At 67.1% G+C, this 52,301-nt stretch carries 52 protein-coding genes and 3 tRNA genes (1 of these 55 cut by a window edge); 35 read left to right on the top strand and 20 right to left on the bottom strand.

From position 1 onward, the window contains the following. A partial coding sequence (locus AC5RWD_RS07935) for an HNH endonuclease signature motif containing protein (RefSeq protein WP_494019488.1) occupies positions 1-1,154 on the top strand: 1,154 nt, incomplete at its 5' end. A gap of 69 nt (positions 1,155-1,223) precedes the next feature. Further along, a complete protein-coding gene (locus AC5RWD_RS07930; protein WP_494019487.1) occupies positions 1,224-1,715 on the top strand; it encodes a hypothetical protein in 492 nt (163 codons plus the stop codon). A gap of 43 nt (positions 1,716-1,758) precedes the next feature. Here the strand turns inward: AC5RWD_RS07930 and AC5RWD_RS07925 are convergent, their stop codons facing one another. The 3 genes from AC5RWD_RS07925 to AC5RWD_RS07915 form a co-directional block, all read right to left on the bottom strand. After that, a complete protein-coding gene (locus AC5RWD_RS07925) occupies positions 1,759-2,421 on the bottom strand; it encodes a hypothetical protein (RefSeq protein ID WP_494019486.1) in 663 nt (220 codons plus the stop codon). 117 nt (positions 2,422-2,538) lie between these two features. Continuing rightward, on the bottom strand, positions 2,539-3,726 hold the full coding sequence (locus tag AC5RWD_RS07920) for a winged helix DNA-binding domain-containing protein (protein WP_494019485.1): 1,188 nt from the start codon (positions 3,724-3,726) through the stop codon (positions 2,539-2,541). A gap of 68 nt (positions 3,727-3,794) precedes the next feature. After that, positions 3,795-4,592: an SGNH/GDSL hydrolase family protein gene (locus AC5RWD_RS07915; RefSeq protein ID WP_494019484.1), complete on the bottom strand. Its 798-nt coding sequence runs from the start codon at positions 4,590-4,592 to the stop codon at positions 3,795-3,797. A gap of 166 nt (positions 4,593-4,758) precedes the next feature. Between AC5RWD_RS07915 and AC5RWD_RS07910 the strand changes: the two genes are divergently transcribed. After that, a complete protein-coding gene (locus AC5RWD_RS07910) occupies positions 4,759-5,409 on the top strand; it encodes an alpha/beta hydrolase (RefSeq protein ID WP_494019483.1) in 651 nt (216 codons plus the stop codon). 24 nt (positions 5,410-5,433) lie between these two features. Here AC5RWD_RS07910 and AC5RWD_RS07905 read toward each other — a convergent pair whose 3' ends face one another. Then, complete coding sequence (locus tag AC5RWD_RS07905; protein WP_494019482.1) at positions 5,434-5,667, bottom strand: RNA-binding S4 domain-containing protein; 234 nt, start codon at positions 5,665-5,667, stop codon at positions 5,434-5,436. Positions 5,668-5,700: 33 nt separating this feature from the next. Between AC5RWD_RS07905 and AC5RWD_RS07900 the strand changes: the two genes are divergently transcribed. The 3 genes from AC5RWD_RS07900 (at position 5,701) to AC5RWD_RS07890 (ending at position 9,221) form a co-directional block, all read left to right on the top strand. Next, positions 5,701-6,714, top strand: coding sequence for a DMT family transporter (locus AC5RWD_RS07900; RefSeq protein WP_494019481.1), 1,014 nt, complete (start codon positions 5,701-5,703; stop codon positions 6,712-6,714). A gap of 155 nt (positions 6,715-6,869) precedes the next feature. Next, the gene (locus tag AC5RWD_RS07895; RefSeq protein WP_494019480.1) at positions 6,870-8,255 is read left to right on the top strand and encodes a glycine--tRNA ligase; all 1,386 of its coding nucleotides are present in this window, start codon (positions 6,870-6,872) and stop codon (positions 8,253-8,255) included. Between the two features lie 3 nt (positions 8,256-8,258). Continuing rightward, positions 8,259-9,221, top strand: coding sequence for a GNAT family N-acetyltransferase (locus AC5RWD_RS07890; protein WP_494019479.1), 963 nt, complete (start codon positions 8,259-8,261; stop codon positions 9,219-9,221). A 53-nt stretch (positions 9,222-9,274) separates the two neighbouring features. Here the strand turns inward: AC5RWD_RS07890 and AC5RWD_RS07885 are convergent, their stop codons facing one another. Genes AC5RWD_RS07885 through AC5RWD_RS07875 form a run of 3 tightly spaced genes read right to left on the bottom strand, consistent with a single transcriptional unit; the run spans position 9,275 to position 11,766 of the window. Beyond that, complete coding sequence (locus tag AC5RWD_RS07885) at positions 9,275-10,135, bottom strand: lysophospholipid acyltransferase family protein (protein ID WP_494019478.1); 861 nt, start codon at positions 10,133-10,135, stop codon at positions 9,275-9,277. 17 nt (positions 10,136-10,152) lie between these two features. Beyond that, positions 10,153-10,953: a DUF1295 domain-containing protein gene (locus AC5RWD_RS07880; RefSeq protein WP_494019477.1), complete on the bottom strand. Its 801-nt coding sequence runs from the start codon at positions 10,951-10,953 to the stop codon at positions 10,153-10,155. Between the two features lie 51 nt (positions 10,954-11,004). Further along, positions 11,005-11,766 (bottom strand): alpha/beta hydrolase, encoded by a 762-nt coding sequence (locus AC5RWD_RS07875; RefSeq protein ID WP_494019476.1) that lies wholly within the window; start codon positions 11,764-11,766, stop codon positions 11,005-11,007. A gap of 110 nt (positions 11,767-11,876) precedes the next feature. Here AC5RWD_RS07875 and AC5RWD_RS07870 point away from each other — a divergent pair, with 110 nt between their 5' ends. The 6 genes from AC5RWD_RS07870 (at position 11,877) to AC5RWD_RS07845 (ending at position 18,400) form a co-directional block, all read left to right on the top strand. Further along, positions 11,877-13,325 (top strand): YibE/F family protein, encoded by a 1,449-nt coding sequence (locus AC5RWD_RS07870; protein WP_494019475.1) that lies wholly within the window; start codon positions 11,877-11,879, stop codon positions 13,323-13,325. 152 nt (positions 13,326-13,477) lie between these two features. Further along, positions 13,478-14,659 carry a tRNA dihydrouridine synthase DusB gene (dusB, locus tag AC5RWD_RS07865; protein ID WP_494019474.1) on the top strand — a complete coding sequence of 394 codons (1,182 nt, stop codon included), beginning with the start codon at positions 13,478-13,480 and terminating at the stop codon, positions 14,657-14,659. Next, positions 14,643-15,956, top strand: a complete 1,314-nt coding sequence (locus AC5RWD_RS07860; protein WP_494019473.1) for a deoxyguanosinetriphosphate triphosphohydrolase — start codon at positions 14,643-14,645, stop codon at positions 15,954-15,956. The genes dusB and AC5RWD_RS07860 overlap by 17 nt, the downstream gene beginning before the upstream one ends. A 52-nt stretch (positions 15,957-16,008) precedes the next feature. Beyond that, positions 16,009-18,030, top strand: coding sequence for a DNA primase (dnaG, locus tag AC5RWD_RS07855; RefSeq protein ID WP_494019472.1), 2,022 nt, complete (start codon positions 16,009-16,011; stop codon positions 18,028-18,030). Between the two features lie 99 nt (positions 18,031-18,129). Then, positions 18,130-18,202: transfer RNA gene (locus AC5RWD_RS07850), tRNA-Asn, on the top strand. 125 nt (positions 18,203-18,327) lie between these two features. Next, a tRNA-Asn gene (locus AC5RWD_RS07845) sits at positions 18,328-18,400 on the top strand. Positions 18,401-18,509: 109 nt separating this feature from the next. Here the strand turns inward: AC5RWD_RS07845 and AC5RWD_RS07840 are convergent. The 3 genes from AC5RWD_RS07840 to AC5RWD_RS07830 form a co-directional block, all read right to left on the bottom strand. Further along, entirely contained in the window at positions 18,510-18,917 is a 408-nt protein-coding gene (locus tag AC5RWD_RS07840; RefSeq protein ID WP_076798221.1) for a hypothetical protein, read from the bottom strand. A gap of 96 nt (positions 18,918-19,013) precedes the next feature. Then, the gene (locus tag AC5RWD_RS07835) at positions 19,014-19,193 is read right to left on the bottom strand and encodes a hypothetical protein (RefSeq protein ID WP_102970802.1); all 180 of its coding nucleotides are present in this window, start codon (positions 19,191-19,193) and stop codon (positions 19,014-19,016) included. A 42-nt stretch (positions 19,194-19,235) separates the two neighbouring features. Next, positions 19,236-20,456 carry a multidrug effflux MFS transporter gene (locus tag AC5RWD_RS07830; RefSeq protein WP_494019471.1) on the bottom strand — a complete coding sequence of 407 codons (1,221 nt, stop codon included), beginning with the start codon at positions 20,454-20,456 and terminating at the stop codon, positions 19,236-19,238. A gap of 180 nt (positions 20,457-20,636) precedes the next feature. On the opposite strand from AC5RWD_RS07830, the gene AC5RWD_RS07825 reads away from it, so the two are divergent. From AC5RWD_RS07825 to AC5RWD_RS07800, 6 genes are all read left to right on the top strand, one after another. Continuing rightward, the gene (locus AC5RWD_RS07825; protein WP_494019470.1) at positions 20,637-21,518 is read left to right on the top strand and encodes a phage holin family protein; all 882 of its coding nucleotides are present in this window, start codon (positions 20,637-20,639) and stop codon (positions 21,516-21,518) included. Positions 21,519-21,573: 55 nt separating this feature from the next. After that, the gene (locus tag AC5RWD_RS07820; protein WP_494019469.1) at positions 21,574-22,197 is read left to right on the top strand and encodes a CDP-alcohol phosphatidyltransferase family protein; all 624 of its coding nucleotides are present in this window, start codon (positions 21,574-21,576) and stop codon (positions 22,195-22,197) included. Further along, on the top strand, positions 22,197-23,105 hold the full coding sequence (locus AC5RWD_RS07815; RefSeq protein ID WP_494019468.1) for a DMT family transporter: 909 nt from the start codon (positions 22,197-22,199) through the stop codon (positions 23,103-23,105). The genes AC5RWD_RS07820 and AC5RWD_RS07815 overlap by 1 nt, the downstream gene beginning before the upstream one ends. 107 nt (positions 23,106-23,212) lie before the next feature. Further along, positions 23,213-24,409 carry a glycosyltransferase gene (locus AC5RWD_RS07810; protein ID WP_494019467.1) on the top strand — a complete coding sequence of 399 codons (1,197 nt, stop codon included), beginning with the start codon at positions 23,213-23,215 and terminating at the stop codon, positions 24,407-24,409. A gap of 162 nt (positions 24,410-24,571) precedes the next feature. Then, a tRNA-Ile gene (locus tag AC5RWD_RS07805) sits at positions 24,572-24,645 on the top strand. Positions 24,646-24,782: 137 nt separating this feature from the next. Continuing rightward, positions 24,783-25,973 (top strand): acyl-CoA dehydrogenase family protein, encoded by a 1,191-nt coding sequence (locus AC5RWD_RS07800; RefSeq protein WP_494019466.1) that lies wholly within the window; start codon positions 24,783-24,785, stop codon positions 25,971-25,973. 73 nt (positions 25,974-26,046) lie between these two features. On the opposite strand, the gene AC5RWD_RS07795 is transcribed toward AC5RWD_RS07800, so the two are convergent. Next, on the bottom strand, positions 26,047-26,637 hold the full coding sequence (locus AC5RWD_RS07795; RefSeq protein ID WP_494019465.1) for a M23 family metallopeptidase: 591 nt from the start codon (positions 26,635-26,637) through the stop codon (positions 26,047-26,049). Positions 26,638-27,059: 422 nt separating this feature from the next. Here AC5RWD_RS07795 and rpsB point away from each other — a divergent pair, with 422 nt between their 5' ends. The 6 genes from rpsB (at position 27,060) to AC5RWD_RS07765 (ending at position 32,022) form a co-directional block, all read left to right on the top strand. Beyond that, positions 27,060-27,911, top strand: coding sequence for a 30S ribosomal protein S2 (gene rpsB, locus AC5RWD_RS07790; RefSeq protein WP_003805931.1), 852 nt, complete (start codon positions 27,060-27,062; stop codon positions 27,909-27,911). A gap of 126 nt (positions 27,912-28,037) precedes the next feature. Continuing rightward, positions 28,038-28,874, top strand: a complete 837-nt coding sequence (gene tsf, locus AC5RWD_RS07785) for a translation elongation factor Ts (RefSeq protein ID WP_307100962.1) — start codon at positions 28,038-28,040, stop codon at positions 28,872-28,874. 125 nt (positions 28,875-28,999) lie between these two features. Next, positions 29,000-29,737: a UMP kinase gene (pyrH, locus tag AC5RWD_RS07780; RefSeq protein ID WP_494019464.1), complete on the top strand. Its 738-nt coding sequence runs from the start codon at positions 29,000-29,002 to the stop codon at positions 29,735-29,737. A gap of 98 nt (positions 29,738-29,835) precedes the next feature. Further along, positions 29,836-30,393, top strand: coding sequence for a ribosome recycling factor (gene frr, locus AC5RWD_RS07775; protein ID WP_003805927.1), 558 nt, complete (start codon positions 29,836-29,838; stop codon positions 30,391-30,393). After that, a complete protein-coding gene (locus AC5RWD_RS07770) occupies positions 30,393-31,310 on the top strand; it encodes a phosphatidate cytidylyltransferase (RefSeq protein WP_494019463.1) in 918 nt (305 codons plus the stop codon). The genes frr and AC5RWD_RS07770 overlap by 1 nt, the downstream gene beginning before the upstream one ends. Positions 31,311-31,434: 124 nt before the next feature. Next, positions 31,435-32,022, top strand: coding sequence for a DivIVA domain-containing protein (locus AC5RWD_RS07765; RefSeq protein ID WP_494019462.1), 588 nt, complete (start codon positions 31,435-31,437; stop codon positions 32,020-32,022). A gap of 42 nt (positions 32,023-32,064) precedes the next feature. Here the strand turns inward: AC5RWD_RS07765 and AC5RWD_RS07760 are convergent, their stop codons facing one another. Genes AC5RWD_RS07760 through AC5RWD_RS07745 form a run of 4 tightly spaced genes read right to left on the bottom strand, consistent with a single transcriptional unit; the run spans position 32,065 to position 35,877 of the window. Then, the gene (locus AC5RWD_RS07760; RefSeq protein ID WP_494019461.1) at positions 32,065-33,531 is read right to left on the bottom strand and encodes a sodium/solute symporter; all 1,467 of its coding nucleotides are present in this window, start codon (positions 33,529-33,531) and stop codon (positions 32,065-32,067) included. A gap of 22 nt (positions 33,532-33,553) precedes the next feature. Then, positions 33,554-33,904 carry a hypothetical protein gene (locus AC5RWD_RS07755; RefSeq protein WP_494019460.1) on the bottom strand — a complete coding sequence of 117 codons (351 nt, stop codon included), beginning with the start codon at positions 33,902-33,904 and terminating at the stop codon, positions 33,554-33,556. Next, positions 33,901-34,620 carry a LytR/AlgR family response regulator transcription factor gene (locus tag AC5RWD_RS07750; RefSeq protein WP_494019459.1) on the bottom strand — a complete coding sequence of 240 codons (720 nt, stop codon included), beginning with the start codon at positions 34,618-34,620 and terminating at the stop codon, positions 33,901-33,903. Before AC5RWD_RS07750 ends, AC5RWD_RS07755 begins: the two co-directional genes overlap by 4 nt. 60 nt (positions 34,621-34,680) lie before the next feature. After that, complete coding sequence (locus tag AC5RWD_RS07745) at positions 34,681-35,877, bottom strand: sensor histidine kinase (RefSeq protein ID WP_494019458.1); 1,197 nt, start codon at positions 35,875-35,877, stop codon at positions 34,681-34,683. A 164-nt stretch (positions 35,878-36,041) separates the two neighbouring features. Between AC5RWD_RS07745 and AC5RWD_RS07740 the strand changes: the two genes are divergently transcribed. Together AC5RWD_RS07740 and AC5RWD_RS07735 are read left to right on the top strand one after the other, a co-directional pair. Continuing rightward, a complete protein-coding gene (locus AC5RWD_RS07740) occupies positions 36,042-36,425 on the top strand; it encodes a DUF485 domain-containing protein (RefSeq protein ID WP_494019457.1) in 384 nt (127 codons plus the stop codon). Then, complete coding sequence (locus tag AC5RWD_RS07735) at positions 36,422-38,038, top strand: monocarboxylic acid transporter (RefSeq protein ID WP_494019456.1); 1,617 nt, start codon at positions 36,422-36,424, stop codon at positions 38,036-38,038. Before AC5RWD_RS07740 ends, AC5RWD_RS07735 begins: the two co-directional genes overlap by 4 nt. Before the next feature lie 98 nt (positions 38,039-38,136). Here AC5RWD_RS07735 and AC5RWD_RS07730 read toward each other — a convergent pair whose 3' ends face one another. The 4 genes from AC5RWD_RS07730 to AC5RWD_RS07715 all read right to left on the bottom strand — a co-directional run bounded on the left by AC5RWD_RS07730 (position 38,137) and on the right by AC5RWD_RS07715 (position 40,497). Further along, positions 38,137-38,742 carry a hypothetical protein gene (locus AC5RWD_RS07730; protein ID WP_494019455.1) on the bottom strand — a complete coding sequence of 202 codons (606 nt, stop codon included), beginning with the start codon at positions 38,740-38,742 and terminating at the stop codon, positions 38,137-38,139. Further along, entirely contained in the window at positions 38,743-39,147 is a 405-nt protein-coding gene (locus tag AC5RWD_RS07725; RefSeq protein WP_494019454.1) for a DUF4383 domain-containing protein, read from the bottom strand. It lies immediately after the preceding gene. Between the two features lie 127 nt (positions 39,148-39,274). Then, complete coding sequence (locus tag AC5RWD_RS07720; RefSeq protein ID WP_494019453.1) at positions 39,275-39,883, bottom strand: hypothetical protein; 609 nt, start codon at positions 39,881-39,883, stop codon at positions 39,275-39,277. A 140-nt stretch (positions 39,884-40,023) separates the two neighbouring features. Then, on the bottom strand, positions 40,024-40,497 hold the full coding sequence (locus AC5RWD_RS07715; RefSeq protein ID WP_306921989.1) for an Lrp/AsnC family transcriptional regulator: 474 nt from the start codon (positions 40,495-40,497) through the stop codon (positions 40,024-40,026). A 196-nt stretch (positions 40,498-40,693) separates the two neighbouring features. On the opposite strand from AC5RWD_RS07715, the gene pdhA reads away from it, so the two are divergent. From pdhA to AC5RWD_RS07700, 3 genes are read left to right on the top strand one after another with little or no spacing between them, the layout of a single operon-like run. Then, the gene (gene pdhA, locus AC5RWD_RS07710) at positions 40,694-41,869 is read left to right on the top strand and encodes a pyruvate dehydrogenase (acetyl-transferring) E1 component subunit alpha (protein ID WP_494019452.1); all 1,176 of its coding nucleotides are present in this window, start codon (positions 40,694-40,696) and stop codon (positions 41,867-41,869) included. Further along, positions 41,869-42,879, top strand: a complete 1,011-nt coding sequence (locus AC5RWD_RS07705) for an alpha-ketoacid dehydrogenase subunit beta (RefSeq protein ID WP_494019451.1) — start codon at positions 41,869-41,871, stop codon at positions 42,877-42,879. Before pdhA ends, AC5RWD_RS07705 begins: the two co-directional genes overlap by 1 nt. After that, positions 42,876-44,294, top strand: coding sequence for a dihydrolipoamide acetyltransferase family protein (locus AC5RWD_RS07700; RefSeq protein ID WP_494019450.1), 1,419 nt, complete (start codon positions 42,876-42,878; stop codon positions 44,292-44,294). The genes AC5RWD_RS07705 and AC5RWD_RS07700 overlap by 4 nt, the downstream gene beginning before the upstream one ends. A 109-nt stretch (positions 44,295-44,403) precedes the next feature. On the opposite strand, the gene AC5RWD_RS07695 is transcribed toward AC5RWD_RS07700, so the two are convergent. After that, positions 44,404-45,063: an SACE_7040 family transcriptional regulator gene (locus AC5RWD_RS07695; RefSeq protein WP_494019495.1), complete on the bottom strand. Its 660-nt coding sequence runs from the start codon at positions 45,061-45,063 to the stop codon at positions 44,404-44,406. Positions 45,064-45,235: 172 nt separating this feature from the next. Between AC5RWD_RS07695 and AC5RWD_RS07690 the strand changes: the two genes are divergently transcribed. The 6 genes in view from AC5RWD_RS07690 to AC5RWD_RS07665 are tightly spaced (at most 56 nt apart) and all read left to right on the top strand, a layout consistent with a single transcriptional unit that may run on beyond the window. Beyond that, on the top strand, positions 45,236-46,843 hold the full coding sequence (locus AC5RWD_RS07690; protein ID WP_494019449.1) for a carboxyl transferase domain-containing protein: 1,608 nt from the start codon (positions 45,236-45,238) through the stop codon (positions 46,841-46,843). 7 nt (positions 46,844-46,850) lie between these two features. Further along, positions 46,851-49,091: an acetyl/propionyl/methylcrotonyl-CoA carboxylase subunit alpha gene (locus tag AC5RWD_RS07685; RefSeq protein ID WP_494019448.1), complete on the top strand. Its 2,241-nt coding sequence runs from the start codon at positions 46,851-46,853 to the stop codon at positions 49,089-49,091. A gap of 2 nt (positions 49,092-49,093) precedes the next feature. Beyond that, positions 49,094-50,269, top strand: coding sequence for an acyl-CoA dehydrogenase family protein (locus AC5RWD_RS07680; protein ID WP_494019447.1), 1,176 nt, complete (start codon positions 49,094-49,096; stop codon positions 50,267-50,269). A 56-nt stretch (positions 50,270-50,325) separates the two neighbouring features. Further along, positions 50,326-51,150, top strand: a complete 825-nt coding sequence (locus AC5RWD_RS07675; RefSeq protein WP_494019446.1) for a CoA transferase subunit A — start codon at positions 50,326-50,328, stop codon at positions 51,148-51,150. Positions 51,151-51,152: 2 nt separating this feature from the next. Beyond that, positions 51,153-51,893, top strand: coding sequence for a CoA transferase subunit B (locus AC5RWD_RS07670; RefSeq protein WP_494019445.1), 741 nt, complete (start codon positions 51,153-51,155; stop codon positions 51,891-51,893). Next, positions 51,890-52,301, top strand: the 5' portion of a protein-coding gene (locus AC5RWD_RS07665) for a MaoC family dehydratase (protein ID WP_494019444.1). The gene runs 128 nt beyond the window's last position; the window shows 412 of its 540 coding nt (coding positions 1-412); its start codon is at positions 51,890-51,892; its stop codon lies beyond the right edge, outside the window. The genes AC5RWD_RS07670 and AC5RWD_RS07665 overlap by 4 nt, the downstream gene beginning before the upstream one ends.

The raw sequence follows: 52,301 nt of genomic DNA, 5'->3' as shown, positions 1-52,301 counted from the left end.
CGAAGGTCCGTTCCTGGCGGGAGCGGCACCACCGGGTCAGCATCGAAACACGCCACACCCGCTCGGCGGCGGACCGGCGGGTGGAGTACGCCCCGGATCGGGACGGGATGGCCTGGTTCTCGGCCTACCTGCCTGCGGCGCAGGCGGCCGGGATCTGGGACCGCACCACCGCCGCCGCCCGGGCCATGCAGGGACCGGCCGAGGCCAGGACCCTCACCCAGCTCCGCGCCGACATCGCAGCAACCTGGCTTCTCACCGCGGGCCTGGAACCCACGCCGGTCAGTATCACCGGTGAAATCGTCGAGGGGGCGCCGGACGGTACCGGGTCCGGCGACGTAGCGGGTGGCCCGGGGAGCGGCCGCACCGGCGGCGGTACTGTTGACAAGGCACGGGAAGGCCTGGTGCCGGCCGGGGGCGTGCCCTCCCCGGTGGCCCAGGTCCTGGTCACGGTTCCGGCGTTCTCCCTGCTCGGCTTGACCGAGGAACCGGCCCTGCTCGACGGGTACGGGCCGATCCCGCCCTCCATGGCCCGTGCACTCGTCGCCGAGGCACCGTCATTCCGCAGGGTGCTCACCGACCCCCGCGACGGCGCACCCCTGGAGATCGGGCGGACCAGCTACCGCATCCCCAAACCACTGCGGCAATGGCTCCGGCTCAGGGACGCCAAATGCACGTTCCCGGCCTGCAACAACCATTCCCTGGACAACGACGCCGACCACCTCCTGGCCTGGGCACGCGGCGGACCCACCGGCATCAGCAACCTCGGCCAACCCTGCCCCAAACACCACCGCCTCAAACACGGCTCCGCCTGGGCACCCACCGCCGCCACCGCCACCGACCCGCCCGGCTGGACCTCACCCACCGGCCGCCACTATCCCAGCGAACAACCCGACTGGGAACCACCCCACTGGCCACCACAAATCCAAGCCATACTCAACGGCCTTAACCCCGGCCTGCCCGAAAACCCCGGCCTGCCCGAAAACCCCGGCCTGCCCGAAAACCCCGGAATTACCACCCGGACCAGCCACTCCACTGCACCGCCGCCCGCGGCTGGGACCCCGAATATAGCCACACGCTTTGGCCGCAAACGGGAGCTGCTTCACCGTGCCAAGTCCGTAAAGCGTGAGGGTAATCAGGATCCGCTCGCTGCGTAGCATCTATCCGGCGGACACCTATGCTGCGGGCACCTGTCCTGCAGGCATGGCGGGATCTATGCTGGCCGCATGTCCCGGCTGAGAACCGCAGCATGCCTCGGACTGCTGCTGTCGGTGGTCCTGCAGGTGACGGGATGCGCCAGGACTTGCCCGACCATTGCCTGGCTCAACTTTGTCACTGTGACCGTGGACGGGGACACCGCCAACGTCGCCTGGGTTCAGGTCTGCACCCCGGACGCATGTTCCCGGGTAACGGCCCGCCCATCCCCGCAGCCGGTACTTCCAACGGCAACACCAAGTCCAACCGGGGCCAACGGTCTGGGGTTCCCGCGCGGACTTGGCCCGGTCGAACGCCACATCTCGGTCGAGAGGACCGGCGCCGATGCCTGGAGATTCGGATTCGAAGACTCGCCCGGGTCGGTAACGGTTCGCGCTTTTGATTCTGCCGGCAAGACCCTCGCGGAGAAACGGTTGTCGCTCGTCTGGCAGGCGACCGGCAAGAACACCGGATGCGGCGGACCGGCGACGGCGTCCCCGGTCACCCTGACAGTCAACGGGTAGCTATCGGTCAACGCCCGGCCGAAGCGGAACTAGCCTTTTGCGCCTAGCCGTTCATGATGTCATTGCGCCGGGACATGTACTCCTCCATGGAGATCTTGCCGTCGCTGTACTGCTGGTCCAGCTCAGCCAGTTTCCGTGCCCGGAACCCCTGCGGGGCCGAAGGCGGCGGGGGAGTCGAGGGTGCAGGGCCGGTGGGAGGGGCCGCATTCTGCTGAGGCTGTGGAGGGTTGGTGCGGTACTCCGGACTGTCCTCATAGGGAACAGGCCCCTGCTGCCAGGACGGCGCACCAGTGCCGCCGGGACCAGCCTGGTTGGGACCGGCCTGGCCCGGAGACGGCGGGTTGGGGTACGGCTGGTTCGGGCCGGGCTGGGGGTACGGCGGATACTGCTGCTCCGGGTAGGGCTGATTCAGGGGAGGAAGCTCTTCCCGGCCACCGCGCTGGGGAAACCCAAGTCCGCCGCTGAAGTAGTCCTGCTGCGTGTAGCCGTCCCGGGGCCGGTTGTCCGGGCGGCCCTGGAACGGGCCTCCGAAAGGGCTGCCCGGCTGGTTGCCGAACTGGTCGTCACCCTGGTTGGGAAACTGGCCGGGGTATTGTCCGGGCAGGCCGGGCCCCTGGTTCCGCTGTTGGACCGACCGCCGGTACATCCGCATGCCCATGGGAACCAGGACGGCCAGAATGATGATCCAGAAAAACAAGTCGAACACGGTGGGGCCTCTCGGTGAGTGTCCATTCCAGCTTAGTCCCGCCGGATAACGTGCCGGGATCCTTATGCCCACAGCGCACGGCGTCACCGGAGGTCCGCACGAGGTCCGCACTGGAAGTCAGGTGCCCGCCGAAATCCGGGCTGCGGGCATGCCGAGGAAGTCCCCGTACCTTGCCACTGCCGCCTCCATTGCGTTTTCCTGCTCCTGTCCGGGCGGCCGGGCGAGCCGGATGTCCAGTTCGCAGCGCTCCGCGGCGGACCCCCGGCGGACCAGGGAATGCCGCCAGGAGCCCGCCAGCACCCCGTCGAGCAGGACCACATGCATCGGATTGTCGCCAAAGGGATACGCCGGTGCGGTTCCGCCGAAATAATGCCGGGAGACCGAATAGCCCATGATGTATTCGTCGTAGCACTGGACCAGGTCCATCTGCGGCCGCCCATCCCAGGCAGGCGCCTGCGCCGGTTCCCCGTCCGGCCATGCTGCCTCACCCAGGTCTGGTCCCTCGCCGCCAGACTCCGGCGGTCGGAGATGGAATTCGGCGCCGTCGAAGCCGGCGGCAACGATCGCGCCCGGAGCGATCTCGTCCGCCAGCGCCAACCCCTTGCGCACATCTGTCATCGTCAGTCCGGACCAATCCGCGCAGTCCCGGACAGTGGCGGGCCCGCGGCTCCCGAAATACCTCAGTGCCAGCGCCGCCAACGATTCCTCCCGCGACAGCACGGCGGCAGGGGCGCCTGCCACGCGCTCATCGAACGCGGCGTACGTCTGCCGCAGCGCGCCCCCGGCACTGCGGACGGGAGCGCCGCTCACCAGCACCCCGCTGACTTCGGCATGCATGATCAGATACGCGAGGGTGAGTCCCTTGGCCGGGAAGCCGGCACCCTGCAGCCTGGCAGCCAGCTGCTCACGGGTGAGGTGCACCCCGCCTGACACCGCTTCCGCCAGCATGTCGGCGCTCCTGGCGGCGGTCTCGGCGTCGATCCCGGTCCTGCGGTACGTGCCTGCGTTCGCCTGGTGCAGCCGTGGTGCGGACAAAGCCCGGAGCCACGGCAGGTCATCGCGGTGCACAAAGTGCCAGGTGGGCCGCAGGATGTGAGTCCTGAGGATCCGTCCGTCGGCAACTGCCTGCTCCACATCGGCCGCCGTGGCGCCGGTGGTCCGCTGGGCCAGGGACCAGCGCGCATAGGGATACTCCTGTGCCTGGACCGCCAGCAGGTTTTTCAGGGCATCCTCCGCCGTGGCCGCCCGCGGCTCCCTCAGCTGCTGGCCGGCCAGCCGGGTCCGCAGCACCTCATGGGGTTCCATGCCCGACGCCGCTCCTCACCTTTGGCAGTTCAGTCACCAACCAGCCGCTTGCCCCAGCACCCCAGTGGCTAGTGCCGGACCGGCTCACCCAGACCCAGCGGTCCTTCACCCGAACCCAACGGAACACCCGGGCCGAACACGGGTCCCGGCGTCGGCCGTTTGGGCGTGATGCCGTCACCGGAGGACCGGTTGCGCAGGCGCCGGACCACCCACGGCACAAAGTACTCCCGCGCCCAGACCAGGTCCTCGGTGCGCGCCTCCCGCCAGCTTCGCAGCGGCAGGGGTTTTGGCGCGAGCGGCTCCAGACTGTGCTGGACGTTCAGGGCTTCGAGCACCATGGCGGCGATAGTGTGGTGGCCCAGAGGCGAGAAGTGCAGCCGGTCCTCGTTCCACATCTGCGGGTCTTTCAGCTGCCGGAGCGACCACATGTCGGCGATGATCGCATCGTTCCGGGCCGCGATGGTGCGGAGGTTTTCGTTGTAGATGGCCACTTTGCTGCGGATCCGCCCCAGAACGGATGATCCTGTGTCCGGACCGTTGAACAGCACCACGGTGGCGCCGCTCATCGCCAGGGTCTGCACCACCGGGTCGAGCCGTTCGGCCAGGGCGTCCGGATCCCCGCCGGGCCGGATGAGGTCGTTGCCGCCGGCGGACAACGTCACCAGGTCGGGCTTGAGGGCCAGGCAGGGCGCCAGCTGCTGGTCGATGATCTGCTGCAGCAGCCGCCCCCGCACGGCAAGGTTTGCGTAGGCAAAATCCTCATGGCCGCGCCCCAGCTCTTCCGCCGCCCGGTCCGCCCAGCCGCGGTAGCCGCCCGGGCTGTTTGGTTCGGGGTCGCCGATGCCTTCGGTGAAGGAATCGCCCATGGCCACATACCTGCTCCACGGGTGGCGGCCCGCAGGCCGGTTTTTCCCAACGGGCTCTGGGGATTGCTGCAAGGGTTCGGTTGTGCTCACATTCCCATCCTGTACCGTCACCGTCCGGCTACGCCACCGTAGGTTGTTACCGGTGGGTAACTGTAAGAATGGAGCCATGACTTTAGCCGACGCCTTTCCTGCCCCCGTTGTTCTGTGGTCCAAGCCTGAGGAAGCCAGGGCCGGCAAGCCACTGCTCGTCCTGCTGCACGGCTACGGCGCTAACGAGCAGGACCTCCTCAGCCTGGCCGACATGCTCCCGGACGAGTTCGCGGTGGCATCGGTCCGTGCACCCATCGCCATGGGACCGGGCTTTTCCTGGTTCCCGCTGACCGGCTCGATCGAATATTCAGTCGACGCCGTCAAAGCTGCGTCAGCGTACGTCCTGGACTGGCTGGACACGGTCAAGGGCAACCACCCGTCCGTCACCCTTCTCGGGTTCTCGATGGGCATGGCCATGGCCACCACGCTGCTTCGGCAGCGGCCCGCTGACTTTGCCGCCGTCGTCGGACTTTCAGGCTTTGTGGTCAATGCGGATTCCGACGGCGAGTTCCGCGACGCCGAACTGGACGGAACGGTGCCGCTGTTCTGGGGCAGGGACCAGCAGGACCCGGTCATCACTCCGGACAAGATCGAATACACGATGGGCTGGGTTCGCAAGCACGTGAAGCTGACCAAGGTCCTCTACACCGGCATGTGGCACGGCATCAACGCCCAGGAAATCGGGCACGTGTCCGAGTTCCTCACCCACGAGGTGCTGAACAAGTAGGCGTCCTCCTGCGGCAAATAGGTTTTACGCCTGGGGAGCGCTGATCCGGACGGTCTGGCCGTTCACCGTCACGGTGTCCCCGTTGTGAAGCTGCCGGCCGCGCCGGTCATCGATCTCTCCGTTGACCTTGACCAGGCCGTTCTTGATCAGCTCCGTTGCCTCCACGCCGTCCTCCACGAGGTTGGCGAGCTTCAGGAGCTGGCCCAAACGGATCATGGCGTCGCGGATGGGGATCTCTTCGATTTCCGGGTTGCTCATACCAGTAATGATGCCTGACGTAAGGTGAAACGAATGACCCATGCACCCCGGCTGCCCCTTGCCGTGGGCCTTCCGATGGCTGTTGCCTCCGGCCTCGCCATCCCCGTCCAGGGGCGTATCAACGGGGCCCTTGGTGCCCGCCTCGGGGATGGTATCTCCGCTGCCGTCGTCAGTTTCAGCACCGGACTGATCGTGATGGTCATCGTGTCCCTGCTGGCTCCGCGCGGGCGCGCCGGCCTCGCCCAGATCCTGCCCGCCCTGCGCGAACGCCGCTTCCCGCCGTACTATGCGCTCGCCGGCGGCATCGGCGCCTTCTTCGTCTTCGCACAGTCATTCACCGTGGGGTTGCTGGGCATCGCTCTCTTCACCGTGGCGACCGTCACCGGACAGACACTCAGCGGCCTGCTCGTGGACCGCCTGGGCATCGGTCCGGCCGGCAAGAAGTCAGTGACCGGTATCCGCGTCATCGGCTGCATCCTCACCATCGCGGCTGTCTCCTGGGCGGTGTCGCCCCGGTTCGCAGGCGGTGGGGCTGGTGCTGCAGGCGCGGCCGGGAGTGCGGCCGCCGGCGGGGCGGCCGATCCCACAGCACTCCTGCTGCCGGTCATCCTGCCGGTTCTCGCCGGGTTCCTGATGAGCTTCCAGCAGGCCATGAACGGCACTGCCACCGTCCACTACGGGACGCCGATCGCGGCCACGCTGGTGAACTTCATCGCCGGCACCTGCGTGCTGTGGGTTGCCTGGTCCATCAAGGTGGCCGTCGCCGGGCCGCCCAACCCCCTGCCGGGGGAGTGGTGGTACTACCTCGGCGGGCCCATGGGCTGCGTGTTCATCGGCCTGGGCGCGCTGCTGGTTCGCAGCCTCGGCGTGCTGGTGACCGGACTGGGAATGATCGCCGGGCAGCTCCTGGGCTCGCTGGGCCTGGACCTGCTGGTGCCAACGCCGGGTACCGTGGTGGAGGCCGCCACTGTCCTGGGAACCCTGCTGACCCTCGCCTCCATCGTCGTGGCCACCCTGCCCTGGCCGCGTGGCGCCTTCCGGAGGTGAGGGGCGCCTTCCGGAGGAAGCTCCCGGTAGGCTAGGACTCGCAGCTTCCTGCACAGTTTTCCCTTTCACACGCCCCCGCCCGGCATCCAGCCGCGGTCCAGGGCCAGAGACACCGCGGACCGCACCCAGCGGCCCTGTAGAAATTGGAGTTCCCCATGGCAGCAAAATCCGTCCTCGACCAGGTCATTTCCCTTTCCAAGCGGAGAGGTTTCGTTTTCCAGGCCGGCGAGATCTACGGAGGCTCGCGTTCCGCGTGGGACTACGGACCCCTCGGTGCCGAGCTGAAGGAAAACATCAAGCGCCAGTGGTGGCAGTCCGTGGTGCGCGGTCGCGAGGACGTGGTGGGCCTGGACTCCTCCGTGATCCTGCCCCGCCAGGTATGGGAAGCCTCCGGCCACGTCGAGGTCTTCTCCGACCCCCTCGTCGAATGCCTCTCCTGCCACAAGCGCTACCGTGCGGACCACCTCGAAGAGGAATACGAGGAGAAGAAGGGCCGCCCCGCCGAGAACGGCCTCAAGGACATCGCCTGCGCCAACTGCGGAACCCGCGGTGAATGGACCGAGCCGCAGGAATTCTCCGGCCTCCTGAAGACGTTCCTGGGGCCGGTGGCCAGCGACGAGGGCCTGCACTACCTGCGTCCCGAAACCGCCCAGGGCATCTTCGTGAACTTCAACAACGTGCTCACCACGTCCCGGAAGAAGCCCCCGTTCGGCATCGGCCAGATCGGCAAGTCCTTCCGCAACGAGATCACCCCCGGCAACTTCATCTTCCGCACCCGTGAATTCGAGCAGATGGAAATGGAATTCTTCGTGGAGCCGGGCACGGATGAAGAGTGGCACCAGTACTGGATGAAGGAGCGCATGTCCTGGTACACGGACCTGGGCATCCGCGAAGAGAACCTGCGCTTCTTCGAGCACCCGCTGGACAAGCTCAGCCACTACTCCAAGGGCACCACGGACATCGAGTACCGCTTCGGCTTCCAGGGCTCCGAATGGGGCGAGCTCGAAGGCATCGCCAACCGCACCGACTTCGACCTCTCCACGCACGCCAAGGCCTCCGGCACCGACCTCAGCTACTTCAACCAGGCCACCAACGAGCGCTACACCCCGTACGTGATTGAGCCCGCCGCCGGCCTGACCCGGTCCTTCATGGCCTTCCTCATCGACGCCTACACCGAGGACGAGGCCCCGAACGCCAAGGGCGGCGTGGACGTCCGCACCGTGCTCAAGCTGGATCCGCGGCTCGCCCCGGTCAAGGCCGCGGTGCTTCCGCTCAGCCGCAACGAGGACCTCTCCCCGAAGGCGAAGGAACTTGGCACCCGGCTGCGCAAGAACTGGAACATCGACTTCGACGACGCCGGCGCCATCGGCCGCCGCTACCGCCGCCAGGACGAGATCGGCACCCCGTTCTGCATCACCGTGGACTTCGACACGCTCGAGGACCAGGCTGTCACCATCCGCGAACGCGACACCATGAGCCAGGAACGCGTGTCCCTGGACAAGGTGGAGGGCTACCTGGCCGCACGGCTGATCGGCGCCTAGCCCGTGGCGATCCAATACCGCGAATGGCGCGAGGGAGACGACCTCGCCCTGCTGGAAGTCTGGGGCGACCCGGAAACCGTCCAGGCGGGGCAGTTCCGTGGCACCCTCGCGCCCTCCAGTAACACGCCGTGGCGGCGCTGCATCGTGGCCGAGGACGTCGTCGACGGCGTGGCCATTCCGGTTGCCGCCGGCGTGGTCCACGAGGCCAGCCTGCACCCGGAGCGGCTCTGGGTGTACGTCGAGGTGGCCCGGGACCACCGCCGCTCAGGCGTCGGTTCCACGCTGCTCATGATGCTGCGCCGCGAAGCCGAGGGTTCGCCGTCGGGCGTTACCCGGCTGCGCTGCAAGGTGGAGCCGGGCACCCCTGGCGCCGCCTTCGCGGAGGCGGCGGGGCTCACCCCGATCCAGCACACCCGGCTCGTCGTGGTGGAGCCGGCAGCCCTGAAGCTGCCGGTCTTCGGTGACGGTTCCGAGGAAGCGGCGTCGGAACGTATCGAGGACCTGGCCACCGGTTCGGTGGAGCTGTCCGATGTCGTGGGCCGGTACTACTCGTCCGTCCACGGCTGGGACAGCCCTGGCGAACTGGGCATCGGCACAGTGCAGCGGCTGTTCCTGGATGAGCTCAGCGGCGCGCACGGCGCCATCGTGCTGCGCGCCCCGAAAGCCAGCGCATTTGGAGCCGGCGTGCCGGCAAGCCGTAAGGGCAGGATCCAGGCCTTCGCGATCAGCTACGCGCAAGGCAACTCTGACCACCCCTCCGACGTGTTCCTTGGGCACGAGCCGGAACTGGACGCCGACGAGGCCGAGGCCGCGGTCCGTGACCTCCTGGCCCTCATCGCGTACCAATATCCGGTGCTCATGGAAGTGGACGATTCAATGTCAGCGCTGCGCGCCGTCGTCGGGCCCCTGATGGAAGCGGGCAAGGCCCGCCGGCAGGGCTCCGAGACGTACGTCGTCTCCGACTGACCCATCCGGGTAGCAGCACAGGGCGTTCCCAGGCCTGGGAACGCCCTGTGCTGCTACGTACCTGGTCTGTTCCCGTCGGGACCCGCTGTTGTTTGGGAAGTACGACGGCGGTCCCCCGCCAGATCGGCCGCATCGAGCCTTTGGCGCTCCGCCTCCGAGATGGCGCCGCCACCGAGGTCCGCCGGCATCCACCACTCGCCCGGCATCGCCGCCACGGGAAAGCTGGCGATGGCGGCGTCGATGCCCGCTTGCAGCGTCCTGCGGAGCCGCGCCGTTTCAGCCTCTGCGTCGATACCCGCAGCCAGGTGCACCGGCTCACCGATATGCACCCGCACCGGCGCGCGGCGGATCCGGTGCAGCGGAAGGCCGTTGCCGCGGGTCAGGATCCGGTGGGCGCCCCAGACGGAGACCGGGATGAGCGGCACGCCCGCCTCGGCTGCCATCCGCACGGCCCCGGTTTTGCATTCGCGGACCTTGAAGCTGCGGCTCACGCCGGCCTCGGGCATGACTGCCAGGTATTCACCGGCCCGGAGCCTGGCCACGGCGTCGTCGTAGGCCGACGTTGCCGAACCCCGGCGCACCACCACCTGGCCCGCTGCGCTGATGAAAGGACCCGCCAGCCAGTGGTCCGCGGCCCCCTGGTGGATCATGAACCGCAGCTGCCCGCGGTTGTGCCGCCATAACACCAGTTCGGCAGCGGCGAAGTCCAAATAGCTGAAATGGGTGATGGCGACGACGGCACCCCGGCCCGGCCGCACCGCCCTCGCGGCCGTGTCGCCACTTCTTGCTTTTTCGCCGGGCAGGTTTTGCTGTCCGGTGACGATCAGGCGGATCCGGAACAGCCACCGCAGGAACAGCCCGATCCGGACGAGGAAGCGGTAGAAGCGGTCGCTGGCGGCGGGGGTCCAGGGCATACGTTCCTCCGAAGCCTTCAGTGCCGCCGCGGCGGCCAGGGGACAAATCCGCTGGTGGACTGCACGTATTCACGGTAGCCGGGGCGGCCTGACATGGCCTTCTCCGTGAGCGGCTTCCCGGTCTTGGCGGCCAGCGTCCAGATCATCAGCGCAGGGGAGAGGACGGTCAGCACGCCGGGCCATGACTCCGCCGCAATGAGGAACAGGCCCGCCCAGGCGGCGGCGTCGCCGAAATAGTTGGGGTGCCTCGTGTAGCGCCACAGCCCGGTGTTCAGGACGGTACCTCTGCGGGCCGGATCGCTCTTGAACTGCTCCAGCTGCCGGTCGCCCACGGACTCAAAGATGAACCCGGTCAGCCACACTGCCGAACCCGCCACGGTGAGTGGTCCCAGCGGACCGGTGGCGAACATGCCCACCTGGAGGGTCAGGGAGACGAAGAACATCACCAGGCCCTGAGGCAGGTAGACGCGGCGGAGGGCGTAGGCGTTCCGGGACCCGCGTGCTCCCTGGAGCAGCGCCACGTAGCGGGGGTCCTCATGGCCGCCACGCGCCCGGCGGCCGATGTGCGTGCCAAGCCGGATCCCCCAGAGGCCCGTCAGAACCAGCAGGAGCACCCGCCGGCCGCTGTCGCCCTCCCCGGCGGAGAGGACAAAGGAGATTATTGCGACAACCACAAAACCCGGACCCCACGCCACGTCCATCACCGAATGCCGCTTCTGGCCGACGGCCACGGCATAGGTGACGGCGAGCACCAGCACCACGCCCAGGGCCGTCCACGGCAGGCTGGCCACGAATGCCTCCAGCGGAAACAGGCTCATGAAAGTGCTCGCCTCACATTCCCAGAGGACCGGTTCTCAAAGGACCGGTTCTCACAGGACCAGCGGCAGTGCCTCGCCGGACGGAGGGAGCACCCTGTCCAGGGCTGCGGCGGACGCGGAGGGCGCTGCCCCCCGAACTCCGATCCGTTCCATGAAGGCCTTCACCAGGAACCCGGTGGCCAGCCGGTGCCACAGCCGGACCCGCCTGAACATAAAGTGCCCCGCCCCGCGGAGCGAGACGTACCGCATCTCCGCCGCTCCCGGTGCCGCCCGCCGCGCGAACCGCAGTGAGGACAACGGACTCGTCCACCGGTCCTCGTCCCCGTGGACGATCAGGACTTTCCGCCCGGCGACCACGGAAACGGGAGTGGCATCATCGAGCCACGGAGCCAGCGCAACCACGGCGTCCACGTTCGGTTCGTCCGCGGCGCAGATAGCTGTGAGGCCGCCCATCGAATGCCCCAGCAGGTAGATGGGCACGCCCGGGTGCTCCGCGCGGATCCTGGCCAGCGCCCAGCGTGCGTCCTTCAGCGGGGTCATGTCCTGGCCGTTCCAGCCGCGCACACTGTTCCGCAGGATCCACACTGCCAGGCCGTGTTTCCGGCCGGCGCTGTGCAGGTGGCGGGCGAACGGCACCATCCGCGCTGGGCTCAGGTGCCGTGCCTGGACGGGCTCGAAGCTGTGCGACTTGCCGCCGTGCAGCACCAGGGCCACGCCGCGGGTGGGGCCGGACGGGGCCAGAACCGTCAGCACCGCTTCGTGGTCAGTTCGGCGTTGGTTCACTGCTGGATCCTCCGACACTTCGTCGTTCATTTATCAACCCTATGGCGGCCGCCGTAGAGTTCAAGCATGAGGTTTAGCTGCTGATGGGTGCAGGGCACTCCCACGGTCACACAGGGCATTCGGAGCCGACGGCGGAAGCGATGGCCGCCCGCAGGAAAGCAAACAGGATTCTGGCCGCGGTGCTGATCCCGCTGACCCTGCTGACCCTCGCGGCCATGGCGGCGCTGTGGCCTTCGGGCAGCAAGGAAGGCCTGACCTTGGCCAACCCGTACGCCGCGGCCCCGGGTGTCACCTTCGACACCGGCCGGATCCAGCGCGTCGTCACCGAGAGCTGCACGCCGGCGACAGCCGGAGACTCTTCAGCGCAGGACGGCACGGCCCAGCAGGGCAATACGGACGGCGGCTCGCAGTGCACCTTCGCGTTCACCGAGCCGGACAAGGGCGGCAACCCGGTCAAGGTGGTGATCAACCCGGACATTGCCAAGTCGCACGGGGTGAAGGTGGGCGACAACATCCGCTATCTGAACCTGTCAAACGCCCAGGCGGCCGCCACAGGCGCCGATGCCCCGGCGGCCCAGGGGTCGCCGTCGTACATCTTTGTGGACTTTGTCCGCACCATGCCGATCATCCTGCTGGCCATCCTCTACGCCGTCGTGGTGGTAGCCGTGGCGCGCTGGCGCGGGCTGCGCGCCCTGATCGGCCTCGTCGGCGCCTACTTTGTGCTGGGCAGCTTCATGCTCCCCGGCCTCGTGGAGGGCAAGCCGCCGCTCCTGCTGGCCCTCGTCGGCTCCACGGTGATCATGATCGGGGTGCTGTACTTCGCCCACGGCTTCTCGGCGCGGACGTCGACGGCTCTGCTGGGCACCATTTTCGGGCTGGGCATCACCGCGCTGCTCGCGGCGTGGGCCACCGACGCTGCGAACCTCGCGGGCGTGGGAAGCCACGACGCCGCCACGCTCGTGAACATCTCGGACAACATCTCCATCTCCGGCATCATCCTGTGCGGCCTCATCATCTCCGGGCTCGGCGTGCTGAACGACGTCACCATCACGCAGTCCTCCGCGGTCTGGGAACTGTACGAACTCGCGCCCGGCACGAGCGCCCGGAAGCTCTTCTCCTCGGCTATGCGGATCGGCCGCGACCACATCGCCTCCACCGTGTACACCATTGCATTCGCCTACGCCGGCGCTGCCCTGCCCATCCTTATCATCGTGATGCTCTACAACCGTCCGCTGGGGGAGGCGCTGACCAGCGCGGAACTGTCTGAGGAAGTCATCCGCACGCTGGTCGGCTCAATAGGCCTGGTGCTGGCGATCCCGGTCACCACGCTGATCGCCGTCCTGGTGGTCAAGGCCACGGGCGTCCGGCCGGCTGACCAGGACCGGCCGGTTGACCAGCACCGGCAGCCCTCGGATGCCGGTCACCGGCCGGGCGGCCGTGCCGCCGTAACAGCCGACGACGTCGACGACACCGGCGCGCTCGCCGCCGCCGCGGCGGTGGCTGGCTGGGAAGACGCCGACGCCTCTGCGCCGCCGGCGACCAGGCGGGGACGGCGTGCCGCCCAGCGGGACCCTAAACAGCGGGACTAGATACAGCCGGACCGGATACGGCGGGACTAGATACAGCCGGACCAGATACGGCGGGAGTGGGTCCCGCCGTCGGTGTCCTGCCCCATTTCCTTGCTTCTCAGGGGAGCTGCCCGGCTTTGAGAGGATTTGCCCGGCTTTGAGACAATGGACGGGTGACTGTTGTAGCAACGCCTCCCGCCCCCCGGCTGGAACTTCCGCCGCTGAAACTCGGCCCCATCACCGTGGACACCCCGGTGGTGCTCGCCCCCATGGCCGGAATCACCAACACCGCCTTCCGCAGGCTCTGCCGTGAATACGGCGGCGGCATGTACGTGGCGGAGATGGTCACCTCCCGTGCGCTCGTGGAGCGCACGCCGGAATCGCTGCGCATTATCTCCCACGACGACGACGAGAAGGTCCGTTCCGTCCAGCTCTACGGCGTGGACCCCGTCACTGTGGGTGCGGCCGTTCGCATGCTGGTGGAGGAGGACCGGGCAGACCACATCGACCTCAACTTCGGCTGCCCCGTTCCCAAAGTCACCCGGCGCGGTGGAGGCTCGGCCCTGCCCTGGAAGATCGACCTTTTCACCTCCATCGTCCAGACCGCCGTCCGTGAGGCGTCCAAGGGCGGCATTCCCCTGACCATCAAGATGCGCAAGGGCATCGACGATGACCACCTGACGTACCTCGACGCCGGCCGGATCGCGCGCGATTCCGGTGTCGCCGCCGTCGCCCTTCACGGCCGCACGGCTGCGCAGTTCTACTCCGGACAGGCGGACTGGTCCGCCATCGCCCGCCTGCGCGAGGCGTTGCCGGACATACCGGTGCTGGGCAACGGCGACATCTGGTCTGCCGAGGATGCCGTCCGCATGGTCCGCGAAACCGGAGTCGACGGCGTCGTCATCGGCCGCGGCTGCCAGGGCCGGCCCTGGCTGTTCGGCGACCTGCAGGCGGCGTTCGAAGGCAGCGACCAACGGCACCGGCCCGGCCTCCGCGAGGTGGCTGAGGGCGTCTACCGGCACGCCGAACTCATGGTTGAAACCTTCGGCAACGACGAATACAAGGCGCTGCGCGAGATCCGCAAGCACATGGCCTGGTACTTCAAGGGCTACGTGGTGGGCGGGGAACTCCGGGCGAAACTGGCCACCGTGCCCACGCTCGAAGTGCTCCGCGAGCTGCTGGACGAGCTGGACATGGACCTGCCGTACCCCGGCGTCGATTCCGAAGGGCCCCGCGGGCGTGCCGGTTCACCCAAGAAGCCGGCCCTGCCCAAGGACTGGCTGCTGAGCCGCCAGCTGAACGAGGACCAGTCGCGCGACATCGCTGCGGCGGAACTGGATGTGTCCGGTGGCTGAAAGCCGGCTGGCGGAGGCCCGCACCGTGCCCCAGGCCCTGCCGGGCTACGAGGCCCACGATTCCGCCCGCTGGGTGGAGGAACCGCCCAAGAGCACGTACCGCTCCGACTTCGAACGCGACCGGGCCCGCGTGCTGCACTCCTCGGCCCTGCGCAGGCTCGGCGCCAAGACGCAGGTGGTTGCCCCGGATACCGACGACTTTGTCCGCACCCGGCTGACGCACAGCCTCGAGGTGGCCCAGGTGGGCCGGGAACTTGGCCGCGCCCTCGGCTGCGACCCCGACGTGGTGGACACCGCCTGCCTCAGCCACGACCTCGGGCACCCGCCATTCGGACACAACGGGGAATCGGCCCTCAACGAGATGGCCCACGCCATCGGCGGGTTCGAGGGCAACGCCCAGACCCTGCGCCTGCTCACGCGGCTCGAGCCGAAGGTCCTGGATCCCGAGGGCAGGCCGGCCGGCCTGAACCTCACCCGGGCCAGCCTTGACGCGGCCGCAAAATACCCGTGGTCCGCCCTGGACGCCCCCGTGATCCACGGTCAGCGCACCAGTAAATTCGGCGCCTACGAGGACGACCTGCCCATATTCAATTGGATCCGGGAAGGCGCCCCCGAACGGCGGTCCTGCCTCGAGGCGCAGGTCATGGACCTCGCGGACGACATCTCCTACTCGGTGCACGACGTCGAGGACGCGATCGTGGCCGGCCACTTCCAGCTGCGCTGGATGGACAACCCGGATCACCGCGCCCGCGTGGTGGGCTACGCCAAGCAGTGGTACCTGCCGCACAACGATCCTGCCGCCATCGACGCCGCCCTGGCGCGGCTGGAAGCCACCGACGTCTGGGTGCGCGAAGCGGACGGCAGCCGCAAGTCCATGGCGGCGCTGAAGGACATGACCAGCCAGCTCATTGGCCGCTTCTGCCAGAGCGCACTGGAAACCACCCGCGCGGTCTACGGTCCGGCGAACCTGACCCGGTACAACGCCGAGCTCATGGTTCCGGACGAGACCGTCATGGAGATTGCCGTGATGAAGGGCCTGGCCACCACCTTCGTGATGACCACGGACCACCGGCAGCCCATCTACGAACGCCAGCGCGAGGTGCTCCACGCCCTGGTTACGGCGCTGAACGCCTCCGGCGACCGCCACCTCGAGCCCATGTTCGCGGCGGACTGGCGGGAAGCTCCCGACGACGGTGCCCGGCTCCGCGTGGTCATCGACCAGGTGGCATCGCTGACGGACGGCTCGGCGCTGGCCATGTATGAACGGCTCGTGGGCAGCCTGCCGTCCCTGTGGTGATGAGCGCCATAGGCCGCTCACCGCTGTCCGTCCCCGGGACTAGGATTGCTTCGTGGCTGGGCTGATTAAACGCGAAGACATCGATGAAGTCCGCCAGCGCACGGACATCAAGGAAGTCGTCGACGGCTACGTCACGCTCAAGGGCGCCGGCCTCGGCTCCTACAAGGGCCTGTGCCCCTTCCACGACGAGCGTTCGCCGTCGTTCACCGTCCGCCCGCAGGTGGGCCGTTACCACTGCTTCGGCTGCGGCGAGGACGGCGACGTCATCTCCTTCGTGCAGAAGCTGGACCACACCTCCTTCCACGAGGCCGTGGAGAAGCTGGCCGCTCGGATCGGGTACGAGCTCCGCTACGAGGACGGCGGCACCGGACCCAGCCGCGAGGAAGTGGGCAAGCGGCAGCGGCTCCTCGACGCCCACAAAATCGCAGATGAGTTCTTCCGCGCCCAGCTGCTCACCGCCGGCGCCGCAGAGGGCCGGAAATTCCTGCAGCAGCGCGGCTTCGACCGGGCAGCGGCCGACCACTTCGGTGTCGGCTACGCGCCCCAGGGCTGGGACGCGCTGCTCAAACACCTGCGCGGCCGGGGTTTCACGGATGCCGAACTGAAGCTGACCGGGATGTTCTCGGAAGGCAACCGGGGCATCTACGACCGCTTCCGCGGCCGCCTGATCTGGCCCATCCGGGACATCGCCGGCGACACCATCGGCTTCGGCGCGCGCAAGCTGTACGAGGACGACCAGGGCCCCAAGTACCTCAACACCCCGGAAACCACCCTCTACAAGAAGTCCCAGGTGCTGTACGGGATCGACCTCGCCAAAAGGAACATTGCCAAGGACCGGCAGCTGGTGGTGGTGGAGGGCTACACGGACGTCATGGCCTGCCACCTGGCGGGCATTACGACCGCTGTGGCCACCTGCGGTACGGCGTTCGCTGCCGACCACATCAAGATTGCCCGCCGGTTGCTGTCCGACGACGGCACCGGGGGAGAGGTCATCTTCACCTTCGACGGCGACGCCGCCGGCCAGAAGGCGGCCCTGCGGGCCTTTGAAGAGGACCAGCGCTTCGTGGCCCAGACCTACGTGGCCGTTGAACCCACCGGGGCAGACCCCTGCGACCTGCGCCAGACGCGGGGAGATGCCGCCGTCCGCGAGCTGATCAGTTCGCGGCGCCCGCTTTTCGAATTTGCCATCCGCGCCACCCTGCGCCGGCACAACCTGGACACCGTGGAGGGGCGGGTGGCCGCATTGCGCGAGTCCGCCCCCGTCGTGGCCCAGATCCGCGACGCCGGGCTCCGGCCTGGCTATGCCCGGGAGCTGGCGGGGTGGCTGGGGATGCCCATTGAGGACGTCACGCGTGCCGTGGCGGCCGCCGCGAAGCGCGGCGCAGCGCAGGCGCCCGGGGCGCAGGGTCCGGGATCGCAAGGGACCGGAGCCCCCGCCGGGGCAGCTGGCCGGCCCGGCGGATCCGGACACAACCCAGCCGGAGCCGGATATAGCTCAGCCGGCTACAACCCAGCCGGCTACAACGCATCCCCGGGGAGCGGCCAGAACGCGCCCGGCGTAGCGGCGCTTCCGCCGTCGGGCGTTCTTCCGTCCTTCCATCGTCCTGACCCCCGGGACCCGGTGGCGTCCATGGAGCGGCAGGCCCTCGAAGTGGCGCTGCAGGAGCCGGCGATGCTGGGCGGGACGGCCTGGGAGCGGTTCGCGACCGCCCGGTTCGCCACGCCCGCCTACCAGGCCATCCACGACGCCATCCGCGCCACGGCTCCCGGCTTCTCGGGGGATGCGGTGCAGTGGGTTGAGGCGTTGCGGCAGGAGGTTCCCGAGCCCCTGCAGCCGCTGGTGTCGGAGCTCGCCGTGGTGCCGCTGCCAGCCCATACGGCCGAAGCGGTGCAGAAGTACTGCCGGGACATCCTCGCCCGGCTGTTTGAGCTGCAGATTACCCGTGTGAAGGCGGACAAACTGGGACAGCTGCAGCGCCTGGATGCCGCTGCCCACCCCGAGGAGTTCCAGCAGCTGAACCGGGAGCTCATGATGCTCGAGATGGAGCGCCGGTCGCTGCGTTCCGATGCCTAGCGTGGAGCAGCGACGGCCTTCAGGGCCGGGTCTCCGGAGACCGAAAGGCGCCGATTTCGTTTCCGGGCCGGGTGTTTGCTAGGCTAGTACCCGCTTCATTCCTCCTTAGCTCAATTGGCAGAGCATTCGACTGTTAATCGAAGGGTTGCTGGTTCAAGTCCAGCAGGAGGAGCGCACAGTCCCCGTTCCGGGTTCCGGAACGGGGACTTTTTTATACCCCGGAGGGGTATTTGAGCCCAGTGTTGGCGCCGATTTCGCATTGCGGCGGAACGTTTGCTAATGTCATACCTGCTTCATTCCTCCTTAGCTCAATTGGCAGAGCATTCGACTGTTAATCGAAGGGTTGCTGGTTCAAGTCCAGCAGGAGGAGCGCACAGTCCCGCGGGTGGCTCCAGAGCCGGCCGCGGGACTTTTTTTGTGCCGTCAGTTCTGTGCCACGTTGTGAGCCAGCTGCGCCATGCTGTGCGCCCAGACGGGGGTCAGACGAAATCCATCTCCACCTGGAGGAAACGTTCGGCCTCGGCGATGGCGGCTTCAAACGCCTCCCGCTCTGTGGGGGATTTCCGAGGTTCGCGGGGGTGCCACTCGTGGGGCGAGGAATGCACGCGCGTGAAGCCGCCATCGGGCGGGGCATAAAAGATGCCGAACCGCTGTACGGGCCATTCGGGAGAGGTCTCGGGGGCCACTAGCAGGGCAGCATTGAACGCGGGGTTGAACCACTGGGCAATGGGCCGGCGACGGTCCTCAGTGAATAGTCCCGCCGCATAGAGCGCTGCCGACTGCGCACTGGTCTGGGTGCACAGCCGGTCCCACCACAACGGCAGAATGCCGGAGTCGCACCGCTGCCACGTGGCCGGAAGTGGAGGATGATCCTGCCAGTGGGGCACGTAACAACTTTATCGCGCAGGTACCCCAGCGAACAGATGGCCCGGCGCCGATCGCCTCCTGTCCGGAGGCATGGCGTGGCCCAGGGGAGCGGCGGGTCAGGGCCTGTTCCAGGGCCCCGGATTGACGCGGTACAGCAGTGCAGAACCGACGACGGCGCCCACCAGGATGCCCAGCGCCGCGTTGCCCATCATCCTGCCGGCGAAGAAGCCGGCTACCGCGCCGAGGATGGCTCCGAGGAACAGTCCCCGGCCGTTGCGGTGGGGTTTGCGGGTCATGGTGCCAGCCTACCGGCAGCGCCGGCCGCAGCCGCCGGGGACTCAGTGGATGGAGGGCACCGTACGGGGCCGGACCACGAGCCACAGGGCGGCCGCCGCGAGGAAGATGCAGCAGGCCTGCACCGCGCCCATGGGAGTGGCGGAATTACCTCCCAGCCACCCCACGACCGGGGAAATGATGCCCGCCATCAGGAACGTGGACGCGCCCAGCAGGGACGCGGCCGTGCCGGCCTGTGCGCCGTGGCTGGCCAGCGCCAGGACCTGCACGCAGGGGAAGGTGAACCCGGTGCCCAGGATGTAGAACCACAGCGGCACCATGACGCCCCAGAGGCCCAGCCCCAGCTGGTCGAACACCACGATCAGCACGGCCATCAGGAACATCCATGCGGTGGAGCAGGCCAGGATCCACTGCGGCGGGACCCGCTTGATCAGCCGGGAACTTGTCTGGACCCCCGCAACGATGCCCAGCGAGTTGATGCCGAAGAGCAGGCCGTACTGCTGGGGTGAGAACCCGAAGACGTCCTGGAACAGGAACGGGGAAGCCGAAAGGTAGGTAAACAGGCCACCGAAGTTCATTCCGCCCAGCATCAGCAAGCCCACGAAGATGCGGTCGGAGAAGAGCACGCCGTACCGCTGCCGTGCCGTCAGGCCAGACAGTCCCCGCTTTTCCCGAGGCAGCGTCTCCCGGACAAGCACGATGGCGGCAAGGATCACCGCCGTGCCGTAGCAGGCCAGGAACACGAAGATGCCCGGCCACGGCATGACCAGGAGCAGCTGGGACCCAATGACGGGCGCCAGGATGGGCGCGAGCCCGTTGACCAGTGCCATCCGGGAAAACATCCGGACCATGGCGTACCCGCTGAACAGGTCGCGCACCATGGCCATCGCCACCACGCCCCCGCCGGCAGCGCCGATGCCCATCAGGACCCGGAAGATGCCCAAGGTGGCGATGTCGGTGGAGAGCGCCGCTCCCAGCGAGGCGGCGATGTGCACGGCGGTCGCCAGGATCAGCGGGAGCCGGCGTCCGAACTTGTCGCTGAATGGTCCAACCACCAGCTGGCCCAGGGCAAAGCCGACAGTGGTGCCGGTCAGGGTCAGCTGGACGGCAGCCTCCGAGACGTTGAGGCTCGCTTCAAGGGCGGGGAACGCCGGCAGGTAGAGGTCCACGGTGAAAGGCCCGAGGGCGGTGAGGGCGCCGAGGAGAAGGATGTAAAGGAATTTCTGCCGGCGGCTGAGCGCATCGCCGGGGTTGGTGGTGGTCACAGAGAACCCTCCTAGGGCTGAAAGATCAGACTTTTACAGCGTTGGAGGGCTCGCCGGGGCTAATTCCAGAAGTTCCGGCTGAGCCTGAATGATAGTTTTGTCAGCGGGGGCGCCCGGGCGCACCGGAAACCCCCGAAGCAGCGAAGAAGAATCGACGACAGAATCAGTTAGGCGGAACCTATGAGCGGGCGTCACACCGGGCGGGCCAACCAAGGACTGCGTATCACTGCGCTGCCAAAAACCTTGCGCCTCGCCATCAAACTGGCGCCACGCCAGCTCAACGATGAGATCGCGCTGGCCAAGATCGAAGCAAAGCGCAAAGGCAAGCAGCTCGGCGTTGCCGGCGCCTTCTTCGGGGTGGCCGCCGTCTTCCTGGCCCTGCTCATCACCGGGCTGATCGTTGCGGCCATCATGGGCCTCGCCACCATCATGCCGGCCTGGCTGGCGGCCCTGCTGGTCAGCGCGGTTTTCCTGCTCATTGCCCTGATTGGCGGGCTCATCGGCCTCCGGAAGTTCAAGCAGGTCATGCCGCTGATTCCCGAGGACACGGTCCGGGGCCTCAAGCACGACCTTGGCATCGCTAAGGAGGGCTCTGACTTCGACGCCGCCGTGCTCGATCCCAACTCGCCCCAGGCCAAGGCCGCCGCGGAGGCAAAGGCCGCCGAGAAGGCCAGGGAGAAAGCGGACAAGGAAGCCAAGAAGGCCGCCGAGACCGTGGACGTTCCTGTGCCCACCGAGCCTGAACTCCGCCGCCGGCTGAAGCAGCGCCGTGAACACCTGACCGGTGTGCGGGATGAGCTTGGCGAGGAACTGGACGTCAAGACCCAGGCCCAGGTTCTCCTCGGCGTCGCGAGGCACCGCGCTGCCGAAGGCAACGAGAAGTTCCAGGAGGCCCGCGGACGTGTGGCCGAACGCTTCGCCGCCGTCGCGGCGTCTGCCCGTTCCGGCGCTTCGGAGGCCTCGCTGCCCGGCCAGCTGGAGGCCCGGTGGAAGCCCCTGCTTGCCCTCGCAGCTTCCACCGCCGTCCTGCTCACCCTGCTGCGGAAACTCTTCAAGAGCTGAGCCTTGCCCTGAACGAAGACTGTACGAGGCCGCCGGCCGTGGAGAGGGAGGCCTGATGAGATTCATCGGCGCTGGTTCCCGCCCGGGCCAGCCGCATGTCGATCGCGACCTGGTCTTCACCGTCCCGAATTTCCTCACGGTGCTCCGCTTCATGGGCGTGCCCATCTTCATGTGGCTGGTGCTGGCCCAGAAAGAATACGGGCTGGCCGTGCTGGTGCTGGCCATCATGGGCAGCACCGACTGGGTGGATGGTTACGTCGCCCGGCGCTTCAACCAGACCTCCAAACTGGGGCGCGTCCTGGATCCCATCGCCGACCGGCTGGCCCTGATAGCCGTTGCGGTCACCCTGGTGATCGCCGGCGTCGTGCAGTGGTGGTACCTGGCGGCGCTGGTTGTTCCCGATGCCGTCCTGCTGGGCATGTCGCTGTTCTACTTCCGCGGACACCCGGACCTGCCCGTCAGCCTCGTGGGCAAGGCCCGCACCGGCCTGCTGCTGCTGGGAACTCCGCTTCTGGTGCTGTCCAGGACGCCCATTCCGTTCGCCGGGGCATGGTTCGTCGCGGCCTGGGTGGTCCTGGGGCTGGGGCTCGCCGGCCATTGGATTGCCGCGTACAACTATTTCTGGGCGATCCGGCGCAAAGGAAAAATGCAGGCGGCCGACGACGAGGGGAACGGCTGATGGTCTGGGTTGCGGTTTTGCTCGCGGTCATGGGCGCCTTTTTCCTCGCCTTTGGTGCCCAGCGCCAGGGCAGTGCCGTCAAGGCAGACACCGGCGGCCTGGCGCTGAGCTCCAACGGTTTTCTACGCCTTCTGCGGAACCCCCGGTGGGTCTTCGGCCTCCTCCTGCTCTGCATGGGTATGGCGATGAACGCCGTAGCGCTGGTCACGGCACCCCTCACCGTTGTGCAGCCCATCGGCGCCGTTGCCTTGGTGATCACCACCGTGGTCAACACCAAGGACCAGGGGCTGAGCATCAACCGCGCCACGGTGGTGGCAATCACCGCTTGCGTGACGGGATCGGCGCTGTTCGTCCTGCTGGCCGTCAACGTCACCCAGGAAAGTCACCACGTCACGCCTGAGGACGAACTCACCATTGTGCTGCTGCTTACCCTGGCGGTGGGCATTTTCGGCAGCCTGGCCGCCATGTTCAAGCACCGCATGAGCGCGTTCATCTACATCCTGGGGGCCGGCATCCTGTTTGGTTTCGTGGCCGTGCTGACGCGGATCATTGGAAAACACCTGCTGGATCCGAACGGCCTGTTCCTTCTCAACGTGCCGTGGTACTCGGTGGTGGCCATTGCCGCGGCCGGGGGACTGGGATCCTGGTTCGTCCAGAGCGCATACTCCGGCGGTCCGCCGGATCTGGTGATCGCCGGCCTCACGGTGGTCGATCCCATTGTGGGCATCGCGATCGGCATCACGATCCTTGGCGAGCTCCGCCCCGATGTCCACGCCGTCCTGGCAATTGCCATGGGTACGGCGGCAACCCTTGCTATCGTGGGGGTAATCGCCCTTTCACGACACCATCCCGAGGTCACCAAACGCAAGAAGGACGTTCGGAAGGCCACGGGCAGGGCGTCCCACTAGCCGATTTTTACTGCGGACCAGGCAAGAATGTACCGGTGCATCACGTGCCGGCACCGGCCAGTGTGGTCAGCCGCAGCCGACCACCATGACCACCAGGAGCTTTCTACGTGACCATGCCCGACGCCCAACGTCCACTGACCATCCTCATCGCGGCGGACACGTATCCGCCCCACGTTAACGGAGCCGCCCAGTTCGGCTACCGGCTGGCCAAGGGCATGACGGCGCGCGGACACGACGTCCACGTGCTGGCCTGCCGGCCGGACAAGGGCAAGAGCTTTACCGAGTTCCGCACCGAAGGCACCGTCCACCGCCTCCGCTCGCACGGAGTTTTCACGCACGAGTACTTCCGTATTTGTTTCCCGTGGGAGATCAAAAAGGAAATAAGCCTGCTGTTCAACAGGGTCCAGCCGGACGTGGTGCACATCCAAAGCCACTACATGATCGGCGAGCACGTCCTGTATGAGGCTGCAAAGCGTGGCATCCGTATCGTCGCCACCAACCACTTCATGCCGGAGAACCTCAACCCGTTCCTGCCGTTCCCGCAGTGGTTCAAGGACATCATCGGGAAGATCTCGTGGCGGGACATGGGGAAGGTCATGGGCAAGGCGGACGTCGTCACCACCCCCACCCCGCTGGCCGCCAAGGCGATGCACCAGCATGCCTTCCTGCGCAAGGTGCTGCCGCTGTCCAACGGCATCGACTCCGCAGCGTACGAGCTCAAGCCCGGCGAGGTCATTGAGCCGCACGAACACCCCACCGTGCTGTTTGCCGGGCGGCTGGCTGAAGAGAAGCACGTTGACGTGCTGATCAAGGCGGTGGCCGACACCCCTGCCGACCTGAACGTGCATCTGGAAATCGTGGGCGGCGGCGAGGTACGCCCGGCGCTCGAGGCCTTGGTGGAACGGCTTGGACTGCAGGACCGGGTGAAGTTCCTGGGCCTGGCCAGCGATGACGAACTCCGCGAGGCCTATATCAGGGCCGACCTGTTCTGCATGCCCGGCACTGCCGAATTGCAGTCGCTGGTGACCCTGGAGGCCATGTCCGCATCCACACCTGTCCTGCTGGCGGACGCCATGGCCCTCCCGCACCTGGTTCGCGAAGGCGAAAACGGCTACCTGTTCACGCCGAATGACAGCGCGGACCTCGCGGAGAAAATGACCCGGATCTTCCGCCTGCCGGCCGAGCAACGCAAAGCCATGGGCAACGCCAGCCGGTGCATGGTGGAACCGCACAGCATCAAGGGGACCCTGCAGACGTTCGAGGACCTGTACTACGGGGCGAACTACGAGGACAAAGTCGTTTAGGGTTCGGGCCGTCTAAGTCCCAGGCCGGCATAGGGCCCCGCGGTGCCGGAAGTGGTCTGAAGCGCTTCGGCGGTTTGCTAGAGTGAATCTGCCCGCCGACGAAGGGCCCTTTCCGGGCCGGCGCCGGCCCGGGCGCACCTCCCGCATGCGGGGCTGGTGCATGGGGCTATAGCTCAGCTGGTTAGAGCGCGGGACTCATAATCCTAAGGTCCTCGGTTCAAGTCCGAGTAGCCCTACCTCCAGAGCCCTGGTCTGCGTATTCGCGGATCAGGGCTCTTTCCATTTTGCGCAGTGCTGGGATATGTTACTGACCAGTAACTATCCCGCCGCCGTGTTGTTCCATCGCGCACGCCGGCCAGTGTGAAGGAGCGCCATGTCCGCCGCTGCAACTGACATCAACCGACTGCCCTACGCCGACGGCGACTTCTTCGCCTTCGAGGAGCTCCTCAGTTCCAAGGAGCAGGACAGGCTGGCCGAGGTCCGTTCCTTCCTGGCCCGTGAAGTGAAGCCGATAGCGGTGGACTGCTGGAACCGCGGCGAATTTCCACTGGACCTGATTCCCAAGCTGGCCGAGCTCGACCTCGTCAGCCCGGTGCGGCGCCAGGGGTATTCCAATCTGTTCGCCGGCGTCGTGCACGCGGAAGTTACCCGCGCGGACACGTCCATCGCCACCTTCATGGGTGTGCACGACGGGCTCTTCACCGGCTCCATCGAAGCCCTGGCGTCCCGGGAGCAGCAGGAGGCCTGGCTGCCGGACATCTACTCGCTGCGCAAGATCGGGGCCTTCGGGCTGACGGAACCCCTGGGCGGTTCCGACGTCGCCGGCGGCACACGGACCACAGCCAGGCGCGACGGCGACCATTGGATCCTCAACGGCGCCAAGCGCTGGATCGGCAACGCAACATTCTCCGACTGGGTGGTGGTTTACGCGCGCGATGTGGCCGACAACCAGGTCAAGGCCTTCCTCGTGGACACGGCGCTGCCGGGGTTCAGCGCAACGAAGATCGAGAACAAGATTTCGCTGCGGACGGTGCAGAATGCCGACATCACCCTGGAGAATGTGGCGGTGCCGGAGTTCTTCAAGCTGGCCAACGCCAACAGCTTCCGCGACACCAACAAGGTCCTGAAGGTCACCCGCCTTGCCGTTGCCTGGCAGGCGGTGGGCCAGCAGTTGGCCGCCTTCGACGTGGCCCGGCGCTACGCCGTGGAGCGGCACCAGTTCGGGCGCCCGCTGGCCTCCTTCCAGCTGGTGCAGAGCCAGCTGGTCCAGATCCTGGGCAATGCGGTCAGCTCCATGGGCATGATGGTGCGGCTCTCCCGGCTCGAGGATGCCGGCGAGGCCAGGGATGAGCAGTCCGCCCTCGCCAAGGCTTTCACCACCGCGCGGATGCGGGAGAGCGTGGCCATGGGCCGCAGCCTCCTTGGCGGAAACGGCATCGTGACGGACTTCGAGATGGCCAAGATCTTCGCCGACGCGGAGGCGATCTACTCCTACGAGGGCACCCACGAAGTAAATACCCTGGTGGCCGGCCGGGCCATTACCGGGGTCTCCGCGATCGTCTAGCAGGCGATCGCCTGGCAGTCGTGACCGTCCTCAGGCGTGACCGTTCAGGAGGCGCGGGACCCTCTAGACATGATCATCCAAGCCGATTAAGCGGCAGCAGCACCGAGGGCCGCAGGTCCAGGATGAAAGACAGCGGATTCAGGTACTCCTCTCCGCGGCGCACACCCCAGTGCACGCACGGCGAGGGGCCGCAGTGGCCGGCCAGCAGCGTGCCCACCACGGCGCCCTTGGCCACGGAAGCGCCCTTCTTGAGCGTGCTCCGCACCGGTTCAAAGCTGCTGCGGAGGCCGTTGCCGTGGTCAATGGTGATGACTGGCCGGTCCACCACCACGCCCACAAAACTGACGGTTCCGGACTCCGGAGCGGTGACCGGACCGCCGACGGACTCTGGTCCCAGGTCCACGCCCCGGTGCCCGCTTAGCCAGGGCTTGTCCGGGGGATCAAACGGACGCAGGACCGCCGGCCGCGGCGCAAGCGGCCACCGCCAGCCCGCCGGCGCAGTAGCGGCGCCAGGCGACACGGCCGGGATGCCGGAGGGCGCGCCTGCAGTGGACTGCGCTCCTGCAGTGGACAGTACTGCTGGGGCGTAAGGTGCTGACCCAGCGGAAGGTGCGGCGGCCGCCGTCGTGAGCAGGAGCACCGCCGCCATCACCTGAGCTTTCATATCCCCAGCATGGGCGCCCGATCCGCCTGCCGGAACGCTGCCTTCGGCCTATGTGGAAAACGCCGCCGGGCGCTGCAGATTCGGTGCAGTTGCCGCGATCCGCTGTAGTACACTTGGTGGAGCAGTTTGCTGTGCCCTCAACGCATTCCATTTTCTGGGTAGCGTCAGCACGCCCCATTCAGGAGTGCGGGGGAGCAGCGGCTGACTACGCGTATCCAGCCCTCCACAACCGGTAAGCAGTTGCTTGCTGCTGCGGAGGATTGCGCCTCTTGCGGTCAGGCCCGGCAACGGTCCTGAGGAGAAGTGCAAAGGATGCCAGGAACCTGTGCCCGCCTGGGCAAGGCTAAATAACCGTCAACTATTGGCAGGGTAAGAGCGGCTGCGGCCGCTCTCATGAATGACCTGTCGGAAGGAGCGTCGGCATGCCCGTCGTAACCATGCGCCAGCTGCTTGACAGCGGCGTCCACTTTGGACACCAGACCCGCCGTTGGAACCCGAAGATGAAGCGCTTCATCTTCACCGAGCGCAACGGCATCTACATCATTGACCTCCAGCAGTCGCTGTCCTACATCGACCGCGCCTACGAGTTCGTCAAGGCCACCGTTGCCCACGGCGGCACTGTGCTCTTCGTCGGCACCAAGAAGCAGGCTCAGGAAGCCATCGCCGAGCAGGCCACCCGCGTTGGCCAGCCGTACGTCAACCAGCGTTGGCTCGGCGGTATGCTCACCAACTTCCAGACCGTTGCCAAGCGTATCCAGCGCATGAAGGAACTCGAAGAGATTGACTTCGACGACGTCGCCGGCTCCGCTTACACCAAGAAGGAACTGCTTCTTCTGCGCCGCGAGCTCACCAAGCTCGAGTCCAACCTCGGTGGTATCCGCAACCTGACCAAGGCACCGTCCGTGCTCTGGGTTGTTGACACCAAGAAGGAGCACCTGGCTGTTGACGAGGCCAAGAAGCTCAACATCCCGGTTGTGGCCATCCTGGACACCAACTGCGATCCGGACGAGGTCGACTTCCCGATCCCGGGCAACGACGACGCCATCCGCTCCGTGAACCTCCTGACCCGCGTTGTTGCTGACGCCGTTGCCGAGGGTTTGATCGCCCGCAACCAGCGCGCAACCGGCACCACCGAGACTCCGGAAGAGCCGCTGGCTGAGTGGGAGCGCGAGCTCCTCGAAGGCAGCAAGGCCGAGGAAGCTCCGGCTGCCGAGGCTGCTCCCGCCGCTGAGGAAGCCCCGGCTGAGGCCGAGGGCACCGACTCCGCGAAGTAACAACTTCATCGGGATTTCCGGGCACTGTCACCAGCGCCCGGGCAACTGACAGGATGGCCGCTCACTCAGTGAGCTGCCGTCCTGTCGGTCCGTACACACAAAAATTTTCTAGACAGAGGGGTTCACATGGCGAACTACACTGCCGCTGATATCAAGGCTCTGCGCGAGCGCACCGGCGCCGGCATGATGGATGTCAAGAAGGCTCTCGACGAAGCCAACGGCGACGCCGAGAAGGCGATCGAGATCATCCGCATCAAGGGCCTGAAGGGCGCCACCAAGCGCGAAGGCCGCTCCACCGCTGAAGGCCTGGTTGCTGCCAAGGTCGAGGGCGGCGTCGGCGTAATGATCGAGGTCAACTGCGAGACCGACTTCGTCGCCAAGGCTGACAAGTTCATCCAGCTGGCTGACAAGGTCCTGGCCATCGCCGTCGAGTCCGGCGCTGCCGACCTCGAGACCCTGCTCGCCACCGATGTTGAGGGCAAGCCGCTGTCCGAGGTTGTTGTCGAAGAGGGCGCCATCCTCGGCGAAAAGGTTGTTGTCCGCCGCATCGCCCGTATCGAGGGTGCCACGGTTGACGCTTACCTGCACAAGACCTCGAAGGACCTCCCGGCCCAGGTCGGCGTCCTGTTCGCCGTTGACGGCGAAGGCGAAGCAGCTGCCACCGCAGCACACGACGTCGCCGTGCACATTGCGGCTATGGCCCCGAACTACCTCTCCCGCGAGGACGTTCCGGCGGACCTGGTCGAATCCGAGCGCCGCATCGCCGAGGAAACCGCAAAGGCCGAGGGCAAGCCCGAAGCTGCGATGACCAAGATCGTCGAAGGCCGCGTTACCGGCTTCTACAAGGGTGAGGTCCTGGTTGACCAGGCTTTCGCCAAGGACGCCAAGAAGTCTGTGGCGCAGGTCCTCGAAGAGGCCGGCGTCAAGGGAACCGCGTTCACGCGTTTCCGCGTCGGCTCCTAGTCTGACACGCAAGGGGGTGGCCACTTCGGTGGCCGCCCCTTTTGCATGCACCGGCCACATAAGAATGTGAGCGCTGGCCGGATGCGCGATAACCTAGCTCAGAGTTCACCAAACCGGAAGGCACCATGGAAGCCGTCAATACTCCCGTCCAGTCAGAGAAGAGCAGGCGCCGGGTTCTCCTGAAGCTGTCCGGTGAAGTCTTCGGCGGTGGCAAGCTGGGCGTCGACCCGGACACCGTCCGCGCGGTCGCCAAGCAGATCGCCGCAGCCGTTCCCGACGTCGAGGTGGCCATCGTGGTTGGCGGCGGCAACTTCTTCCGCGGCGCCGAACTGTCCCAGAGCGGCATGGACCGCTCGCGTGCCGACTACATGGGCATGCTGGGCACCGTCATGAACTGCCTCGCGCTGCAGGACTTCCTGGAGCAGGCCGGTGTTGAGACCCGCGTCCAGAGCGCCATCACCATGGGACAGGTGGCCGAGGCCTACATTCCGCGCCGGGCCATCCGCCACATGGAAAAGAACCGCGTGGTCATCTTCGGTGCCGGCGCAGGACTGCCGTACTTCTCCACGGACACCGTGGCTGCCCAGCGCGCACTCGAGGTGCACGCCGACATCGTGCTCATGGCCAAGAGCGGTGTTGACGGTGTGTACACCGCCGACCCCAAGAAGGACCCGACGGCGGAGAAGCTGGAAAACCTCAGCTACGACGACGCCCTGCGCCGCGACATCCGCGTCATGGACCAGACCGCGATGACCATGTGCAAGGACAATAAGCTCTCCATGGTGGTGTTCGGCATGGAAGGCGAAGGCAATGTCACACGCGCCATCCGCGGCGAAAAGCTGGGAACGCTGGTCACACCCTAGTTACAGCTAGGATATTTCTAGGACGGTTCCGCCCATTGGGCGGGACCAGGATTGTGAAATGCCCCGGTTAACCGGGAACCAATTTCTGAGGAGAGATCGTGATCGAAGAAACCTTGCTCGAAGCCGGGGACAAGATGGACAAGGCTGTTGAGGTAGCCAAGGAAGACTTCGCCTCGATCCGCACCGGCCGCGCCACCCCCGGCCTGTACAACAAGGTCATGGTGGAGTACTACGGAACCCCCACCCCGCTGCAGCAGCTGGCGTCCTTCGCGGTTCCCGACGCCCGCACCATCCTCATCACGCCCTACGACAAGACCGCCCTGCGCGACATCGAACGGGCGCTGAGCGATTCCGAGGTTGGGGCCAACCCGTCCAACGACGGCAACGTCATCCGCATCACCATCCCGGAGCTGACGAAGGAACGCCGCAAGGAGTACGTCAAGATCGTCAAGTCCAAGGGCGAGGACGCCAAGGTGTCCATCCGCAACATCCGGCGCAAGGCCAAGGAAACCCTGGACCGGCTCGTCAAGGATGGCGAAGCCGGCGAGGACGAGGGCGCGCGCGGTGAAAAGGAACTCGACGTGATCACCAAGCAGCACGTTGACGGAATCGACGAGCTCCTTAAGCGCAAGGAAGCTGAGCTGCTCGAGGTCTGATGGGCCAGGCACAGCAGGCCCCCGGTGCGCGGGCCCGAACCCGTCAGCCAAGGCCCAACCCCACCCCGGGAGCTGGGCGCAACCTGCCGGCCGCAATCACCGTGGGCCTGGCCATGCTCTTTGCAGTGCTCGGCGGCCTGATCTTCCTGCCGCTGGGCTTCGTGGCCGTGGTCACCACCTTTGCCGCCTTTGGCGTGTGGGAGGTCTTCCGCGCCCTCGAAACGAACGGCACCCGCCTGCCCATCGTGCCGGTCATGGTGGGCACGGTGGCCATGCCGTTCTCGGCCTACTTTGGCGGCCTGGAAAGCCTGCTGTTCGCAATGACCGCCAGCAGCGTGGCGGTGCTGCTCTGGAGGTCGGTGGAAAGCGCTACGGGCTCGGCCCGCAGCATTTTCGCCGGGGTGTTCACCCTCGCCTGGGTGCCCTTCCTGATCAGCTTTGCCGCACTGCCGCTGCACGTCGAAGGCGGCGCCTCCCCGGTGGGTCCCTGGCCCGGCGGCACAGTGCCGGAGGGCGCGTGGCAGATTGTCATCCTGCTGCTCCTGGTGGTTGCCAACGACACGTTCGGCTACCTCGTGGGCGCCCGGTTGGGCAAGCACCCCATGGCGCCGAAGATCAGCCCGAAGAAGTCCTGGGAGGGTTTTGCCGGATCCATCGCGGGCGCCGTGCTCGTCGGTGTCCTGGCCAGCATCTTCCTGCTGGACAAGCCCTGGTGGGTGGGGGTTGTGCTGGCGATTGGCATGGTCGCGGCGGCCACCGCAGGCGACCTCGCCGAATCGATGGTGAAACGCGAACTTGGCGTCAAGGACATGAGCAGCATCCTGCCGGGACACGGCGGGGTGATGGACCGGCTGGACTCGATCGTCTTCGCCTCCCCGGTGGCCTTCATGTTGTTTGTCCTGTTCTCCGGGGCGTGAGTATTCCGCGGCCCTACTTTCCCGCCAGGGCCTGGGTATCTCTGCCGGCGGCCTCCGACGCCCGGCTCTCCGCGCGCCCTAGAATAATGCGGTTACGACCCGCCGAAGAAGTACCGAAGGAAACATGGTGAGAGTGGACAGCAAGCGTCAGATTCCCGCGTCGTTCGAACGGGTGGCGCGGACCGACTACGGCTACAACGCCAAACAGGTGGACCAGTTCCTCCAGCAGGCCCGCGTATCACTGGAGACCCCTGAGGCTGCCGCCCACCCCATCAAAAGCGCTGACGTCCGGTCCGTCTCCTTCGACCCCGTGAAGGGCGGCTATTCGGCCACCGCCGTGGACGCCGCGCTGGACCGGCTTGAAGACGCCTTCGCCCGCCGTGAGCGGGACGATCTCATCGCCGAACGGGGCGAGGACGCCTGGCTCCGGCAGATCGGACAGCTTTCCGGAACGCTCCGCGGACGCCTGCACCGGCCCGACGGCGAGAGGTTCCGCCGCCCGGTCAAGAAGAAGGCACGCAGCTACAACACCAAAGACGTGGACGCCCTGTGCCGGGACCTGATCGGTTACCTGGAGCAGGACAAGCCGCTCAGCGTTGATAACGTGCGCCGGGCCGTCTTCCGGCCCGCCGTCGGCACGGACGGCTATGAGGAAACGCAGGTGGACGCCTTCCTTGACCGGGTGGTCGAGCTGATGGCCGCCATCGACTGACGGCCTGGCCGCTCAGCGGCGGCCCAGCGTTCGCCTGGCCGCTCAGCGTTCCGTGGCCAGCGGCCGCTCGGGCGTGTGCAGCCTGGTCATCACCCGCGTGGTGGTCCGCGGCACCCTGGAACTGGTGGCGCGCGATGCCAGGACCATCACGGTGAAGGCAGCCGGCACTGTCCAGGCCGCGGGCTGCGCTAGCCACGGCGGCGTTCCCGCCACACCGAGCACCGTCCCGGCCACCATGGCGCCGCCGCACAGGAGGCCGCCGGTCACCATGCCAGCGATGGCGCCGGCGTCGGTCAGGCCCCGCCACCAGATGCCGAGCAGCAGGACCGGGCAGATGGTTGACGCCGTGAAGGCGAAGACCAGGCCCACGCTGCCGGCGAGTGCCAGCGAGTCCGTCATGAGCGCCAGGCCCAGCGGAACGGTGATGGAGACCAGCGCCGCCACCCTGAAGCCGCGCACACTGCCGCCCAGGACGTCCTGGCTGATCACACCCGCCAGCGAGACGACGAGCCCCGACGTTGTGGACAGGAACGCGGCGAAGGCCCCTGCCACGACGAGGGCAGACAACAATTCGCCGGCCGGGCCCCCAACGAGGCGGCCCGGCAGCAGCAGCACCAGTGCATCCGCCGTTCCCGCCCTTGCCAGATCCGGGGCGAACAGCCTGCCGGCCAGGCCGTACGCCGTGGGAAAGAGGTAGAACACAGACAGCAGGCCCAGCACGATCAGCGTGGTCCGCCGCGCCGAGTGCCCGTCCGGGTTGGTGTAGAAGCGGACCAGGACGTGCGGCAGTCCCAGCGTTCCGAACAGCAGGGCAACGAGGAGAGAGATGCTCTGGTAGGGGCTGGCCGGGCCCGCCCCGCCCGGGTTCGTGGCAGCTGCCCCCGGCGCCGGCGAGCCGTGGTCTGCCAGCACCAGCAGGATGAAGATGAGGGGCACGGCAAGGGCCGTGAGTTTCAGCCAGTACTGGAAAGCCTGGACGAAAGTGATCGAACGCATGCCGCCGGCCACCACGGTGAGGCACACCACCACCACGACGGCGGTTGAGCCGGCCCAGGCCGGCAGGCCGGTAGTGGTCCGGATGGTCAGGGCGGCGCCGTGCAGCTGCGGGACGATGTAGAGCCAGCCCACAATGACCACGGCCAGGCTGGTGACGCGGCGTACGGACAATGAATCGAGCCTGGCCTCGGTGAAATCGGGGATGGTGTAGGCTCCGGAACGCCGCAGGGGCGCGGCCACGAACAACAGCAGCATCAGGTACCCGGCGGTATAGCCCACGGGATACCACAGGGCATCCGTGCCGGACAGCAGGATCAGGCCGGCCACGCCCAGGAAGCTGGCGGCGGACAGATACTCCCCGCCGATTGCCGACGCGTTCCACCACGGCGGCACGGTTCGGGAGGCGACATAGAAGTCGCCGGTGGTGCGGGAGATCCGCAGCCCGTAGAAGCCGATCACCGCCGTCGCCACGGAAACGGCCGCTACCGCCGCGATGCCCACTGCCGGATTCACCGGTGCACTACCTGACGGTGCATCATCTGTCCCCTGCGAGGTCGCGGTAACGGGCTTCGTTCCGTGCCGCGCTGCGGATGTACAGCCAGGCGCTGATGCCGGTCACAGGGTAGATCCCGGCGCCCAGCAGGAGCCAGTCCAACGGAATCCCGGCAATCCGGGTCTGTGCCAGGGCCGGTATGGCGGCAAGCAGCAGCGGAAAGGCGCCGAGGATCAGCAGGAATCCGCCGGCCACCACCAGGGCAAGCCGGAGCTGGGAGCGGATCAGCGAGCGGACGAACACCTGGCCGACTGCCGACTCCTCGGCGGACTCCCGGGGTTCGGCCGCCGGCCTGGCGGCCGAACGGGGAGCCGTGACCCTGACGCGCGTCATGCCTGCGGCCGGATCCTGGTTGCCCCAAGCTTTTCGCGGACGGCCGGCAGGTGCCGGCGGCTGATCGGCAGTTCAGCGTCCTCGACGGACACGCTGGGGCGGCCGGCGGCGAGCTTGAGGTGGGAGACGTGGGCGAGTGCCACCAGGTAGGACCGGTGGGTTCGGATGAAGCCCGCGTCCGCCCACTGCTGCTCCAGGTCGGCAAGGGGTACCCGGATCAGGTAGCTGGCGTCAACGGTGTGGAGCCGGGCGTAGTCACCCTGCGCCTGGACATACGTGACGTCGTCGCGCCGGATCATCCTGGTGGTGCCGCCTTGGTCCACGGTGATCATCTCCGGCGCGGTACCGCCGTCGCGGATCAGTTCGCTGATCCGGCCCACGGAGCGGGCCAGCCGCTCGGCCCGGACGGGCTTCAGCAGGTAGTCCACGGCGGCAAGCTCGAACGCCTCCAGGGCACAGTCCTCGTCCGCCGTCACGAAGACGACGGCGGGCGGCCGGCTGCTGCGGGATATGGCCCGTGCGATGTCCAGGCCGGATACCGCCGGCATGTGGATGTCGAGGAACACGGCGTCCACGGCCTCGGCTTCGAGGACCCGGAGGGCCTCGGCGCCGGAGGAGGCGCGGAGGATGGTGCCGATCCTCTCGTCACTGCCCAGGAGGAAGGCAAGCTCCTCGACCGCGGGCAGCTCGTCGTCGGCGACGAGAACGTTAATCATGGTCCTAGGGTATCTTTCGGGCCCGCCGCTTCGGGCTTTGGACCTCCGGCGCCGGCAGTTTCATGCGTCGTGGTCCGGCTGGGACTTGGGCACCCGCATGGTGATGAGCGTGCCCTCGCCGGGAGCAGTCTCGATCACCAGCCCGTGCTCGTCTCCGTACACCTGCCGGAGCCGGGCATCGACGTTCCGCAGGCCCACGTGCTCGCCGTCCACGTGGCCGGCCAGCATGGACTGCAGCTGCACCGGGTCCATCCCCACGCCGTCGTCCTCGATGGTGACCTCGGCGAACGCGCCGGAATCGTTGGCGGCGATGGTGATGTGGCCGGGACCCTCCTTCGCCTCCAGACCATGCCGGACCGCATTCTCCACGAGCGGCTGCAGGCTCAGGAACGGGATCACCGTGCTCAGCACTTCCGGCGCGATCCGCAGGCTGACCTGCACCCGCTCGCCGAACCGGGCCCGCTCCAGCAGCAGGTACCTGTCGATGCAGCGCAGCTCCTCGGCGAGCGTGGTGAAGTCCCCGTGCCGCCGGAACGAGTACCGGGTGAAGTCGGCGAACTCCACCACCAGTTCCCGCGCCCGGGCCGGATCGGTGTTGATAAAGGAGGCGATGGCGTTCAACGAGTTGTAGATGAAGTGCGGGCTGATCTGGGCGCGGAGGGCCCGCACCTCCGCCTCCATCAGGAGCGTCCGGGAGGCATCCAGCTCGGCCAGCTCGACCTGTGCGGCCACCCAGTCGGCCACTTCCGTGGTGGCGCGCACCAGGCCGGCCCCCGCCTGCGGAGCGAAGGCGGCAACCGCTCCCACCACGCGCGTGCCGGCCCGGACCGGAGCCACGACGGCGGCCGCGACGGACCCGGACTTGGGGGAGTGGAGCTGCAGCTCGGCGGCGTTGAAAACCTGGGTCCTGCCATTGGAGAGCACGTCCGCGGCGAGCGCCATCAGCCCGGGGCGCAGTTCCTCCGCGGTCCCGTCCCAGGCCAGCACTCCGGACACATCCAGGATGGCCAGCGCGTCACAGCCAAGCAGGGTGCGCAGCTGGCGGCTGGCCTTGGCGGCGCCCGCGGGGTTCAATCCGGTCCGCAGATGCCGGCCGGCTTTCGAGGCGGTGTGGAGGGTGTTGTAGGTGGCCCGCTCGGCATCGGTGCCCAGCTCGCGGAAGGAGCGAAGCACTTTGAGTCCGACGGCGACGACGACGGCCACCGCGAGCGCGATGACTGCCACGGCGGCTGCGGAATAGAGAGGGGAATCCGGCATGCTGCCCAGCGTAGCGCGTGCCGTTTGGCGCAGCATCGCCGCCGTTGGCCGACCCGGAGCGCGCAACCACTGGCCTTTCACCGGCACCGCGAAGCACAGTGATGGTAGTCACATTGGCTGGCGGGGTGCGGCCGTGTGGGAGTCAGTCTCAATGAGGAGGAACGATGGGTAACGATGCCCGAACCAAGGACGCGGCGGCGTCCCCGGACTTCGAGGAAGTCCAGGCCACGCAGCAATTCAAGGACCTGCGTAAGCGCCACCGCAGTTTTGTGTTTCCGATGGCCATAGCCTTTCTGCTCTGGTACTTCGCGTACGTCATCCTCGCCGCCTACGCCGTGGACTTCATGTCCACCAAGGTGTGGGGCAACATCAACGTCGGCATCATCATGGGGCTGCTGCAGTTCGTCACCACGTTCGCCATCACCGGCTGGTACGTGAGCTACTCGAACCGGCGCCTGGACCCGGTCGCCGCAGACATCCGGCACGGCATTGAAGGCCACGCATATGACAAGGCCGGCAGCACCGCACCGGGTGGAGGGACAAAATGATCACCATTCCCGCTGCGGTTGACGTCGCCGCACTCAAGGACACCACGCTGCTGAACATGGGTATCTTCGCCCTGTTCGTCGCCGTCACCATGGTCATCGTGCTCCGGGCCAGCCGCAACAACAAGACGGCCGCCGACTACTATGCCGCCGGCCGCTCCTTCACCGGCTCGCAGAACGGCACCGCCATCGCGGGCGACTACCTGTCCGCGGCCTCCTTCCTGGGCATCACCGGCGCCATCGCCATCAACGGCTACGACGGCTTCATGTACTCCATCGGCTTCCTGGTCGCCTGGCTGGTGGCGCTCCTGCTGGTGGCTGAGCTGCTCCGGAACACCGGCAAGTTCACCATGGCCGACGTCCTTTCGTTCCGCCTCCGGCAGCGCCCGGTGCGCATCGCGGCCGCCATCTCCACGCTGGCCGTCTGCTTCTTCTACCTCCTGGCCCAGATGGCCGGCGCCGGAAGCCTGATCTCGCTCCTGCTCGGCATCGGGGACTGGGGCGGACAGGCCCTGGTGATCATCGTCGTCGGTGCGCTGATGATCATGTACGTGCTGATCGGCGGCATGAAAGGCACCACTTGGGTGCAGATCATCAAGGCCATCCTGCTCATCGCCGGTGCCGCCGTCATGACGCTCTGGGTTCTTGCCATCTACGGGTTCAACCTTTCCAGCCTGCTGGGCGGCGCCGTGGACGCGGCCAACAACCCGGCTGTGCTCAACCCGGGCCTGCAGTACGGCAAGACCGAAACGTCCAAGCTGGACTTCATGTCACTGGCCCTTGCCCTGGTGCTGGGAACGGCCGCCCTGCCGCACGTGCTGATGCGCTTTTACACGGTGCCCACCGCCAAGGAAGCCCGCAAATCGGTCGTATGGTCCATCTGGCTGATCGGGCTGTTTTACATCTTCACCCTGGTGCTCGGCTACGGCGCCGCCGCGCTGGTGGGGGCGGACACCATCAAGGGCGCCCCGGGCGGCGTCAACTCCGCGGCGCCGCTGCTGGCCTTCCACCTGGGCGGCCCGCTGCTGCTGGGCTTCATCTCGGCCGTGGCTTTCGCCACGATCCTCGCCGTGGTTGCCGGCCTCACCATCACCGCCGCCGCCTCGTTCGCCCATGACATCTATGCCAACGTCATCGCGAAGGGAAAGGCCGACGCCGACACTGAAGTTAAGGTGGCCCGCCGCACTGTGATTGTGATTGGCATCCTCGCCATCCTGGGCGGGATCTTCGCCAACGGCCAGAACGTGGCGTTCCTGGTGGCCCTGGCGTTCGCCGTGGCGGCCTCCGCCAACCTGCCCACCATCATCTACTCCCTGTTCTGGCGCCGGTTCACCACGCAGGGTGCCATCTGGAGCATGTACGGCGGCCTCGCATCGGCCATCATCCTGATTGCGCTCTCACCGGTGGTGTCGGGCGGGGCGACTTCCATGATCAAGGGCGCCAACTTCGCCGTCTTCCCGCTGAGCAACCCGGGGATTGTGTCCATCCCGCTGGCCTTCCTGCTGGGCTGGCTCGGCACGGTCCTGGACAAGAGGCAGGAGGACCGCGGCAAGCAGGCCGAGATGGAAGTCCGGTCGCTGACCGGGATTGGGGCCGAAAAGGCCGTGGAACACTAGCCGTACCCATACAGGCTGGAGCCCCCGCGCACCGCGCGGGGGCTCCAGTTTGCGTTTGCTGCCGTCGGGCCGGGCGCCGTCTGGGGTAAGCCGGTGACTCAAGGCGCGTGGTGGCCTCCGGTGTGTTCACCATGCGGCACCGCGAACTGGCCCGCCGTCGACGCGGCGAGGCCCGGCGTCGTGATGGCGGCAACCAGCAGCGCTCCGGCGAAGGCGGCGGCGAGCAGTGTTCCCGCGCCCAGGCGGTCCGATGTGTTCCGGCCCGGTTCACCGGAAAGGGCGGGGGACCTGCGGCCGAGCCACGAGGTGGCCGCGAGGATCATGAGGGTCAGCAGCAGGGCGGCGAGATGGCTGATGCCCAGGCCAGCCATGCCGCTCCGGGCGCCCAGAACAATGGCCGCCACATGCACGGCGGCAGCCGCAGTCAGCAGCAGGGCGGAGGTCCGCGGCAGCGGAAAGCGGGCCCTGCTCAGTCCGGCAACCGTCCACCCCAGCAGGGCCGCTCCCCAGAGCAGGGCGGCTGCCCCGCCGGCCGCCCTCACGGGGAGGGCAGGACCGGCAGCGGCAAACAGGCTGGAGGCGACGGCGAAATTCACTGCGGCGGCGCCGAGGCCGGCAAAGCCGGCAAAGAGCCGCACGGCATCGGAACGGGACGTTCCCTGCGTTGCCGGGGCTGCCGCGATGGCCTGGCCGGTCATCGTCATCTAGGCACGGGCCGTGGCGGGGACCTTGTCCAGGGACAGGCCGACGCCGAGCAGCAGGACGGCGCTCGCCAGGTGGAGAACGTTGTCCGCGCCGTTGAGGGCAATGATGTTCAGCGGCGAGCTCAGCAGGAACAGGCCGAGGATACCGACCAGCAGATATACCGCACCCACTGCCGTGTTGACGGTGCGCGCCAGCTGGGTGTCCTTGACCCCCGCGTAGAGCAGGGCGGCGCCGATGGCCAGGTGGATCACGTTGTGCAGCGGGTTGACCTCGAAGATGATGAGGTTGGCGCCTTCGGTGGCGAAGAAGCCGACTCCCGACGTCACGGCGAAGCCGACGAGTCCCACCAGGAGGTAGACGGCCCCAAAAACCGTGGCGATAAGACGATTCGGTGAATTGCGCATGGCCCAAATTCCTTTCGGTTGCCGGCCCGGGCAGGTGCCGCGGCCGGATTTACGGAGCCCCGGTCGGGACTCCCGGAAGCAATTCGGGTCAGGTCGGCGCTTGGATGGGTGGACGGCCAGAGAAGGGTCAGGGCTTTGGCCGGAGCCGGATGGTGACCAGCTTCAGATCGTCCTTGCCGGCGAAACGGTACACGAGGTCGATGTCCTTGCCCTCGCATTTGATGAGCCCTGCCACGTCCGCAATGTTGTTGCCGTCCTGCGTGCTGACTTTGAGGTCGTCGTAGGCCGTGGTGCAGGACGGATCCAGCTGGAGGCTCCTGACCCCGGAAGCGAATTCCTCCCGCGTCAGCCGCTCCTTGAGGCTCGGGTCCATGTAGTCGTTGTACGCCTTGTCCGTGTCTCCGGCGATGACCAGACTGGTGAAGCTGTCCGCGAGGTCCCCTGCCTGCCGCGTGGCCCCGCCCACGAGGTTCACCAGAAGCAGCACCCCGACGCCGACCAGAAGCAGCACGCCTGCCACGATCCCCAGGACGATCCAGAGGCCTTTGCGGCTCCTGGCCGGAGGCATGCCGGGCAATCCGAACGGGGAAGGCGGGAGCGGCCGCCGGCGAAGCTGCTCGGTGCCGGGCTGCTGGCCCGGCTGGTAGGGGCCGGGCTGCGGACCTGGCTGGTATGCGCCGGGCTGGCCCGGCTGGTAGGAACCGGGCTGCTGCGGGGGGAGCGGGGGATTGCTCAACGGTGGGCCTTTCCGGCACCGCACCAGCGGTGCCCCAACTAACGGGGCACAGCCGGCGCCCGGTCACTTTGTGGAATAGCCTATAGCGCCGGCAGCCGGGAACAGCCATGTTTGCCCGTGGTTACGGCCGTCTATTGCGGTCAGTCTTCCGCGGAATTGCGCTCAAGCAACGGCTGGATCCGGAACGGGATCAGCTCACCCATGGCCAGGGCGGTATCGGTCCTCTCGACACCGTCGCAGGCCAGGATCTTCCCGTTGATCCGGAAGAGGTCTTCGGCGTCCAGTGCCACCACGCGCAGCAGCAGGTCTGCCGAGCCGGTCAGGCCGTAGCCCTCGAGGATCTCCGGCACGGCTGCCAGTTCCTCGGCAAGGGAACCGAGCTTTTGCTGCTGGACATGCACAGAGATGAAAGCCATCAGCGGATAGCCAAGGGACACCGGGTTGATGCGCCGCTCGAACGACAGGAAAGCGTGCTTCTTCTCGAGCTGGGCCATCCGCGCCTGGACGGTATTGCGCGAGAGGCCGAGTTTCTGGGCCAGGGCAACCACAGTGCGGCGCGGGTCCTGTGCCAGGGCGGAGAGCAGCCGGGTATCAGTGCCATCCAAAGCTTGCATAATGCGCAAGGCTAGCACGGTCTGAGGCCGCCAGACAGTGCATTGTGCTCAGTTTCAACCGCAGTGGTTGTACCACCTGAGCATTGTGAGTATGGTCACAATTAACCGGGGCAAAGGCGCCCGGATGGCCGGAATGCGGCGGTATCACGAGTCCTGCCGCGGGATGGTTACACGACGTCAGAAGGTTGCGGCAACAGTGGTGACAGACGATGCGGGCCAGGGCGGAACAGCCGCCGGCCGGGACAACAAGACAGGGCACCAGGGTGGCGCAAGCCACAGCATGGTCCAGCTGATCACCCCCGCGGGGGAGCGCGTCAGCCATCCGGAGTACGACCCATGGGTCAGGGACGTATCAGACGAGCAGCTGTGCTCGCTCTACGAGGACCTGGTGGTGATCCGGCGGATCGACAAAGAGGCAACCGCACTGCAGCGCCAGGGCGAACTTGGCCTTTGGCCGCCGCTGCTGGGCCAAGAAGCTTCGCAGGTGGGATCCGTGCGGGCACTGCGGGATGACGACTTTATTTTTCCCAGTTACCGCGAGAACGGCGTGGCCTACTGTCGCGGGGTGGACCTGGCGGACATCCTGCGTGTCTGGCGCGGCGCTGCCTCCGGCGGCTGGGACCCGTACACGGTCAACATGGCTATTCCACAGATCGTGATCGGCGCGCAGACGCTGCATGCAACCGGGTACGCCATGGGAATTCAGAACGACGGTGCCGACTCCGCGGCGATTGTGTACTTCGGTGACGGTGCCACCAGCAAGGGCGATGTCAACGAGGCCATGGTCTTCGCGGCCAGTTACCAGGTGCCGCTGGTGTTTTTCTGCCAGAACAACCACTGGGCTATTTCCGAGCCCGTGCGTCTCCAGTCCCACACGCACCTCGCGGATCGGGGGACCGGCTTCGGGATGCCCAGCATGCGCGTTGACGGCAATGATGTGCTGGCGGTCATGGCTGCCACGCGCGTGGCACTTGACCGGGCCCGCCGGGGCGGCGGTCCCTCCTTTATTGAGGCCGTCACCTACAGGATGGGCCCGCACACCACGGCCGATGACCCCACCCGGTACCGAGACGCCAACGAACTCGAGGACTGGGCGGCAAAGGATCCGATCGGCCGGGTCCATGCCCTGCTGGACCGGAAGGGCCTGTTCACCGAAGAGTTCGAATCGTCCGTACGGAACAAGGCGGATTCGGTCGCCAGCGAGCTGCGTTCAGGTTGCGTCGGCATGCCGGATCCCGAACCCCTGGACGTCTTCAAGCATGTGTACAGCACTCCCAACTCCTGGCTGGACCGCCAGCAGGACCACTACTCCCGTTACCTGGCCAGCTTCGGCGATCCCGCAGGGGCCACTACTGAAGAAGGTGCACGCTGATGACGCAGCTGACCTTTGCGCGGGCAATAAACTCCGGCCTTCGCAAATCACTCGAGAACGATCCCAAAGTGGTCCTCATGGGCGAGGACATTGGCACCCTGGGCGGTGTTTTCCGCGTGACGGACGGGCTGCAGAAAGACTTTGGCAAGCACCGCGTCATCGACACACCGCTCGCCGAATCCGGGATTGTCGGCACGGCGGTGGGCCTGGCCTACCGCGGCTACCGGCCGGTGGTGGAAATCCAGTTCGACGGCTTTGTCTATTCCGCCTTCGACCAGATCGTCTCGCAGGTGGCGAAGATGCATTACCGCACGCGCGGCGCCGTGAAAATGCCCATCACCATCCGCATCCCCTATGGCGGCGGCATCGGATCTCCGGAGCACCACTCCGAGTCGCCGGAGGCCTACTTCACCCATACGGCAGGCCTTCGGGTGATAACCCCGGCCAGCCCGCAGGACGCGCACACAATGATCCAGCAGGCCATCTCCTGTGATGACCCCGTGATCTTCTTTGAACCCAAGCGCAGGTACCACGACAAAGGCGAGGTGGACGAGTCCCTCGATCCCACTTCCGCTCCGCCGATGGGCCAGGCACGGGTGGTCGCGGATGGCAGCGACGTCACGCTCGTGGCCTACGGGCCGCTGGTGAAGACGGCCCGCGATGCAGCCACTGCGGCCGCGGACGAGGGTGTGTCGGTTGAAGTCATCGACCTGCGGTCCCTGGCCCCCGTGGATTTTGCCACGGTGGAGGCCTCGGTCCGCAAGACGGGCAGGCTGGTGGTCACCCACGAGGCCGGGCAGTCCGGCGGGCTCGGTGCGGAGGTTGCGGCCAGCATTACCGAGCGATGCTTCTACCACTTGGAGGCGGCGCCGGTCCGCATCACCGGCTTTGACGTGCCGTATCCGTATTCGAAGGTGGAGATGCACCACCTTCCGAATCTTGACCGGATCCTCGACGGCGTCGACCGCGCTCTGGGCCGGCCGAATTCGCTGAGCGGGCTGGAAGGATGACCGCCACCATGATCAAGGAATTCCGGCTGCCCGATCTCGGCGAAGGACTGACCGAATCCGAAATCGTCAGCTGGAAGGTGGGGGTCGGGGACACCGTCAGCCTGAACCAGGTCATCGCAGAGGTGGAGACCGCCAAAGCAGTGGTGGAGCTGCCTTCACCGTTCGCGGGCGTGATCACGGCCCTGCATGAACAGCCGGGAACCGTGGTGGAGGTGGGCAAGCCGATTGTCTCATTCGAGGTAAAGGACGACGCCGGTAACCAGCCTGGCGCTGCTGCTCCGGCTGAGGCGCCGGTCCCCAAGAGGGAACCCAACCTTGTCGGGTACGGCGCCGTCGTCGAAAGCACCGGCCGTCCCGTCCGCCGGCAGCGCACGCTGCCTGAGGCCGCCCCGCCGGTTGAGCCTGCCAAAACCGCCGCCCCGCCGGTTGAGCCTGCCAAAACCGCCGCCCCGGTGGCTGAGCCTGTCGAAACCAAACCTGTGGAGACCGGACCTGCCGGCGCCCGTTCTGCCGAGCGGCCCCGTTCCACGCCGCCCGTCCGGAAGCTTGCCAGGGACCTGGGCGTGGATCTGGAGAAGGTGGCGGGGACCGGCCCCAGCGGGCTGATCACGCGCGACGACGTGCGGAATTTCGTGGGCGGCGGGGACCTTCCCGCGGCCGCCCAGGAACTGGCGGCACCGGAATCCGTACCCCGGTCCGCGACGGCCGAGGGTGATCGTGAGGTGCGTACGCCCATCAAGGGTGTCCGCAAATTCACTGCGGCTGCCATGGTCAGCAGCGCCTTCACCGCGCCGCATGTGACGGAGTTCCTGACGGTAGACGTCACTGCGGCCATGGACCTGCTCGCCAGGCTCAAGGAAAGCAAACCTTTTGCCGGCCACAAGCTCACACCGCTGACCCTCGTGGCAAGGGCCGTCCTGATCGCACTGCGGCGCAGTCCTGGCCTGAACGCCAGGTGGGACGAGGCCAACCAGGAGATCGTTCAGTTCAACTACGTGAACCTCGGCATCGCGGCCGCAACCCCGCGCGGCCTCACGGTTCCCAACATCAAGGATGCCGACCGCCTGACGCTCGTCGACCTGTCCGCGGCGCTCGCAGAACTGACGGACACCGCCCGGGCTGGCAAGAGCAGCCCGGAGGACCTCTCCGGCGGCACCATCTCCATCACCAACATCGGTGTCTTCGGAATCGACGCCGGCACACCCATCCTGAACCCGGGGGAGGCCGCTATCCTCGCCGTGGGTGCCGTGCGCAAAACGCCGTGGGAGTACCAGGACCAGGTCGCGCTGCGGCAGGTCATGACCCTGAGCCTCTCCTTCGACCACCGGCTGGTGGACGGCGAGCAGGGATCCAGGTTCCTGGCCGACGTCGGCGCCCTCCTCGCGGATCCGGGCATGGCCTTCGCGATGGCCTAGCTGGTTGTACCGGCTGCCTGCCGCCCGGACTGGCGCGGCAGGCAGCCTGGAAGCAAAGGCCTCTTGCCGGCAGGGCCTGCCGGACGAAGGGGCCTATTGGCCAACGGCGTCAGTCGGCCAGCGGGCGGGCCGTCACCAGCAGGGCCGCCAGGGCCATGTTCTCCAGGAGCGGCCGCGCCGACTTGATGGCCATCCTCCGGCCGTGGCTCCGCACAGAGTGCGGCGTCGAGTTGATCAGGCCGAACGTCGCGTGGGCGCGCATGCGAAGGTCTGCCGTATCCGTTGTACCGTGGATGCCGGCCAGCACGTCCACCCACACTTCCACGTAGCTGCGCTGCAGGGCACGCACCTGGGCCTGGTCCTCGCCGGTCAGGTTGCTGAAGTCCCTGTCCTGCACCCGGATCACGTCGGGGTTGCTGAGGGCAAAGTCCACGTGGAACTGCACCAGCCGGGCCAGGGCGGCAGAAGGATCGGCGGCGTCGGCAACCACATGGCGGCCGCCGTCGAGCAGGTCCTGGCTGACGGTAAGCAGCAGCGCACCCAGCACAGCCTGCTTTCCGGGGAAATGGCGGTACACGGCGGGTCCGCTCACGCCGGCCGCGGCGCCAAGGTCCTCCAGGGAGACCCGGTTGAACCCATTGACGGCGAACAGCGTGGCCGCAGCGGAGAGGAGCGCCTGCCGGCGGGACTCCTTCGCCCGGCTGCGCTGTGTGGGGCCGGATGCCTCATGGCCGGATGCCTCATGGCTGGCAGCCTGGCCGGGAGCGATGAGCTCTCCGTGATCTGTGGTGGGCACATTTCCTCCTCGGAACCCAAGAACTCTACCAACATCCTGTGTTGGACATCACAGTTACTAGAGACTAACCTAAACTCAGTTACGAGGCACTAACCGAGAATGCGGCAGGACTGCTGCCGGAAGTGCCCGGGAATGGAAGCGGTCAATGGAGACACTCGCCAGCCGGCTGGATACCGCCGGCAGCGCATTCGAGGCCAACAGCCTTGCGCAGCGCGCGCTCGCCGATGAGCTACGGAAAAAGCTTGCGACGGCGGCTGCCGGCGGGCCGGAGAAATCCCGCGAGCGGCACATGGCCCGCGGCAAGCTGCTTCCCCGGGAGCGGATCGACCGCCTGCTCGATGACGGCAGCCCCTTCCTCGAGATCGCCCCGCTGGCCGCGAACGGCATGTACAACGACGATTCACCGGGCGCCGGCATCATCGCGGGCATCGGCAGAGTGCACGGCCGCCACGTGCTGGTGATTTCCAACGACGCCACCGTCAAGGGCGGCACCTACTATCCCATGACGGTGAAGAAGCACCTCCGGGCCCAGGAGATCGCGCTTGAGAACCGGCTTCCGTGCATCTACCTCGTGGATTCCGGCGGCGCCTTCCTTCCCAAGCAGGACGAGGTCTTTCCGGACCGGGACCACTTCGGCCGGATCTTCTACAACCAGGCCCGGATGTCCGCCGCCGGGATTCCCCAGATCGCTTCCGTCATGGGCTCCTGCACCGCAGGCGGCGCGTACGTTCCCGCGATGAGCGATGAAACGGTGATTGTCCGCAACCAGGGCACCATCTTCCTGGGCGGGCCGCCCCTCGTGAAAGCCGCCATCGGAGAGATCGTCAGCGCTGAAGAGCTCGGAGGCGGCGGGGTGCACTCCCGGATCTCCGGCGTGACGGACCATCTCGCCGAAAACGACGAGCATGCCCTGCAGGTTGTCCGTGACATCGTCGCCACGCTGCCCCGGCCCGCGGCGCCCGTCTGGGACGTGGACACCGCCGCCGAACCTGTTGCCGAGCCAGGCCAGCTCTACGGCGCCGTCCCCACGGACGTCAACGCGCAGTACGACGTCCGCGAAGTGATCGCCCGGCTGGTGGACGGCAGCCGTTTCCACGAGTTCAAGAAGAACTATGGCGCCACCCTCGTGACGGGATTCGCCAGGCTCCACGGACACCCGGTGGGCATCGTGGCCAACAACGGCGTGCTGTTCAGCGAGTCGGCACTCAAGGGTGCCCACTTCATTGAGCTGTGTGACCAGCGGGGCATTCCGCTGGTCTTCCTGCAGAACATCTCCGGCTTCATGGTGGGCAAGGACTACGAGCAGGGCGGGATCGCCAAGAACGGCGCCAAGATGGTCACCGCCGTGGCCACCACGCGCGTTCCCAAGCTGACCGTGGTGATCGGCGGGTCGTTCGGCGCCGGGAACTACTCGATGTGCGGCCGCGCCTATTCACCGCGCTTCCTGTGGATGTGGCCGGCCAGCCGGATCTCCGTCATGGGCGGCAACCAGGCCTCAAGCGTCCTGGCGACCGTCAAGCGCGACCAGTTCGAGGCGGCCGGTCAGGAGTGGTCCGCCGAGGACGAAGAGGCGTTCAAGGCGCCCATCCGGCAGCAGTATGAGGACCAGGGCAGCCCCTACTACTCGACGGCCCGGCTGTGGGACGACGGCGTGATCGACCCCGCGGACACCCGCACCGTGCTGGGCCTGGCTCTCGACGTCGTGTCCCGCGTTCCGCTGCCGGAGACCTCCTTCGGCCTCTTCCGAATGTGAGCCAGACATGACCACCGAAAACATGTTCCGCACCGTCCTGGTGGCCAACCGCGGCGAGATTGCCTGCCGGGTGATCAGGACCCTGCGCGCCATGGGCATCCGCTCGGTCGCGGTGTACAGCGATGCCGACGCCGGTGCCCGCCACGTGCGCGAAGCCGACGCCGCCGTCCGGATCGGCCCCGCAGCGGCGGCCCAGAGCTACCTCAGCATCGAGGCCATCGTCAGGGCCTGCCAGGACACCGGCGCCCAGGCGGTGCACCCCGGCTACGGATTCCTCAGTGAGAATGCGGACTTCGCCCGGGCGCTGGATGCAGCCGGCATCGCCTTCATCGGCCCCGGGGCCGAAGCCCTGGATGTCATGGGGGACAAGATCCGCTCCAAGAACCATGTGGCCGGGTACGGCGTTCCGGTGGTCCCGGGCATCGCCGAGCCCGGCATGACGGATGAGGAACTCATCGCCGCCGCCCCGGCCGTGGGGTTCCCCCTGCTGATCAAGCCCTCGGCGGGCGGCGGCGGCAAGGGAATGCATGCTGTCGGGCGGCCGGCGGACCTGCCGGCAGCCCTGGCAACCGCACGGCGCGTGGCTGCGGGCGCGTTTGGAGACGACACCCTCTTCCTGGAACGCCTAGTGACGTCCCCGCGGCACATCGAGGTGCAGGTCCTGGCCGATACCCACGGCAACGTCATCCACCTGGGGGAGCGCGAATGCTCCCTGCAGCGGCGGCACCAGAAGGTCATCGAGGAGGCGCCGTCACCGCTGCTGGAATCGCTCTCCGACGGCGAGGCCGTCCGCGCGAAGATCGGTGAGGCCGCATGCCAGGCCGCCCGCAGCGTCCACTACACCGGCGCCGGCACAGTGGAGTTCCTCGTGTCGGACGACTCCCCGGACGAGTTCTTCTTCATGGAAATGAACACCCGGCTTCAGGTGGAACATCCGGTGACGGAAATGGTCACCGGAATCGACCTCGTCGAGTGGCAGGTGCGCATCGCCGCCGGTGAGGTGCTGACCGTCGGGCAGGACGACGTCGAACTTAACGGCCATGCCGCGGAGGCCCGCGTTTACGCCGAAACCCCGCACCGGAATTTCCTGCCGTCCTCGGGCGAGGTAGTGCTCCTCGACGAACGCGGCGGCCTCCTTCCGCCGCGGGGGCAGACTGACCCGCAAAGCGAGGGCGTGCGCATCGACTCATCGCTGCTGCCGGGGCTGGAAATCTCCAGCGACTACGACCCCCTGCTGTCCAAGGTCATCGCCTGGGGCGCGGACCGCAAGGCCGCCCTGGACAGGCTGGACGCGGCGCTGGAGCGGTACACAGTCCTTGGCATCGACACCAACATTGAGTACCTGCGTCTGCTGATAAACGACGACGACGTCCGCGCCGGCCGCCTCGACACCACGCTCATAGACCGCAGGATGCCGGACCTGGAGTTCCGGCACGTCGGCGACGCTGAGCTCACGGCGGCCGCCCTGTGGTTCTGGCTCAGCGAAGTGGGTGCGGTTGAACCGGGTGGAGGAGGGACCTCGATCCTCCCGCCCTGGGACAGCGCCCGGGGCTGGCGCCTCGGCGCCCCCGCACCGTGGCGGATCAGCTTCGGCCTTCCCGGCGGTGCCATGGCCACCGTGGCCATCACTTGGCAGGGCGGCGCCGGCGCCGAAACCGCCGGCGCGGTCCCCGCCCTGGTCCGGGTCGACGACGGACCGGAGCGGATGGTGCGGGTCCCTGGCCCGGCGCCGGACGCCGTCGGACTTGACGCCGTCGGACTTAATGCCACCCCGCCGAACGTCTTCACCTTCGAGAGGGAGGACCAGCAGCACACCTTCGCCATTGGCGTATCCCGCGAAAAACATGCCGGCGGCGGCCCTGGCCGGGCAGCGCGGGCGGGGCGTGTCTACGTGGGCAGCGGCGGCTGGTCCTGCGGGCTCGAGGTCCTCACCCGCGAGTCCCGCCTGGAGCGGGTACTGGCCGCCGTCGAGCGTGAAGAGGGCGCCGCCGATCCGGAAGTCCGGTCACCCATGCCCGGGACCGTCGTCTCCGTTGCGGTGCGCGACGGCGATCCGGTGACAGCGGGCCAGGTGCTGCTGTCCGTGGAGGCCATGAAGATGGAGCACCAGCTCGTGGCCGAGGTCTCCGGCACCGTCCATATCACCGTCGCCGCAGGGGGCCTGGTCAAGGCCGACCAGGTCTTAGCCACCATTCACGCGGCCGGCACCGCAACACAGGATCCAGCAGAAGAACGTAAGGAGGCCTAGCCATGGCCGATTTTGACCTCAGCGAGGAATACCAGGACCTCAGCAAGACCGTCCGCGAATTCGCCGACGAGGTGGTGGCTCCCGTCTCCGCCAAGCACGACGAGGAACACAGTTTTCCCTACGAAGTGGTGTCGCAAATGGCGGACATGGGGCTGTTCGGCTTGCCATTCCCGGAAGAGTACGGCGGCATGGGCGGCGACTACTTCGCGCTGGCCCTTGCGCTGGAACAGCTGGGGCGGGTGGACCAGTCCGTCGCCATCACGCTGGAGGCAGGGGTGTCCCTTGGCGCCATGCCCGTGTACCGTTTCGGCACCGAGGCCCAGAAGCAGGAGTGGCTGCCGCTGCTCGCATCCGGGAAGGCGCTCGCAGGCTTCGGCCTGACCGAGCCGGAGGCCGGCTCGGACGCCGGCGGCACGAAGACCACGGCACGGCTGGAAGGCGGCGGAGGGGCAAAAAACTGGGTCATCAACGGCACCAAGGAATTCATCACCAACTCGGGAACGGACATCAGCAAGCTGGTGACCGTCACCGCCGTCACGGGCCAGCAGGAGCGCAAGGACGGCAGCATCAAGAAGGAGATCTCCACCATCCTGGTGCCCACCGACACGCCAGGCTTCAAGGCGGAAAAGGCATACAACAAGGTGGGCTGGAACGCCTCGGACACCCACCCCCTGACGCTGCGTGACGTCACCGTCCCCGAAGCAAACCTGCTGGGGGAGCGCGGCCGGGGCTACGCCAACTTCCTGTCCATCCTGGACGAGGGCAGGATCGCCATCGCCGCCCTGGCCACCGGCGCCGCGCAGGGCTGCGTGGATCTCTCCGTCCGCTATGCCAGGGACCGCAGGGCCTTCGGGACCAATATCGGCAAGCACCAGGCGGTCGCCTTCAAGATCGCCCGCATGGAAACACGCGCCCACACGGCCCGTCTTGCCTACTACGATGCGGCCGCCCGGATGCTCGCCGGCAGGCCGTTCAAGACCCAGGCGGCCATAGCTAAGATGGTCGCAGGCGAGGCGGCCATGGACAATGCGCGGGATGCCACCCAGGTATTCGGCGGCTATGGCTTCATCAACGAGTTCACTGTGGCGCGCCACTACCGGGACTCCAAGATCCTGGAGGTCGGGGAGGGCACCACGGAGGTCCAGCTTATGCTGATCGCCCGGGAACTCGGGCTGTAGCAGGCCCCGGTGGCCGTGTCTGTCGAAAGTCTGTGGAGAGGCCGAAAGGATCAACGATGATTGACAAGGTTGTTGCCAGCGCTGACGAAGCGGTCGCCGACATACCCGACGGCGCGTCGCTCGCCGTCGGGGGTTTTGGACTGTGCGGGATCCCGGTGGCGCTCATCGATGCCCTTCACCGCCATGGCACCAGGGACCTGGAGACGGTCAGCAACAACTGCGGCGTGGACGACTGGGGCCTGGGAATCCTCCTCAGGGACGGCCGGATCCGCCGGACTGTCAGCTCGTACGTGGGGGAGAACAAGGAGTTCGCCCGGCAGTACCTCGCCGGCGAACTGGAGGTGGTCCTGACCCCGCAGGGCACCCTGGCCGAAAAGCTGCGCGCCGGCGGCGCCGGCATACCCGCCTTCTATACCAAGGCGGGGGTGGGGACCCAAGTATCCGACGGCGGCCTGCCGCAGAAATACGACGCCGACGGCGGCATCGCCATCGCGTCACCACCAAAGGAAGTGCGCAGCTTCAACGGCGTGGACTACGTCCTGGAGGAATCACTGACCCCCGACTACGGGCTGGTCCACGCCTGGAAGGGCGACCGCCACGGGAACCTGGTGTTCCACGCCACGGCCATGAACTTCAATCCACTCTGCGCCATGGCAGGACGGATCACCATCGCGGAGGTGGAGGAACTCGTGGAGCCGGGCGAGCTGGATCCCGAACACGTCCACCTGCCCGGCATCTTCGTCCAGCGCGTAGTCGTGGTGCTCGAGTCCGAGAAACGCATTGAAAAGCGGACGGTGGCACTGTCCGCGGCGTCGGCAACCCAGCCAGTAAGCACCGGAGCGGCAGGAACCACAGGCACCACCGAACAGGCAGGAGCATAGCCATGGAGTCGAACAGCCCGCAGGAGGCCCCACCCCGGCCCGAGGCCGTCCGCCACGAGTACCGCCGCGCTGCCACATCCCACCCGGAAGGCAAGGGCTGGACGCGCAACGAACTCGCGGCGCGGGTGGCGCAGGAACTCAGCAACGGCCAGTACGTGAACCTCGGCATCGGCATGCCCACGCTGATTCCCAACTACATCCCGGCCGGCGTGGAAGTGGTCCTGCACTCCGAGAACGGCATCCTCGGCGTCGGCCCCTACCCGGGGGAGGACGAGGTGGATCCGGACCTGATCAATGCCGGCAAGGAGACCGTCACCGTCAACAAAGGCGCGGCGTTCTTCGACTCCGCCCAGTCCTTCGGCATGATCCGCGGCGGGCATGTGGACGTGGCCGTGCTCGGAGCCATGGAGGTGGCCGCCAACGGCGACCTCGCCAACTGGATGATCCCCGGAAAGATGGTCAAGGGCATGGGCGGCGCTATGGACCTGGTCTTCGGCGCCAAAAAAGTGATTGTCATGATGGAGCACGTGGACCGCAGCGGGAAACCGAAGATCGTGGATCGCTGCTCGCTGCCTTTGACGGGCAAGGCCTGCGTGGACCGCATCATCACCGACCTTGCCGTCCTCGATGTCACGCCTGACGGGCTGATCCTCCGCGAACTCGCCCCGAACGTCTCGGCCGAGGACGTTGCCGCGGCCACCGGTGCGGAGCTGTTCGAGGAAGACCAGGAACTCACGGTATGAGCGCAGCCGGGGGCACAGGCACAGGCAGTTCCGGCAGCGGCAGCGCCCGCGTCATCGAGCAGCGCGGACTTTACTTTGAGGAACTCGAGGAAGGCGTCGTTTACGCCCACCGCCCCGGCCGGACTGTCACGGAAACGGACAACGTGCTGTTCACTACCATGACCATGAACACGCAGGGGCTGCACCTGGACGCCGCGTGGAGCGCGGGCCAGCCCTTCGGCCAGCGGCTGGTCAACTCCATGTTCACGCTGGCCACCGTGGTCGGCCAGTCCGTGGGCCAGCTGACCCAGGGCACCATCATCGCGCAACTGGGGCTGACTGACGTCTCCTTCCCGCACCCGCTCTACCACGGCGACACGCTCTACACGGAGACCGTCATCACCGGCAAGCGGCTCTCCGGCTCACGGC

This window comes from Arthrobacter sp. CMU6 (assembly GCF_059090205.1).
This window is presented reverse-complemented; position numbering and strand designations above follow the sequence as displayed.

Excerpts from the sequence above, each read along its gene's own strand:
- AC5RWD_RS07690 (WP_494019449.1), top strand. The coding sequence starts at position 45,236 with ATGGAGACACTCGCCAGCCGGCTGGATACCGCCGGCAGCGCATTCGAG.
- AC5RWD_RS07715 (WP_306921989.1), bottom strand. The coding sequence starts at position 40,497 with ATGCAAGCTTTGGATGGCACTGATACCCGGCTGCTCTCCGCCCTGGCA.
- AC5RWD_RS07730 (WP_494019455.1), bottom strand. The coding sequence starts at position 38,742 with ATGACGATGACCGGCCAGGCCATCGCGGCAGCCCCGGCAACGCAGGGA.
- AC5RWD_RS07835 (WP_102970802.1), bottom strand. The coding sequence starts at position 19,193 with ATGACCCGCAAACCCCACCGCAACGGCCGGGGACTGTTCCTCGGAGCC.
- AC5RWD_RS07765 (WP_494019462.1), top strand. The coding sequence starts at position 31,435 with ATGGTGAGAGTGGACAGCAAGCGTCAGATTCCCGCGTCGTTCGAACGG.
- AC5RWD_RS07860 (WP_494019473.1), top strand. The coding sequence starts at position 14,643 with ATGTGTCCGGTGGCTGAAAGCCGGCTGGCGGAGGCCCGCACCGTGCCC.
- AC5RWD_RS07880 (WP_494019477.1), bottom strand. The coding sequence starts at position 10,953 with ATGAGCCTGTTTCCGCTGGAGGCATTCGTGGCCAGCCTGCCGTGGACG.
- AC5RWD_RS07740 (WP_494019457.1), top strand. The coding sequence starts at position 36,042 with ATGGGTAACGATGCCCGAACCAAGGACGCGGCGGCGTCCCCGGACTTC.
- AC5RWD_RS07795 (WP_494019465.1), bottom strand. The coding sequence starts at position 26,637 with ATGAAAGCTCAGGTGATGGCGGCGGTGCTCCTGCTCACGACGGCGGCC.
- AC5RWD_RS07870 (WP_494019475.1), top strand. The coding sequence starts at position 11,877 with ATGGCCGCCCGCAGGAAAGCAAACAGGATTCTGGCCGCGGTGCTGATC.
- AC5RWD_RS07875 (WP_494019476.1), bottom strand. The coding sequence starts at position 11,766 with ATGAACGACGAAGTGTCGGAGGATCCAGCAGTGAACCAACGCCGAACT.
- AC5RWD_RS07675 (WP_494019446.1), top strand. The coding sequence starts at position 50,326 with ATGATTGACAAGGTTGTTGCCAGCGCTGACGAAGCGGTCGCCGACATA.
- AC5RWD_RS07815 (WP_494019468.1), top strand. The coding sequence starts at position 22,197 with ATGGTCTGGGTTGCGGTTTTGCTCGCGGTCATGGGCGCCTTTTTCCTC.
- AC5RWD_RS07800 (WP_494019466.1), top strand. The coding sequence starts at position 24,783 with ATGTCCGCCGCTGCAACTGACATCAACCGACTGCCCTACGCCGACGGC.
- AC5RWD_RS07825 (WP_494019470.1), top strand. The coding sequence starts at position 20,637 with ATGAGCGGGCGTCACACCGGGCGGGCCAACCAAGGACTGCGTATCACT.
- AC5RWD_RS07900 (WP_494019481.1), top strand. The coding sequence starts at position 5,701 with ATGACCCATGCACCCCGGCTGCCCCTTGCCGTGGGCCTTCCGATGGCT.
- AC5RWD_RS07915 (WP_494019484.1), bottom strand. The coding sequence starts at position 4,592 with ATGGGCGATTCCTTCACCGAAGGCATCGGCGACCCCGAACCAAACAGC.
- AC5RWD_RS07670 (WP_494019445.1), top strand. The coding sequence starts at position 51,153 with ATGGAGTCGAACAGCCCGCAGGAGGCCCCACCCCGGCCCGAGGCCGTC.
- AC5RWD_RS07680 (WP_494019447.1), top strand. The coding sequence starts at position 49,094 with ATGGCCGATTTTGACCTCAGCGAGGAATACCAGGACCTCAGCAAGACC.
- rpsB (WP_003805931.1), top strand. The coding sequence starts at position 27,060 with ATGCCCGTCGTAACCATGCGCCAGCTGCTTGACAGCGGCGTCCACTTT.
- AC5RWD_RS07745 (WP_494019458.1), bottom strand. The coding sequence starts at position 35,877 with ATGCCGGATTCCCCTCTCTATTCCGCAGCCGCCGTGGCAGTCATCGCG.
- AC5RWD_RS07905 (WP_494019482.1), bottom strand. The coding sequence starts at position 5,667 with ATGAGCAACCCGGAAATCGAAGAGATCCCCATCCGCGACGCCATGATC.
- AC5RWD_RS07895 (WP_494019480.1), top strand. The coding sequence starts at position 6,870 with ATGGCAGCAAAATCCGTCCTCGACCAGGTCATTTCCCTTTCCAAGCGG.
- AC5RWD_RS07700 (WP_494019450.1), top strand. The coding sequence starts at position 42,876 with ATGACCGCCACCATGATCAAGGAATTCCGGCTGCCCGATCTCGGCGAA.
- AC5RWD_RS07885 (WP_494019478.1), bottom strand. The coding sequence starts at position 10,135 with ATGCCCTGGACCCCCGCCGCCAGCGACCGCTTCTACCGCTTCCTCGTC.
- AC5RWD_RS07920 (WP_494019485.1), bottom strand. The coding sequence starts at position 3,726 with ATGGAACCCCATGAGGTGCTGCGGACCCGGCTGGCCGGCCAGCAGCTG.
- AC5RWD_RS07750 (WP_494019459.1), bottom strand. The coding sequence starts at position 34,620 with ATGATTAACGTTCTCGTCGCCGACGACGAGCTGCCCGCGGTCGAGGAG.
- AC5RWD_RS07910 (WP_494019483.1), top strand. The coding sequence starts at position 4,759 with ATGACTTTAGCCGACGCCTTTCCTGCCCCCGTTGTTCTGTGGTCCAAG.
- AC5RWD_RS07685 (WP_494019448.1), top strand. The coding sequence starts at position 46,851 with ATGACCACCGAAAACATGTTCCGCACCGTCCTGGTGGCCAACCGCGGC.
- AC5RWD_RS07820 (WP_494019469.1), top strand. The coding sequence starts at position 21,574 with ATGAGATTCATCGGCGCTGGTTCCCGCCCGGGCCAGCCGCATGTCGAT.
- AC5RWD_RS07735 (WP_494019456.1), top strand. The coding sequence starts at position 36,422 with ATGATCACCATTCCCGCTGCGGTTGACGTCGCCGCACTCAAGGACACC.
- AC5RWD_RS07725 (WP_494019454.1), bottom strand. The coding sequence starts at position 39,147 with ATGCGCAATTCACCGAATCGTCTTATCGCCACGGTTTTTGGGGCCGTC.
- AC5RWD_RS07705 (WP_494019451.1), top strand. The coding sequence starts at position 41,869 with ATGACGCAGCTGACCTTTGCGCGGGCAATAAACTCCGGCCTTCGCAAA.
- AC5RWD_RS07755 (WP_494019460.1), bottom strand. The coding sequence starts at position 33,904 with ATGACGCGCGTCAGGGTCACGGCTCCCCGTTCGGCCGCCAGGCCGGCG.
- tsf (WP_307100962.1), top strand. The coding sequence starts at position 28,038 with ATGGCGAACTACACTGCCGCTGATATCAAGGCTCTGCGCGAGCGCACC.
- AC5RWD_RS07930 (WP_494019487.1), top strand. The coding sequence starts at position 1,224 with ATGTCCCGGCTGAGAACCGCAGCATGCCTCGGACTGCTGCTGTCGGTG.
- pyrH (WP_494019464.1), top strand. The coding sequence starts at position 29,000 with ATGGAAGCCGTCAATACTCCCGTCCAGTCAGAGAAGAGCAGGCGCCGG.
- AC5RWD_RS07770 (WP_494019463.1), top strand. The coding sequence starts at position 30,393 with ATGGGCCAGGCACAGCAGGCCCCCGGTGCGCGGGCCCGAACCCGTCAG.